The organism is Pseudobacteroides sp., from assembly GCF_036567765.1.
Lineage (GTDB): Bacteria > Bacillota > Clostridia > Acetivibrionales > DSM-2933 > Pseudobacteroides.
The window spans coordinates 1-57,671 of the sequence record NZ_DATCTU010000033.1 but is presented as its reverse complement, the minus strand read 5'-3'; the positions used below and the strand labels follow the sequence as shown (position 1 = coordinate 57,671).

Sequence of the window (57,671 nt, the reverse complement as noted above, 5' to 3'; positions counted from 1 at the left end):
AAAAATGGAACTTCTGTAACTGGCAATATTCAAAACAATCAACAAAATCCTAATGAAAGCAGTAGACAGAACAATCAGGATAAAGTTAACTGGAAGCAAAAGGTTGATTCACTTACATCTGAAGGCATCAAGAAAGAAGATATAGACAGCAGTAAACAGTATGCTCAAGGCGTAATTTCCAACTTAAATCAGATTATATCCTTCAGCAGCACCAACGATATAATTCCCAAGCCAGGTATTCAAGAGGACTCTTCCGGCGATGACAGTGCAAAATATCAGGAACTGAGCACTAAAATCGATATGGATAAAGCTGTTTATCACATGATTAAGATAAGCAGCTTACTCGGTAGCAAAGAAAAGGTTTTTGATGAATATCTCTTGACTCTGCAACTGGATTTAGACATAAGCGAACTTGCTGCAGATAAGTCCTCCTATGAAAAGAAGAAGAATGAAAAGTTGATGGGTATTGATCAGAATACCTTGATTACATCTGATGGAATAACTCAGAAGATGATGGAAAGTATACAAAAACAAAATGAAAAGAATAGAAATTCAATTACAAATCCAGCCCAGGAAACCAATAAGGGACTGCCGGGATTAAACAACCAATCAAATAACCTGCCTGGTATCCAAGTTCCAAGCGTTCCTGACCCTGAAGCAGAAATAAGAAAAAAACTAGGCCACTGAGGTCATTCACTACAGCTGTTTTTCACGATATTATATAATAATATAAAAAAGATCAGTTCATTAAAAATGACTTAAGTCACAAAATGAACCGATCTTTTTTATATTATTATATATCTGCACTGTCCTTATATTATTTTATTAAATTCTACACCCAATTTATACATACCACCGAATTTTATTAATGAAAGGTAAAAATTTTCCTAGACATTAAGAGTTGCAGGGAGTGTTTATGATGGCGAATTATTTATTTAGGACCTCAAATTCCAGTAGTGGAGGAAAAATACATGGTCTTCCAAGTTCTTCTGTAAAAGAATATGCTTTTGAAGTTAAATTGCCTGAGCATGCATGCAATGATACAAACTCATGCACCGCTAATGGTAAAATAGAGGAAATAGGACTATGTATTAAAAACGGAGTTGAAAAAAACTCCACTGAAATAATAGATAAACTTTTTGATGAGCTATACAGCAGTAATAATTTAAACATGGAAAAGGCAAAAATCCTTTATATTAATATAATTACTACAATTATAGATTCTGTTACTAAGTTTGGATTCAATTTTGTTGATATTTCCGAATCAAAAGTTTTGCCTTATAGTAATTTGTACAAGTTTAGCAGTCTTATAGAAATGAAGGATTTTCTAAAAAAATTAACTATATGTGCCACTAAATGCGTAAAAAATTCCCAAAGCAAAAAGAGAAACAAGACCATATCTGATATAGTGCAATACATAAACGCAAATGCCACAGATCCAAACCTTTCTCTTACGAAAGTAGCAAGCATATTCTATATGAATCCAAGCTATTTAAGTAGGATTTTCAGGCAGGTTACCGGTTTTACTTTTGTTGAGTATATAACAAGGACAAGGATTAATATTGCATTAAAGCTGTTCAAGGAAACTGACCTTAAAGGTTATGAAATAGGTGAAAAAGTTGGAATTCATGATCCCAATTACTTTGGCAAATGCTTTAAAAAGTGTACTGGCATGTCTTTAAACAGCTATAGAAAACTAAACCAATAATCTGTAAGTATCATGATATGTTCTGTTATACATTATGTAAAATGATTGTTTTTTATCATTTGCAGACCCTATCTTAATTTGCTATTGAAATTTAAAAACAGAAGAGTATAATATAGTTTGTTTGATAAAACATTAAGTAAACCTGTTTTGAATTTCATAAACTGAGGGGGGTAATTAGCTATGAATTTCATTGACATTAATTTACATTTCTTGTTAATGTTAGGATTTTACATATGCGGAGCAATATTTTCTTTAATATTCATAAAAAATAGCAAGCTTGGCAATATTCTTTCCAATATACTCTATAGCATAGCTTCCTCATCCGGAATCTTAATTTCACTGTTCTACCTGCTTTCGAATAAAGAATATATACAGTTGGCACATATAAAGTCAAATATACCATTCCTGAGTTTTAAGCTTGGAATAAGTAACTTATCTGCGTACTTCATACTTACCTTATCAATATTGACGCTTTGTGTATCAATATATTCCATAGGTTATATGTCACAATACTATGGCAAAAGAAACATAAGCTCTTTTAATTTTCTTTTCGGAATATTCATTGTTTCTCTTATATCGGTTTTCAGTTCCGGAAATATGATAATATTTCTTCTTGCATGGGAAGTTATGTCCCTAACTTCTTATTTTCTTGTGATATTCGAATCGGGGCATACTGAAACCCAAAAATCAGGCACTCTTTATCTTATTATGACTCATATAGCAACAGCTTTTTTGACTGTGGCTTTTATAACAACGTATTCATATACAGGTTCTTTTGATATAGTCAATAACTCAGCTTTAATACCTCCTTTTTCAAAGAATATGATATTCTTGTGTCTCCTTATTGGATTTGGGACAAAAGCCGGTATCATACCGCTTCACATATGGCTTCCCTATGCACACCCTGCAGCTCCAAGCAACGTATCAGCTCTCATGTCGGGTATAATGATCAAAACCTCTATTTTCGGCCTTATACAGTTTGTATTCGTTGCCCTTGGAGGAGGCTTTGAGTGGTGGGGCATAACACTATTGATAGTAGGAAGCATATCTGCTGTTTTAGGTGTTGCCTATGCTCTTATGGAAATTGATATTAAAAGGCTTCTGGCCTACAGCAGTATAGAAAATACCGGTATAATACTTATAGGCCTTGGAATCTCAATATATGGGTTTACCAAGGGCAACAGCCTTTTAAGCTCATTAGCTCTGGTAGCTGCTTTGATACACCTTTTCAACCACTCACTTTTTAAGGGTGCATTGTTTTTAGGAGCAGGATCAGTTCATTATTCAACTCACACAAAAAATATGGAAAAGTTGGGCGGTCTTCTTAAGAAAATGCCTTATACGGGCTTGTTCTTCCTTATAGCATGTCTTTCTATTTCTTCAATGCCCTTTTTTAACGGATTTATAAGTGAATGGTTTACCCTTCAGGCTCTTTTCCATAGTATAGGTATAAGCACCCAGGGTGTTAAGCTTATTGCTATATTGGCCGCTGCGGTACTGGCAATGGCAGGGGCATTGGCTGCTGCTTGTTTTGTAAAAGCTTTCGGTATCTCTTTCTTAGGATTGCCCAGAAGCACAGAAGCCCATAACTCCATGGAAGTACCTGCACCGATGCTAATGGGAACCGGGCTGCTATCCTTTTTGTGTATTATATTCGGATTATTCCCTAATGTTATTCTCATATTACTGAATAAAATCTCCCTCTCAATAGTTAAGACTTCTGTGATACCTGACCTAAAAGGCATTTCCTCCTTTGTTTACTACCCTAAAGGTCTTGATGCCAATAAAATATCCCCCATGTTTTTATTTGCTGCAGGGGTAATATTGGCAGCTGTTGTTTTCCTTGTTGTTAAATTAATAAACCGCGGTACAAAGGAACGCACCTATGGTACATGGGACTGTGGCTTTAAAGAACTTAACCCCAGAATGCAATATACTGCAACGGGATTTTCAAAGCCCCTTCGCATAGTGTTTAGAGCAATTTACAGGCCTTCCCGTGAGCTGCAGACAGAAGAGGGAACATCTCCATACTATCCGAAGACAATAAAATATGTTGTACTCACCCAATCGGTGTTCGAGAAATATCTTTATATCCCTCTTACTGGCTTATTTACTGCTTTTTCCGGAAGGGTGCGACGCCTAGTTCAAACGGGAAGTGTACACACATATCTTTTATATATATTTATCACAATTGTGGGCCTGCTCATATATTATCGCTTCAGCAACAGCTAAAGCTTTATGCACCCAAATAATCATCTATATTTGATAAAGGCATGAATGAAAAATTACTTCCGCTTTTGAGCGGGTGTTGACGAGTCAAGTCAACACATGAGCGAAATTTATATCGGAAGTTATTTTTTGATCATGACTAAAAGGAGAATCGTTGTGATGAGTCAATTTGTTTATGTAGTAGTTCAGCTGTCTGTCATATTATTAATTGCTCCCCTTATAAGCGGAATAATAAAAAAAGTAAAGGCTCTATCCCAGAAGAGGAAAGGTCCGCCTGTACTGCAGCTATATATTGATATATATAAGCTTTTTAGAAAGGATACCGTTATATCGGATACTGCTTCCTGGATATTCAGAGCAACTCCATATATCAATTTTACTACCGCACTTTTAGCAGGCATACTGATACCTGTTAGCCTGAAGCTTACTCCAATTAACTTTGGCGGAGATATTATTTTTATAATATACATACTTGCAATGGGAAGGTTTTTCATGGCTCTTTCAGGAGTTGATACAGGCAGCACCTTCGGAGGAATGGGAAGCAGCAGAGAAATGGCAATATCATCTCTGATTGAACCCACTCTTTTGGTTTCGGTATTTACAGTGGGGCTTATATCAAAGTCCACATCTGTTCATGACATGATGAGCACATTATCCTCTATCGGACTAAATATTTTTCAGCCTGTTTATATAATGTGCTTTCTGGCTATGATAATCGTAATCATTGCCGAGTCTTCCAGGATTCCTGTTGATGACCCAGCTACACACCTTGAACTTACAATGGTCCATGAAGCAATGCTTCTGGAGTATTCAGGCAAGCACCTGGCCCTGATGGAACTTGGAGCAGCAGTCAAGCAGCTTGTTTTAATAACATTGCTTGTTAATCTGTTTATACCACTAGACAGCCTTGTGGCTTTGGATAATGCCCTTTTAGCCATTGGGATTTCAATTTTATTATATATAGTTAAAGTTGCAATAGTTTCAATTCTTATAGCACTTGCAGAAATCAACACCGTCAAGCTGAGGCTTTTCAGTGTTCCAAACCTGGCGGCAATCTCATTTATTTTGTCCTTTTTAGGATTTCTTCAATACTTTGTGGTAGGAGGCAGTCATGGATAATTATTTGAATCTGGTTTCTATATTAATACTCTTGTCATCCTTTATATTGGTGGCAAACAAAAGAATAAACTCCTACATAAATACCTTCCGAATCCAATCAATTCTGCTTGCACTACTTGCCGGAGTTATGGGTATTTACAGCCTCCTTGAGGAGGGAGAAATGGAAATTATTATAGTTTGTATAATAACCTTCGTTGTAAAAGTATGGCTGATTCCCAGATCATTAAGGAGAACTGTAAAACGGGTTGGGTACAGAGTATCAAAGGACTTTTTCCTTAATATACCTACACTGATACTTATTTGCTGCGGCTTGTTTGTACTAACTTATTTTTCTGTATCAACCATTGATGATATAAAGGATCCACAGATCAAAACCTACCTTGTCAATTCCATTTCCGTAATACTTATCGGCCTTTTCTTCATGATAAGCAGAAAAAAGGCAATAGGCCAGATTATTGGGTTTCTGGTAATGGAAAATGGACTTTTTGCAACCGCCATACTCACAACAAGCGGTATGCCCATGATGGTTGAACTTGGTCTTTTCTTTGATGTCCTGACAGCGGTTTTGATAATGGGAATTTTAGTTTTCAGAATTAACGAAAACTTTGACTCGATAGATATAAACAAGCTAAGAAACCTTAAAGGTTAAGACATTTAAAAAGATACAACCTAAATGACTTGAAAGGATAACGCCGATGGAAGCTTTAATTTTACTTGTACCCATTTTATTTTCAATATTGTTCTGGACTGCAAAGAAGCGTGCAACGACACATATAATAAATATTGCAGGTGCAGTCATGCTTCTAACTGCCATGATATATACCACATACTCTTTTCTTAAAAAGGGTGTTATAGAAGGGACTTTTTTAAACGGACTCTTTTATATTGATTCACTTAGTCTTATAGTTCTCGATATCATTTTGGCCATAGGCTTTCTTGTTTGTATTTATTCAATAAAGTATCTTGATATTGAATATGACCACAGAACAATTGATACAAAAAAAATCAAAGTATACTACAGCTTAATGTATGCGTTTATTTTTACCATGATCATGGTTGTAACAACTCAGAACCTTGGGTTAATGTGGATAGCCGTTGAGGCAACCACACTGGCCTCTGCTTTTCTTGTAGGATATTATAACAATAAGCACTCCCTTGAAGCTGCATGGAAGTATATTATAATTTGTTCGGTTGGTATAGCCTTTGCACTTCTTGGAATAGTGTTCCTTTATATTTCATCCGGTAATGTTTTTCAAGGTGAAAAGGCTCCCTTGAACTGGATCTTCCTGTATGAACATGCAGGCTCATTGCAAAGCGGAATTTTAAAAATTTCCTTTATATTTATACTTGTGGGTTTTGGAACCAAAGTAGGGCTTGCTCCAATGCACACCTGGCTTCCTGATGCACACAGTCAAGCACCTTCACCTATAAGTGCCCTCCTGTCTGGAGTTCTTTTAAACAGTGCACTTTATGGAATAATAAGGATTCTATCCATTGTAAACAAACATTTAGGCCCCCAAGACCTTTACACCAAAAGGCTAATGATAGGTATGGGTCTCTTGTCCATAGCTGCAGCTGCAATTTTTATACTGTATCAGAAAGACTATAAGAGGCTTTTGGCATACTCCAGCATAGAACATATGGGAATAATAGTTTTTGCTCTTGGTTTTTTTACAAAACTCTCTATATTTGCAGCCCTTTTTCATATGGTTAATCATGCCTTTACCAAATCAATGCTTTTTCTTCTTTCCGGTAATGTTTACCTGAAATACGGTACTAAGGAAATACAAAAGGTTAAAGGCCTTTTAAAACTAATGCCTGTTACGGGTACTCTTTTCCTACTTGGATTTTTTGCCATAGCAGGTATGCCGCCCTTCAGCGTATTTTTTAGTGAACTTGGAATAGCTCTTTCAGCTGCCTCAGCTCATCATTTTGTATTGGCTGCGATTTTCCTTATTCTTATAGCCTTGATATTTGCTGGTATTGCTGTTACAACTCTCAAAATGTTTTTTGGAAACACAGACCATAATGACCTGCAATCCGGTGAAATTAATAAGCCGGGTATTGCCGCAATAATGCTACTCTTTATCATTATTTTATTCTCAGGCATGTATATGCCGGAGCCCATTAAAACTATACTGGACTCAGCAGTATTAATCATCAAGGGAGGAAACTGATATGAAGCTTGTGAAATACTTTGATGACTTGAAGAAAAACTTTGCAAATGACATTTTGTCTCATACAATAAAAACCCAAAGTGAAATATATATATCTGTAAATAACTCAAGAATACTGGATATTTCAGCCCATATAAGAGATGAAATGAACGGCACACTGGTTTCCCTTTTTGCAAACGATGAAAGACTCATTGACGAAAAATTTGCAATTTATTATGTATTTGCCGTTAGAGAAAACGGATACCATATTGTTCTTAAAACACTCATTGACGAAAACAACCCTGTGTTTAATTCAATTTCAAACCAGATTCATGGAGCACACCTTTATGAGAGAGAAATCCAGGACATGTATGGTTTAAAACCGCTTGGACACCCATCACCGAAAAATCTTGTTTTCCATGGAAATTGGCCCATGGATATACATCCTTTGCGTAAGGAATTCGACATAAAGACTAAGCCGCCTTTTGTAAATTATGAACAAGAGTTTATTGAAGTCCAAGGAACCGGAGTGTTTGAAATACCCGTTGGTCCTGTCCATGCAGGCATAATAGAGCCTGGTCACTTCAGATTCAGTGTTGCAGGCGAACCCATTATAAATCTGGAAGCTCAGCTGTTTTTTGTACACAAGGGAATAGAGAAGCTTTGTGAAGGCCAAAGTATAGATAAATGCTTTTATATATCTGAAAGAATATCCGGTGATGAAACATTTTCAAACTCACTTGCATACTGCATGGCTATTGAAAAAATAGCCGGTATAGAGGTTCCGGAACGTGCAAACCATCAAAGGGTTCTTTTTGCAGAGCTGGAACGCCTTGTAAGCCATTTGGGAGACCTTGCAGGAATTTGCATAGATGTCGCCTTCGGCTTTGCAGCTTTCCAATTCAGGATGCTTCGCGGCTGGACCTACCAGATAATTGAAGAGGTTAGCGGCAGCAGGTTCTTAAGAAGTGTTAACAGGCCCGGAGGAGTAAGAAAGGACTTTACTAACGGCAAGGAAAAAAGAATCCTTGAATATATGGACAAAATAAGAAACGAACTGGCGGAAACAGAAAAAATAATACTTTCCAACAGCCTTTTCATTGACAGGGTTGAAAATACAGGGGTTCTCACCTACCAGCAGGCAGTAGATATGAATGCAGTCGGCCCAGGGGGACGTGCAGCCGGTGTAAGGAACGATGTCCGAAAGGATTTTCCCTATTGCACCTACGGCAAACTGAAATTCAGCGTACCCGAACATAATAACGGAGATGTTAACTGCAGAATGAAGGTCAAGCTGGAGGAATGCTATCAATCCATATTCCTTATCGAACAGGTCGTAAACAAAATGAGGGCAGGTAAGATAATTGAGACAATAGGAAGAGTTGATCCCTACAAGGCAGCAATCGGATGCACCGAATCACCCAGGGGCGAAAATGTTCACTGGATAATGACCGGAGAAAATAATACTATTTTCAGGTACAAAATACGCACCCCTTCCTTCTGTAGCTGGCCTGCTGTGTGTCTTGCCGTGCAGGGGAATATCGTGCCTGATTTTCCTTTGATAAATAAGAGTTTTAATTTGTCTTATGCAGGTAATGATCTTTGATACTATGAAATTTATATAACTGCTACGTTATAAGTCAAAAGACCTTTTACAATTATTAAAATTTCATGAGGTGACTCACATGTTTAAAATAATAAAAAAGACAATCCAATATCCAAGGCTTACCCTGGATTATCCCAATAAACCTTTTGACTCCACATTCATTACAGGAAAACCTGTTATTGACAATACAAAGTGCTCAATGTGCGGGGAATGTACTAAAGCATGTCCCTCTTCAGCTATAGTTACGGACGAAGAATCCAAAACCATAGGTATAAACTATGATGAATGCATATTCTGCTCGAACTGTGAGGATGTATGCAAAAATAAGGCAGTCAGCATGTCAAAGGAATTTGAACTTGCGGTAAAATCAAGGCAGGAACTTAGGAAAGGCCCTTTGATTATTGAAGATCGCATCATACCCGACAAATCTTTTGAAGTCATAGGAAAAAGGGTTGACGAAAAGGCACGAAAGCTGTTTGGCAGAAGCCTTCAGATAAGAGAAGTTGATGCCGGCTCATGCAATGGCTGCGATTATGAAATAAATGCTTTAAACAACCCTTTCAACGATATTGAGCGTTTCGGTATCCATTTTGTGGCTTCGCCGCGTCATGCAGATATGCTCCTTATAACAGGAACTGCAACACGTAACATGGAGCTTGCCCTTATAAAAACCTATAACGCTGCCCCTGATCCAAAGCTTGTTGTGGCTGTTGGTGCCTGTGCCTGCAGTGGGGGTATATTTAAGGATATGTATGCCACAAGAAACGGCATAGACTGCATACTGCCTGTAGATGTTTATATACCAGGCTGTCCGCCTAGGCCTCAGGCTATTTTGTATGGGATATTGAAGGCATTGGACCGATGTTAAGCTTTTATAAAAAACAAATGCCAAAGTGAAGTTTTAATTATCACTATGGCATTTGTTCCACAGTACAGATTGTAACTTAATGGTACATTAGTCCTCAGGTTCAATTCCCCATTTCAATACACCTGAAATATAGCCTGTTACATATTTCCAGTCATATAACTCCTGTACTTTGGGAGAATTTCGCGAATAATCGTTATCATACTTATAGGTCGACCAATCCTCTTTGTTAAACCATGTAACAACTACGGTATTTTTCCCTGGATTCAACTGTCCGCTTTTAAAGCCTATTTCAACATAATAATCTGCTTTTTCAGCAGGTTTGCTCATTTTAACAAATCTGTAAGTAATGTTAGCTTTGTCTTCCTGAGCCCAGCAGTCTAAAGACTGATTTTTTTCGCCGTCAATTGTATAATAGTATCTGATTGTCACATCCTTTAAATTAATTATAGTGTTTCCGGTGTTAACTACACTAAAAACAGTGCCCAGCTGAATAACATTCCCTGTTTCCTGCGTAGCATTATAATATTGAATCTTTATCGAACCTGCCGATAAATCAGGCTTTTTAGCTTCAGAAGGCTTTATGCTTTGGGCTGCAGGCCTCGGGGTCGATTTGCTTATTCTTTCTGGCGTTGCTGTCATCTTTTTATCTGTTGGAATAATCCCATATGTTTCCTTCCCATCGATGAAATTATCTCTTACATTTTCATTACCTGGCATCATCCTGGCATACGTTGTCCTATTTCCAGGTGTCACTATAACAGATACTGTTTCTCTAGAGGTTGGTTTAAGCGATGAAGCAGGTTTTCCAGTTTCTTTAGCAGTTAGTGAGTTGAAAGGCAGATTGTCAATATTCTGCTCATCTATTCCAACCCTTTTCATAAGCAGAGACAAGCTGTCTGACTTTGCCTCATTCACAGATAAATCAATGCCTATAGAATGAGCCTTTTCAAGTATAAACTGTCTCCCCCCTGACAAACCATTTTTTGTTGCCTGTTTTTTTATTCCCGGCTCAACCTTAATAGCTTTTATCTTGTATTTCCTACTAAATACAGTATTATTAATTTCTTTTAAAGAATTCAATAATTGGTTCAATTTTTGTTCCACATCATCTTTTTTTTCTTTATAATCGCTGTTTTCCTGATTTAATGACGCAGAAATCATTATAACGTCGTTTTTATTTATATTCATGATACCCGTTTTCTGCGATGCTTCAATAACTTTTTCAACTGCTTCTTTAACCGGCAGTTTTCCTAGCGAGAGATCTTTTATCATCCTCTCACCATCTGAGTTTAATGGCAGAACCTTTTTAACATGATTTCTTTCATCTATCAAAAACTCAATACTAGGATTGATATCCATATCAATAAAAGCATAGAAGGTATTATCCCTATTCAAATCAATATTTTTTAAAATAAAAACACATATAATTGCAAGCACCAAAGTTGCTGCTATTCCGGAAGCAACAAATAAATAACTTTTTTTGGGCCGAACAACTTGACTTTTTCCAAAAGTAATCTGCTGACCCAGATACATCTCAGGAGTTCTTTCCACATATACAAGCTCAAAGTCCATAGTCATAACCAGTACCTGATTTTTATACACCTCCATTATAGTACCTATATTAATCATGTTCCCACCCTCCTTCCTCAGTAAACTGAAGATAGCTCTTTATTACATCAAGGCCGCTGTTTATAACCAGACTAACAGCAATTATGAGCTTGCGGTTTCTTTCTACAGTTGCCTGATGTACATCAACTAATTTCATTAAGTCAGTCATCGGAATATTTTTTGTTTTATTTAATTTATAGTAAAGCTCGGAATCATTAGCTATAATTTTTGCTATTCTGATGCACAATCTCTTCGAGTCTTTGTGTTTGGGCATACTTTTAGCCAAACTTTCAAGGGTTATGCCGAATGTGGCCAGCCTTTCCTTAAAAAAAATAATTTCCTCCTTTATTTCAATGTTATCAAGCCTTCCCATGGAATATTCAAGCATAAACTTTTCTTTAATTTCTTCATATGATTCGCAATCAAAGTATGTAAAAGGGAATACGTTACTGTCTTTTTTATTTTTTCTTATATAATCTATGAGCCTTCTGTTTATGACAAGATCGCTAAATCCTAAAAAGCTCTTATTTTTATTGGAGTTAAAGCAATCTATAGCCTCATCGAAGGCCATGAGTGCGACACTATATGCTTCACTGTTTTCAATATCAACATACTTTCCTGTTGTTTTGACAGCCGCTTTTAAAATGAAAGGCGTATAATCGCTTATAAATCTTTCTTTTAAAATTTTGTCTCCTTTTTGAATTTTCATTACGATTTCGTTTGTCGGGTCATGATCGGGTTTCAGTCTTTTAAATATTCCTAATTTCGGCAACTTAATATCCTCCCCCCTCTTATATATTTCGTTAATATTCTAAATTTTAAGTAGAGGTGTTTTGACAATTTACACCCCTACTAAAAAAAACCTCGCTTTGCGAATTTTATAATATAAATATAATTTTTATTTGGAGGTTAGGTATAATGTGTAAAATTTTTTTTATTAGGGGACAAGCATTTCTGCTAATATCAGTCTTCCTTGTGATGTCAATTTTTGGAACCATTAACGTTTCAGCATCTACTGCCAATACAGGTATGCGAAACATATCAGCCATTGATCTTGTAAAGGAGATAAGAATTGGCTGGAATTTAGGTAATACGCTGGATGCCCCCACTGAAACCGCTTGGGGAAATCCCAGAACAACCAAGGCGATGATAGACAAAGTAAAGGAAATGGGCTTTAATGCCTTAAGATTACCAGTAACCTGGGATACTCATGTTGGTGCTGCTCCAAGCTATACTATTGATCAAACATGGTTTAACAGGGTTGAGGAAGTTGTGAATTATGCCTTGGACAATAACATGTATGTTATTTTAAATCTTCACCATGAGAACAAATGGCTGATCCCTACATATGCCAACGAAGCACAGAGCAAAGCTCAGCTTATAAAAATTTGGGAGCAAATAGCAAATCGTTTTAAAAGCTACAGTGATTATCTGATCTTTGAAACAATGAATGAGCCAAGAGTAGAAGGTTCACCCAACGAATGGACAGGTGGAACATATGAAAATCGTGATGTGATAAACAAATTCAATTTAGCAGCTGTTAATACAATAAGAGCTACCGGCGGAAATAATGAAAGCAGGTTTATTATGGTGCCACCCCATGCTGCTGCAGCCATGGATGTAACACTAAACGACTTTATAATCCCAAATAACGACAGCAAGGTTATTGTTTCCATACATGCTTACTCTCCATATTTTTTTGCTATGGACATAAACGGAACCTCAAGCTGGGGAACTTCCTCCGATAAATCTTCCCTTACATCAGAATTTAACGCACTTTATAATAGATTTATAAGCAAAGGAAGAGCTGTTGTTATTGGAGAATTTGGTACAATTGATAAGAACAATCTCTCTTCAAGAACAGTTCATGCAGAATATTATGCTAAAGAAGCAGCAGCAAAGGGCATTCCGGTTTTTTGGTGGGATAACGGTTATTATGCACCTGGTAAAGCAGAAACATATGCTTTATTAAGCAGATCCGCTCTTACATGGTATTATCCTGATATCGCCAAGGGACTTGTGATCGGTGCTGGCGGCACTCCAAACTCACCGACCTCAACTCCAACACTTACAAGCACTCCAACACCTACAAAAACAACAAGCTCACCTATCCCATCTGGTGCTTATCCTGAAGATATCAATGGAGACAAAGTCATTAATATGGCAGATGTGGTATTGATAGCTTTGCACTTTAATGCTATAGCTTCCGAGAGTAATTATGACAAGAAATGCGACATAAATAATGACGGAGCAATAAACATGAGCGATGTCATTTTGTTGGCTTTGAAATTTAACACAGTTATTGAAAACAATACTCAAACGCCTGTACCATCAGCTTCTCCAACAATAATTTATAACGGAAGATTTGATTTTTCGGACCCTCAGGGTCCAAGATGTGCATGGTCCGGGTCAAATGCTGAGCTGAACTTCTCCGGAACACAAGTAAGTGTAACTCTCAAATCTACTGGCGAAAACTGGTTTCAAGCTTTTATAGACGGTAATGCTCAAACACCCTTTTCTGTTAACAGTACAACATCTACTATAACTTTGGCAAGCGGTCTTACAAATGGAGAGCACAGACTTGTTTTATGGAAAAGAACAGAAGCATCCCAGGGTGAAGTACAATTCCTCGGATTCAATCTTGGTCAGGGTAAACTCCTTGCAGCCCCTGCTCCTTTGGAAAGAAAGATAGAGTTTATCGGTGATTCTATCACATGTGCCTACGGAAATGAAGGAAAAAGTAAAGATGAGCATTTTACTGCTAAAAATGAAAACAGTTATTTATCTTATGCTGCCATTACTGCACGTTCATTGAACTCAAGTTCAAATATTGTTGCATGGTCGGGAATAGGAATTTCCCAGAACTATGGCGGGCAGGCAGGCCCTCTCATGCTGGAACGTTATTCATATACACTGCCATACAGCGGGGTTAAATGGGATTTTAAAAACTATGTGCCCCAGGTAGTAGTTATAAACCTTGGTACAAACGATTTTTCTACTTCTGCCACTGATAAGACAAAATTTATAACTAATTATACTAGTCTTGTTTCACAAGTTCGTTCCAACTATCCAAATTCGCATATATTCTGTACAATGGGTCCTATGCTTTGGGGAACAGGTCTCGAATCGTGCTATAATTATCTTAATGAAATTGTGAATGGTTTTAAATCAAGAGGAGATTCAAAGGTGTATTTACTTGAATATCCCCAACAATCCGAAAGTAACGGATATGGAGAAGATTGGCATCCTAGCCTGAAAACTCATCAGTTAATGGCTGACCAGCTTACAGCTGAAATAAAGAGCAAGCTTGGGTGGTAAAAAATATTGAATAGTGCATATTATTTTTGAAAAAGGGGTTGTATAACCCCTTTTTCAGATTGAGCAAAAAGTTATCAAATCCATTGTTTTACATATACCTCAAAAGTCTATTTCTCTGTTATTAAAGTCTCACAATCAGCCGAAATTTATAATATATTAAAATCAATTAATCTATACATTTGATTTTAATATAGTTTACCATTTGATCAAATGTGGAGGCAACTTATTATGATCAATTTATCCGGATATGAAATTGGTGAGCAGATATTTAAAAGTCCTGATACAACAATCTTCAGGGGCAGAAGTATTTCTGACAATAGTGAGGTTATTATAAAGGTTTTAAACAACGAATACCCTACGGCTGAAAGGTTGGAAAGCTTCAGAAGAGAGTATGAGATTACAAAAAGGTTGTCAGGAAATAAAATAATAAAAATGTATAGTCTTGATATCTATAATAATAGCTTGGCTATGATTATGGAAGACTTTGGGGGAAAATCATTAGCTGATCTATTAAAAGCAAATAATTTTACTTTGGCAGAAAAGCTGTCTGTTGCTATTGATATTGCTGATGCATTAATGCAAATTCACAAGCAAAATGTTATCCATAAGGATATAAATCCATATAACATTGTGTGGAACATGGAAACCAATCAACTGAAGATTATAGATTTTGGTATTTCTACAGATCTTAAACTCGAAAAAACACAAAATTTATCTGTTCTAGAGGGAACATTGCCATATATTTCGCCTGAGCAGACGGGAAAAGTCAATAGAATAATAGATTACAGATCAGATTTCTATTCTCTTGGCGTTACATTTTATGAGCTTTTTACAAGCCAACTTCCTTTTAACGGAGATGAGCTGGAAATAGCTTATGGTCATATAGCAAAAATTCCAAAGGAGCCCAAAATAGTTAACAGCGAAATTCCAGCTGCCATTTCAGATATAATAATGAGGTTAATGGCTAAAAATGCTGAAGACAGATACCAGAGCATACACGGTCTAAAATATGACCTGCAATACTGCTTGGAAAACCTGGATTCTCGTGAAAAATTTATTAACTTTGAGACAGCTCAGAAAGATTTTTCAAGCAAGTTTCATATTCCACAAAAGTTATATGGAAGAGAAAAAGAGCTTTCAAGCCTTATTAAAGCTTTAGAATCATTGCATATGAGAGAGCTCAAATTGCTGCTGGTATCCGGTTATTCAGGTATTGGAAAAACCTCCATCATAAGGGAAATGCATAAAATAATTATAAATAAAGGCGGTTACTTTATATCAGGCAAGTTTAATCGGCTTCAGCGTAATAACCCATATAGTGCTATAATTCATGCCTTTAAAGAATTAATTAGAAGCATTATATCCCAATACAAAAACATAGAACGGTGGAAAGAGCTTTTAATTGAAGCCTTGGGCTCCAATGCCAGAATCATTACAGACCTTATACCTGAATTAAAGCAGATTATAGGAGAACAGCCTAAAGTATCAAAGCTTAATCCTGCCGAAGAGAAAAACAGATTTCAAATGGTATTTCGTGATTTCATAAAAGTCTTTTCCAATAAAGAACACCCACTTATTATATTTTTAGACGATCTTCAATGGTGTGATTTTTCAACAACTGACTTTTTGAAATATATCCTTACATCAATAGAAGTTGGAAATTTATTAATTATTGGAGCCTATAGAGACAATGAAGTAGAAAAAGGACACCCACTTTTGTCAATGGTTGAAGAAATAAAAGATATGCTGGGTAATAATTTTTTCGATCAAATACTTCTTGAGCCTTTGCCGGAACATACAGTAAATCAGATGGTTGCAGATACACTGAAATGCCATTATACAGATACATATATTCTCACAAGCTATATATATAGAAAAACAAAGGGCAATCCCTTCTTTACCAGGCAATTGTTAAATTCCCTTTATCAAAAGGGTGTATTTAAGTTTGACGACAACGAGGCTCAATGGAAATGGAACTTGGATGAGATAGATGAAATACAGATAAGCGATAATGTTGTAGGATTTTTAATTCAAACTTTAAATTTGCTTCCTGCTGATTCTTTGGAAATTATTAAAAAAGCCTCATGCATCGGCAATTCCTTCGATCTGAGGACTCTTTACATGATAAGCAGCGAGCTTGAATACATTCCAGAAGCATTATGGGAAATAATTGATAAGGACCTCATTGTACCTTTAAATAATAATTACAGATTACTTCGTATGCCCAGAGAGGAATTTATGAAATCCAATATGGATATTAGGTTCCGTTTTAGCCATGACAGAATTCAGCAAGCAGCTTATTCACTGATTCCTGATAACGACAAGCTGTTAATTCATCAAAAAATCGGAAGGTTTCTATTTGATTCATATAGCCGCAAAAATAGCCTGGATAGCAGTATCTTTGAGGTAGTAAACCATTTAAATATTGCAAAAGACTTGACTGTAAATATTAAAGAACGTATTAAACTTATGGAACTAAATTACACAGCAGGAAAGAAAGCTAAAGCTAGCACTGCTTACGATATTGCTAAAAACCATTTTAAATTTGGAAAAACCTTATTAACTGAGGAAGAATGGGGGGTTTACCCTGAAAAGCTGTTTGAATTATCTTATGAGTTTGCTGAATCAAATTTTTTAGCTGGTAATATGGGGGAAGCATTTGAGCTTTGTAGCAATTTATTTGATGTTACCTCAAACGATATTGATAAAGCCCGTGTCGTTTCACTTAAAGCAAAGATACTTGATAATAGAGGGGAAAGGAAAGCAGTAGTTATTGACGAAATTAGAAATGGGCTTAATATACTGGGTGTTAATTTGCCGGTAGATACAGAGGAAATAAATATCAGGCTTGCTGAAAGAATAAATAAAATGCAAGCTTATTTAAGTGAACCACAGGTAGAAAATTTGGTAAATCTCCCCATAATGACTGATGCACATAATATTATGATAATGAAACTGTTTTTTCAAGTACAGCCTGCTGCTTTCCAGTACTATCCTCCTCTAAACTTTTTGGTACAACTTACTATGCTTGAGATGGCATTATCTCACGGAATTACTGAAGTATCATGTAAAAACTTTGCAGAATACGGAATAGTACAAGGCTCATTAATGGGTAACTTCGAAGCGGGTTATAGGTTTGGACAGGCTAGCTTTGCACTTCTAAAAAAGCTTAATGCCGAACCCTTTAAAGCAGGCTGTTATTTTATATTTGCTACGTTTATTTCACACTGGAGAGCCCACTACTCTGAGAGCCTGAATTATTTCGACATGTGCATTAAAAGTGCTTTGGAAACAGGTGATATGGAACACGCCGTTTATTCCTGTACCCATAAGTTAAGCCTGATTCTTTATTCAGGAAAGAACCTCAATGATTGCAGATCTGAAGCCGACAAAGTGCTTAAGTTTTTTAAAGAAGTAAATATTTCGTTATTGGAACCTTCTGTCAAAATTTTTGTTCACACCATAAAACAGCTACAATCAACATATAACTATGAGAATGAAAACTTCTTATTAGAGGATGCTATCCAGTCCCAAAACATTTGGCTTTTGTGCCTTTTTGGCCAGTGTAATATAATGTTAAATTTTATTCTTGGAGACATTGAGGCTGCAGATAGATGGAATTCGTTCACCCAACCTTATTTGACGGGCGGAACAGGCCTCTTTCCAATGCCTGATTATTATATGTTTCAATCCTTGATGCTTGTAAAAAAATATGAAGAAGCATCCCAACATGAAAGAAATATTATGCTTGAAACAGTTTTAGAAAATATAGAAAAATTAAAAGTTTGGTCTGAAAACAGCCCATCTAACTTTACACATAAGTACCGAATAGTATGTGCAGAGTTTGCAAAAATTCAAAAAGAGCCCCTTGAAATAATAATGTCTCTATACAAAGACGCATTAGATTCCATAAATCCTGGGGACTTTATCCACATGAAGGCACTTATTAATGAATTAATCGGAGAATTCTGGATTAGTAGAAATGAAGAATTTATCGGAAAGGTGTATATAAAAGAAGCATATTACTTTTACTCACAATGGGGAGCTTTTGCTAAAATAAGACTTTTGGAAAAACAATATACCAGGTTTTTTACCGATTTCAATAAACTAAATTTAAAATATGCAAGCCCCAATAAAAAACATATAAACACTAAGTTTACTGAAGCCTTATCTCTAGACCTAGGATCAATACTAAAATCTACACAGGCAATTTCAAGTGAAATAAAGATAGACAAACTGCTAAAAGTTCTTATGAATACAATCATTGAAAACGCAGGTGCACAATCCGGTTGTTTGATTTTAAAGCACGACACAAATAGCAATCTTTTTGTAGAGGCATTAAAACCCAAGGATTCTGAAGAAATTCAGGTTATGAATTCTATTCCTTTTAATGAAAGCTCTGACTTTTGCCCTGAAATAGTTCAGTATATAGTCAGAACAAGAGAAAATATTGTTTTGGATAATGCTTCAAACAATCCAAATTTTCAAAATAGCAAATATATTTCTGAAAACAAAACCAAATCAGTGTTGTGTATGCCAATAGTTTACCAGAATGATCTAAAGGGCATTATTTACTTGGAAAACAACCTTATGGAAAATGTATTTACAATTGAGAGGATAGAAACATTGAAAATTCTATCCTCCCAAATATCAATATCTATCGAAAACGCACAGCTTTATGAGAATTTGGAAGGAAAGGTCAGGGAAAGGACCCATCAGCTGGAACTTGCAAATAAAGAGCTAAAAGAGTTAGCATTGCACGACCCTCTTACAAGGCTGCATAACAGGCGCTATGTTTATGAGTATATATCAGGCTTGTCTGAGAGCTTTGTAAAATCCAAAGCAGCTATTTATTTTAACAGGCAAAAGAGAGATTTGAGCATTGGAAATAATGTTATAGGTGTATATCTAATCGATCTTGACTTTTTTAAGAATGTCAACGATACATATGGTCATGCAACAGGAGATGAAGTACTTGTCAAAATAACAAAGGTTCTGAAAAACCTCATACGGGATGATGACTATATAATTCGCTGGGGTGGTGAGGAGTTTTTAATCATACTTAACAAAACCAAAATAGAATACTTAAAAGTATTTTCTAAAAAAGTACTGGATATTGTAAGCCAAACTCCTATAGAATTGGTGGAAGGTCAAAAAATATTTGTAACATGCTCAATAGGGTGCACTTTCTTACCCTTTGAGCCGGAATTATCAGAATTCTTTACCCTTGAACACACCATAAATATAAGTGATTTTGCCATGTATAAGGCGAAAGAAAGAGGACGAAACCGTGCAATTCATGTCAATCTCCAAAACTTGGGGAAATACAGCAAGGAGGAAATACAGAAGTATCTGACAAGTTTAAAAAGAAATTCAGAGGTTGATGAAAAGTTTTTTGTTTTTGAAGAAATATATTAAAGTGGTTAACAAAAGAAGCCGTCTGATAATCCTGGCGGCTTTTTTTGTTCATGATTCAATATAAATCTTATCAAATCAAAATTGATCTTATAAACCCAATCCTTCTCTTTACATCCTTTTCAATCTCATTGAAAATTTCCATAGCCATCCTAATATCATCTTTTGTGGGATTAATCCCTCCATACCTGGACCTGTTAAATACTTCAGAAATGTTTCCAATATCAAGCCCAGCCTCTTGAGATACCCTAATTGAATAAATTGAGGGTGTTTCATAACTCTTTATCCCCATTCCTGCTTTAGCAAGTAAACAGGTAATTCGGCCGAATATGCCCTCTAAGGAGTCCTTGCAACTTGATCTTGAGATACGCCTTTTCCACATGATTTTCCTGAATAATATAAAAACCCTGATTGCAGCTATTACAGACATAAGGCCTAATGGTATAGAAAATATTTTGAACCACATGGGAAGGCCTGTGAAAAACCCAATGAAAAAGCTTATAAAGGCACCGATACTCTCACCCACACCTTTAAAGAACGCTATGATTTCCTCTGTTGTATCTTCAGCACTTACAGTGGGTTCAAATACCATCCAGCCGTATCCTGCAATAAAAACCTCAGGAAACGCATGAGCGTGTTTGTCCCTTACCATGTATTTACCCGTTACAGGGTCCAACTCCCTCGCCACATAGCCTTCAACGTATCTGGCCGGAAGTCCCGCAGCCCTTGCAAGAATAACCATGGATGAAGCAAACTGAACACAAACCCCTTTCTTGCTTTCAAACAGAAAAAAATCGTTATAATCCATATTCCTAGAGATCCTTGGAGGTTTAAGGCTATATTTATAGCCCGATGAATGAAAGTAATTCTGTATGGCCAATGCCTTTAAATAATCACTGTTCTTTCCCTTTGTAATCTTTTCCGCCAAGTTATAGACCCTTTCAGGCATATTATCCGGTAGTCCGGTATAATACCTGGATGCAGCATTATAATCATCGGCAGAATAGAGCAGCTTCACAAGCAGATCCGTGTTTTCTTTACTATCCTTCACAATGATATTTAAATTATCTTTTTTAACCAGAGATTCAACTATATCCTCTTTTAATAATTTCACCGCCTGAAATTCTCTTGTAGCAGGGAGCATATTATGAGAAATATAGCTTACTGTATAAGCATCATCCAGTAATGGCCGGTTCCTACTCTTGCATATTAAATTTTCTAAAATGGAAAATGTATAATAGCTTTTTCTATTATTTGTAACAGAAACAACTCCTGGTGGGGTTAGATATGATGATGAAAATGCAGTCTTTGGAGTAATTACTGCCTTTTTTTCTTCCATAGGAGAAGACCTATAATTATAAACATCATCAAAAACCTTAAGCTCAGCAGGTACTTTTGGCTTATTCTCGTAGTAATTTAATAAAGCAGTAAAACTATTTATATATCCCTGCTTATTCGAGTAAAATTCAAAACTTTCTTCATTTTCCATATATTCATCGCCTATGGACCAGCGATTGTTCTCATATTTATCCCAGCTCTGAACCCTTAAATACAGAGGCTCATCTGCTTCTACCTCAAAAAGGACTCTGTTTCCTACAGGTACCCCGGCAGATGTGATAAAACTTTCTTTCTTTAAACTCATAGGGTTAAAAAGCCTGAAATTATTCTGGTTCTGGATTGCGTTTTGCATCGCACTACCAAAGGGCTGTATGGTTTGACTAATTATTGCATCCAGATAAACAATTTGAGGTACAGTATAAGGCTTGGGAGCTATAATTGCAAACACTGTGGTCAATAAAAGAAACAGGAACATAGCTGCAATATATGACGGATTCCGTATAAACTCAAACCTTGCTTTATTTACAGTCTTATTCCTGGCTCTCTCAACACAAAGTGAAAAGAAAAATACCGCAAACATTAAAAACGGGATAGATATTTCCTTATCCGATTTTGCTGAATAAAACAAAAATGGAATAAACCCTACAAGGAATAACACCCATATCCTGAAGCTTACTGCTGTGAAATAATAAACTGTTGTAGAGAACATGTAGGCTGATATAAGAAGGGTTCCTATCCAGTATCCTGGTATCATAACTCCGTTATCCGACTGGGACAAAAGCCAGCCAAGAAAACGGCCTCCCTGTGAATATCCTGTACTCATTAATATAAGAATTGCTGCTGAAAAATATACCAGGGAGCCAAGAATAAAAAGCAGCCCTCCACTTGACCCCTTTTCCTTCAAATTACTAAGAGCCATGAAAAGCATGCTGTTTACGACTAGCGATATTAAAAGGGTTAGAATAACATTTGCCCCAAAAATCGAATCTACAGTCCACAGTGTAAGTGAAACTGAAAACATCAACGGAAATAGGCTTTCCTTTAATTCCAAAATTTTATCCTTCATACTTTCAGTATTCCTTTCCCCAAATCTACACCAGTAAATTCTATATTCGCGACAGCTAAAACGCTTCTGAAAGATCCATTCCCATAGGAACCTCATATATTGTTCCTTGATCTGTCTGATCAACCTTCACCCTGCCAGCTTGGTTATCCATATTTATAACAGAGACCAGGTTCACATAGTATTTGTTAAAGTTTAATTGGCCAACAGCCTCCATAAGGCTTTCATCAACAAGGCCCGTAAAAACAATAATCTCTCCGCCGCTGAAATTACGACTGTTCTTCTTTTGCGCCATAAGGCTTTCTATAGGGAGCCGGAATTCTCCCGTTAAATCATTTTTATCAATAAAATAGTAAGCCGCCAATCGGTTCTGCAATTCCCCTATGTTCTTTTTTTCATTTACTGAATAAATCTTCCATTGACCTTCTTCGTAAAGCCAGATGTCCGATTCGCTGTTTGTTGATACGGTACCATTTGCTACAGCAAGCATTGCTTCAAGAATTTTTTCTTCAATGTATATTGCATCTTCATTTTTTTCAGACTTTGGCCTGTTAAAAAACCTTGTTATAAAATTACCCTTTTCACCCTCAACGGATTTTACAAGACAAGGGTCCACTATAAGGCATTTCTTTGGTATACCTCTTCCCTCATCCTTTCGTACCATTAGGACATCTTTTTTGGCCGATAGCTTCCAGTGGATCTTGTGAAGGGGATCACCCGCTGCATATTCTCTGAATTCATATCCAGGCTCTCCACTGGTAAATATCATGCTGCTTGTGGTCAAATTAGTATCTTCAGGCATCAACGCAAGTGCTGTGTTCTGCATTATCTTGCTATTAAGATTAATACTGTATAGTCTGGGTATAACAGTAATTTCTCCACACATTGTGCTTAAATCAATGCCCTTTGTCAGTCTGATACGAAAGAATCCAAGATAATCCTTAATAAATACACTTTCCACACCAATTCTGCTTACTCCCCGGGTTTTGGCACAGTACTCTATCGATATGGTTTTTTTCACTTTTGATCCCAGAGAAAATCGTATGTCGGAGGGCGAAGAAATAGTAAAATTCTCACTTTTAATAAACGATACATCGATAAAAGGGACAGGTAGTATGGATTTATTGTGAATATGAAAGTTAACTTTTACAACTCCATCTTTTTCAACCTCAACTGTAGGGGCATCAATGGAAAACGTAATCCTTCCCTTGAGAGGAATCGTAAGAATGACTGAAATAAATAGAGCGAAGATCAGCATGTAGAGCATAAGCATAGTGTTGTCCCCGCCTAGAAAATAGGAATAAAGATAAAGGAAAACACCCATAGATATGTAAACAATAAAATTTCTCATGTTTCCAATCCTTTACTTTTAAATTATGTTGATAAAGGTAAAATAATAAATAATTATAATACAGGCACTTTCACATTTTTCATGCAGCTGCTAACAACATCAGCAGCGGTTACATTTTTCATTTTTGCTCCAGATCCCATTATTATCCTGTGTGCCAGGACCGGTACAGCCATTTGCTGTATGTCATCGGGAACCACATATTCCCTTCCCTTTATAAATGCCCACGCTTTTGCTGCCCTATACAGGTTAAGGCTTCCTCTGGGGCTTACACCAAGTATAACCTCAGAGCTTTTTCGAGTTTCCTCAACAATATCTATAATATACTCCTTAAGTATAGGCTCTACTCTAACCCTTTTTACCTGCTCCTGAAGATCCAGTATATCGCTTGTACTTGCTACAGCCTTCAAATCTGATGCAGGATTGCTGCTTCCAAACCTGTCCAGGATTACCATTTCGCCTTCCCTTCCTGGATACCCTATTGTTAGCTTCAAGAAAAATCTATCCATCTGTGCCTCGGGAAGAGGATATGTACCAAAGCATTCTACAGGGTTTTGAGTTGCAAGTACCATAAATGGTCGCGGCAAGCTGTAAGTTTTCCTATCAACTGTAACCTGAAATTCTTCCATTATTTCTAGAAGACTTGACTGGGTTTTTGGAGATGTCCTGTTAATTTCGTCAGCAAGAAGAAAATTACACATGGCAGCTCCTTCCTTATATTCAAACTCCCTTGTAGATGGGTTAAACATGGAGAATCCCATAACATCAGATGGCATTACATCAGGAGTAAATTGGATTCTATTAAAAATACCGTTTACCGATCGTGCTAGAGCCCCTACTATTTGTGTCTTTCCAACACCTGGAACATCTTCAATCAGAACATGCCCATCACATAAAAGTGCTGTAACAAGTTGTTCCAATACCGGCCTTTTACCGACTATTATCTTCTCAATGTTATCAAGCAAAACCTTTATACTGTTGTTCATTATTCCTATGCTCCTTATAATTATGACTTTATAAAATATTATACCATCAGTTAATAACCAATAAAATGATTTTATTATATTATTTATTACATAAACTTATGGGTACTAAATCTTGTCCAACCTAATTTTGTACAACCTTATAAATAACTCTATCAAACAACAGGTACTTCGTAAAAGCAGCAGTAAAAGCAATAAGGGATAGCAAACGCTATCCCCCATTACCTAATCAATATTACTAATCATCCATCCCAAATCCCTGCATCATATTTTTTTCTGTTTCTAACGCTCCAGGGAAATCAAATTTCTGTGGAGGGCTGAATTCGTCAAATGGGAATTCTATTGTTTCGAAAAGTTCGCATGGATTTTCATCAGTTGCTGCTATGCACTCTTTGTTCGGGAAACTCAACATTAGAATTGGTGCGTAAACATTCTGAACATTCTTCTTCTACAGTACTAATGATTTTAGACCATTTCATAATTGTGCAAGAATCCATATCCTTCATTTGCTTTACTAATAATTTAAGTTCCACTCTTTCATTAATAATAGAAAAAAACCTTTCAAGTTCAGGATCATTGGAAGTCAAATTAGCAACTGTTAATGCTAGACTTTCTGTAAATTTATAATTTCTTATATTAGAACGTCCTAATAAGTAGTCAAGTGAGACATTAAAAAAATCGGCTATTTTAATTACTGTCTTCAACTCTGGATCACTGCCTCTTGATTCCCAATTTGCAATACTTGTTCTTGGTATCCCAAAAGCTTCTCCTAAATCCTTTTGTGAAAGATTTTTTTCTTTTCTTAAGAGTTTTAGTCTCTCTGCTAATACTGCCATAAATACTACTACCTCTTATTAATAATGTAAGATTATTTTAAATATGTTATAAGTATTAACATATTTATATTGGTTATACTATACCGAAAACCTTGGTATCGACTTTTAATTCGTTATACATATGAATATTTAACTTCTCTTCAAAGGAGTTTATGGTATTTTTGAAACATTTTTTAATAAGGGTGATTTAAATATAGTATTTACTTCAAAATACTTTCAGCCTGATTCAGACTCTTTATATCCGTCATTTAAATTTGTTGCACCAATAATTACAGACATAGATGAAGAATTAGATTTTCCATTTAATCTACTAAAAGGACATAAAGTTGTTTATATATCTATGGGCACAGTTTTTAATAATACTCTGAATTTTTATAAAAAATGCTTTGATGCTTTTAAGGCGATAATATAAAGGTGCTCCTTTCTGTGGGAAGCAGGGTTTCATGCTGTTGCTTCCTAGGTGCATTCAGGTCCATTAACAGCCAGGTAGTTACTATGCTTTTATATGGTGAAAGCCTACTTGTACGCTTTCTTTTGGGTTTAATCTCTTGGTTAAAGTCTTCCTTTTCAACATATTTTTTTACTGTTGAGAAATCATGTCCTGTTATTTCTGAAATTTTTCTTAAGCTTTTACCTTCATATTTGCTCATATTTTTGATACGATATATTTGTTCCATTGTCAGCATCCTTTCTTTGCCCCTTTAGTCTAGTCACCTAAAAGGGTATTATATTAATGGGGTGCTTGCAATGGATTTTCCATTTTATGCGTGTTTTTTTAAGTTCCGCAGTGCTTGGTTTTTATTTTACCGAAAACAGTAATAATTTTCTTGCTATTGGCCATTTTTAACCGTATCTCGGCTGTACCCGTAAAACATATACTAGCTAGTTAGCTTTTTGGGTATTTTACACGAATCTTGCTAGCCCCTTATTTAATAACATTCATTGGAATTTTAAAAATTACCATAGTACCGATAAGGAAGAATATTGAAATAGTCCAAGCAATTAAAGGCTTTTTGTAATGAATCCTTAACATGGTAAACATTATCATAGTAAATTCCATCCATTATCGTAACCGAAGCATTTTTGTAATACAAGCTATAGCCATGTATCTCGTTTTATTAATAAAATATATTTATTATACCACTGTTAAGTAACATGCTATAATAAATAAATATATATAAGAAAAGAGGTGCTTTTTTATAAAAGCAAACTATACAAAAATAAAAACAAATGAATATGAAACTGAAGGGAAAGTTGCATACATAAAATTGCAAAAAAAAGATGGTACTACTATTAATACTATAATAGATGCTGAAGACTTAAAAGGAGTTTTGGAGAAAGGTCCTTGGTTTGCCCAGTGGCATAAAGATTTTAATAACTACCTGGTACAATCTAAACACGAAGAAACTGTGGGTGGTAAAAAACAAATCGTAAAACAAACCCTACAATCATTTTTAATGAGTGTCCACACCAAAGCACCTATTCGCCACTTAAATGGAGATACCCTCGATAACAGAAGATGTAATTTGGAATTATACAAGCAAGATAAGGTAAATGACTATACAGAATTCAATAAAGATACTATCGCCATCATTTTACGAGATAAATATGGAAAGGAAAACGGAAAAACTCTTATTGATAAAGAAGACCTGGAAAGAGTAATTGGAACCGGTTACCGTTGGGTTTGCCACAAAATTAACAAACAACCATTTGCTGTTGCAAATACACCTGGTGGAAGGATATTCCTCAATAGATTTGTTATGCAAACAGTTGATAACCAAATAACCAATGCAATTAATCTAAATACATTAGATAACAGAAAAGTTAATTTGGAACATATTGTTTTAGAAGAAGATACACCAGACAGCTTTCACAAAAAATTTTAAGGAAAGAAAATATTATAAAGGCCTAATGGGAGCATAGATGCTCTCTACTGAAAAGTATAGTTTAAAAGTAGCTTAAATCTACGTCTTTGAGGTTTTAGAAATTTCTTAATTAATTATTGAAGAATTTGCTATGCTAAACTAAAACTTAAAAGCATTGATATAGCAGTTTTCAGAATTACCCTTCAGTAGAGAACACAGATGCTCCCATTAGGCCTAGTATGGAAAACTATATGCTACATTTGTTAATGAATAATCATAAACAACTTGGCTTCTAATGAAATTATCTGCATAGAACATTACTACAAAGAGAAAGAAAAAACATACAAGTATTGTTAAAAATGATACATTACAAACAAAGAAGGGAGACCTAACTTAGAGGAACAAAAAATTTGTCTTGACAATTGAGACATTGTATGTCAGTGTATCACCTACATTTAAGACATTGGGTATGGCTTCTGATGCCATTGCTGTTCATCAAGCAAATCATCCTCAAAGCTGCGAATCTTTCCATCCGCATTCTGAAAGAATCTTTTTGGCCTCATCAAAAGCAGCATCCTTAATCACCGCTTCAGAATTTCACCAGGGCATTTTGTCACAAACATTTAGAGCAGGTGAAGCCAGAAAAGGCTTTGCGGTTGTTGCAAATGAAATACGTAGGCTTGCATAAGACTCAAAGAATACTGTTTCAAAAGTACAAAATGTAGTAGAAGAAGTAACCAGCTCTGTTGAAGCATTAATTGAAGATTCCAAGGATGTACTTTATTTTGTTAATAGCAAGGTTATAAATGATTATAATGTATTAGTAAAAACAGGATAACATTATAGTCAAGATGTTGATTTCACAAGTTAAGATAATGACAGCTACCCTTTCACTAGGCCTATAATGAATAAAATGAAAATACAATAATAAACAACTACAACAGTCTCTATACTTAAATAGGCGACTGTTGTTTAATTCTGAGATGGTTCACTTTTTATATAAATTATTTCTTACTTTTTATCGTTGCAATAATACCTTGAACTCAGAATTTATTATATCAATATTTTGAGGAGATTGATTCATATCCAAAAGCTGTGTGTGCAGCTTTTTTATTTCATCATACTTACCGATTCTATTATATATTTTCCCAAGTCTAACAGCATACTTTATAAGGGGATCAATCTTGTAAGCTTTTAATAAACACTTTATTGAAAGTTGATACTTACCTTTTTTATATAGTGAGCTGGCTGCATCACTTGCCTCACGGCTAGTTGTTAACTTATCAAGAAATTCTTTCTCATTTTCATTCTTTTCTATCTCATACAGGTTGTTTATTGCACCCCGATTATTAGGATCAATCCCTAGGGCTTTGGAGTACATTTTTTTGGCTTCTTCAAAATTATCATGCAGCTTAAAATATTTTGCAAGCCTGGTACAAGCAGCAGAGTTGTTGTTATCCATTTTCAGAATCATTTTGTTTATTTTGAACGAATTTTCTCCCCAATTGTTTGCCAAGGCCATTTCGACGGCTTTGCTTATTAATTTGTTAAGTATATCTCTATTCATTATAAAACCACCTTTCGTTATATTTTTTCCAATATCCAGGCTGGTCATACCAAGGATGTAGTCTTTGTCACTGCTTCAGAGAAGTAAAACAGCTATATGCAACCATCTTGTAATCCAAGCTGGACTTGAATGTTAATGCTGTTGAAAGGTAAATTACTATCGATAGTTTTAAATTCACTTAGCAAATTCACATATCCACAACATTCACACCTGAACCTCAGACCATTTAATTTTGTGACTTCCATATCAGGAAGATTAAACATTACTGATTTGCAATTGTAGCATACCAGTGATTTGAAATTAAACATTATATTTTCTCCTTTCATTTAACAATACACGAGGCAAATAAAAAAGAAGAGCCAAGACTCTTCCATTTACCAAGTAAATAGGATATTACAGCACAAGTATTACTAAATGAATGGGCTATATGCAAGGTACATACCTTATATTACAAATAATTAAAAAACCTTAATAATATTGGTAAAAATAAATTTACATAATTCATAATGTAATATTGGCTAAAAGCCTAATTCAGCATTTGGTTCTCAGTATATCGATTAATAAATGCCAGCATGTTATAATATCATAATAATAACATATTGGCAATATGGGATGGAATGGTAATATAGTGGATTTCTAAGAGACTAGAATTTTAATAGGTATAAATAAAATAGATTTATTGATGTTACGTTTGATTATAATAGTTTTATTTTAGGAGTCCCGCCAACATTTCCGATAAAACCCACGCTAAGACAATAATTGGAAGCAAGATGGCGTTTTACCTATAGGCCTAGTGAAAGGGGAAAACCTCTTATACTGTTATACTGCAAAGTGAGTGTAAAAAAATGGTTGTTTATAGAAATTGGCCTAATGGGAGCAACCGTGTCATTAGGGGCAAGGTAGATCTGAAAGGTAGTAAAATAGCCTTTTTCGCAGATTGCCTTTTTTATAAATCTTAAATTTGCTTTATATGCTTCAAAGCATTGATATGGCTGATTTTAAAATTTACTTTGCCCTTGGTTACAGCTATGCTCCCATTAGGCCTACATTGGCCACCTTTTATTCCTCATTCAAGGTCTATTTCACTTTATTTACACGTGCAAATGCTATTATTTCATCTGCTGCTTTTTTTGCTCCACCTGCATTTCTAAGTGATATAAAAATTGGCATTTCCTATTTATGCTTGGGTATTCCTAGACTGCTAAAAGCATTAAGGTGAACTATCTTGAAATGTATTTAACTGAAAGTGGTATATTAAGGTAAAATTAAACTTTCCTATGCATTAGAAAAAAGAGCCTTATGGCTCAGTTTTCCCCGCACTTCTTTATATCTCAGGAAAAAGGTTTGATTTTTAGTAGTCCAAACTGCTCGGCATACTTATTATATAGAATTAAATCGGTTCTTCCTGTTCTTTCTGCAATAGGCTTCATGCGAATTAGAAAAATTTTTTTCGCATCATCGGAGAGCTTTTCAAAATCATACCATGAATTTTCTTTCAAATTATTCACCTCATATACATAGTAACACATAAAAATATGATTGTCAGATTTATTTTCCTTATTATTGGCATACACTGATATTCATTTATCTGGTCACACGCGTGAGGAAGGACTTAAGTTGATGCATCAACTTGTCAGACCTAAGTACTTCATTCATGTCCATGGTGAATACAAGCACTTGAAACAGCATATTAATCTTGTGCAGTAGTTAGGTATGACACAGGAAAATATTTTGATTATGGAGATCGGACAGGTGCTTGAGGTCAATTCCAGCCAAGCCAAAATGAATGGGAGTGTCCCATAGAGCAAGGTTCTTGTGGATGGACTTGGCATTGGCGATGTTGGGAATGTTATATTAAGGAATATGAGGAGCTTTTAGAGGATGGACTGATTATTGTTGTTGTAACTGTACAGAAGGAAACCGGAAATATTAATATACACCCTTCTATCGATTAGTATAGTTAAATTTTTCTGATAACATATTAAAATATCTTACCAGACTGCTGTACCATACCATAGATAAAATTAAACCATGAGCAAAAGAATGTTATAATATAACTGAGGGGGCTATTATATTATGAATCAAGAATATCGCATTTTACAAATTGACCCATATCTGCGACCTTTTGCGGATGACATAGAATTACGCATGAATTGTTATAAAAAAGCCAGACGCAAACTAGTTGAAGACGACAAAATGCTTACGTCTTTTGTCAATGGGCATCTTTATTTTGGTTTTCATGCCAAAGAAAATGGCTGGGTATACAGAGAATGGGCTCCAAATGCTCAAGACGTTTACCTCATTGGTGATTTTAACAACTGGAATGACCAAGTTCACAAGTTGAAAAGGTTGGACAACGGGGTCTGGGAGCTACTTGTCGAGGGAGAACTTCCACATGGTTCAAGGGTCAAACTGAAAATCAAAGCCAACAACCATATATATGACCGTATACCGCTATATTGTAAGCGAGTAGTGCAAAACTCTGAGTCAAATCAATTTGACGGAATGATATGGAACCCACCTGTTCCTTTTAACTGGAATGACAAGGGATTTGTACCACAGCAGCCTTTATATATTTACGAATGCCACATAGGTATGTCTGGTGAAAAAGAAAGTGTATCTTCATTCTTAGAGTTTGCAGACAACGTGCTGCCCCGCATTAAAAAGCAAGGCTACACAGCAATCCAAATTATGGCTATCATGGAGCATCCCTATTATGGCTCCTTTGGATATCAGGTATCCAATTTCTTTGCAGTATCTTCTCGCTTTGGAACGCCAGAAGACTTTAAGGCTCTTGTAGATAAAGCTCATAGTGTGGGGATTGCAGTTATAATGGATTTAGTACACTCTCATACCGTAAAAAATACGGTTGAGGGATTAGCTGAATTTGACGGAACGGATTATCAATTTTGCCATCATGGAAACAAAGGTGATCATCCTGATTGGCACACACGCTTATTCAACTATGGAAAGCTAGAAGTCCAACATTTTCTACTGTCCAATGTTAAATATTGGTTAACTGAATATCACTTAGATGGCTTTCGTTTTGACGGTGTGACTTCTATGATGTATCATCATCATGGAAGGGGAACCGCTTTTGACAACTATAAAAAATATTTTTCCATGGATACCGACCTTGAATCAATTACATACCTTCAGTTGGCCACCGAGCTTGCAAAAGAAGTAAATCCCAACTCCATACTTATAGCGGAAGACATGAGTGGGATGCCAGGTATGTGCCTACCAATTATTGATGGTGGTATTGGCTTTGATTACCGCCTTGGCATGGGTTTGCCTGATTTGTTAATCAAGATGATGAAAACGAAAGACGAGAATTGGCATATGGGAAAATTCTGGAATGAGCTGACCAATCGTCGGCCACAGGAAAAAGTAATTGGCTACACTGAATCACACGACCAAGCACTCGTAGGTGACAAAACCTTGATGTTCTGGTTGGCAGACCATGACATGTACTGGAATATGAATAAGGACGGCAAAAACGAAAGAATTGATAGAGCAATTGCCTTGCACAAAATATTACGCTTCATTACCTGTGCTGTTGGAGGAGATGGATACCTCAACTTTATGGGTAATGAATTTGGACATCCTGAATGGATTGACTTTCCTCGCGAAGGCAACGGTTGGAGTTATAAATACGCAAGACGTCAATGGAGTTTAGTGGATAACCCAAACCTAAAATATGAGTATCTTTATAACTTTGACGCAGCTATGCTAAGCTTTTTAACTAGTAACGACTTGTATAAAGAACCTGCTCGTCTTCTATTGGTACATGAATCCAATAAAGTTTTATCATTTATCAAAGGGAATCATACATTCATTTTCAATTTTCACCCAAGTAATAGCTATGTACATATGTTGAGCGATACTTCCGCATTTAAGCTGGTATTTCATAGTGCTTGGCAGTGCTTTGGAGGTTTTGTGGATGAAGTGTTAAACACGGGGTTACTTTGTAAGGATGGTGTTGTGGTAGACCGTAGAACAGCAGTTGTGCTTAAATACAATCCATGATGTTGAAGTATTGCCGGGCAGGGAATAAATAGTATACTGAATTTTACATTTACTTTTATCAGAAAGTGTGTTATGCTACAATGACACACTAGATATCGCGGGGTGGAGCAGTTGGTAGCTCGTCGGGCTCATAACCCGAAGGTCGTTGGTTCAAGTCCAGCCCCCGCAACCATAAAAAATGAAGGCTTAAAAGATTAAAAATCTTTTAAGCCTTCATTTTTTATGGTAAATCGACCGCATTTACTGTTACTGCCAAGCAATAAATACTAAAGGTTATTGTAGCAAGGTGCCATTATTCTGCTAGCTTATTTGACCTTGTTTCAAAAAGTCATTAGACATTAACAAATGGCCAAAAACTAATTTTATATTCCCAAAATGCGGGTGTCGAGCTATTTTGCCCAAAATCTAATAAAATTGGACAGAGACGGTCAGCTTGCCGAAGTTGGTATTATTGGTTAGCACACTGAGAAGCGTTACTCATACCGGACCTAACAAGTCACCTTGAATTCTTAGTATTGGGGAATAGATAGTTCCGATCGTGCTTAGAATAGCGGTAATAAAAAAGGGTAAATCCCCCGAGATTGTAGCAACTCACAATCCATCAATCTGGGGGGCATTCTCTCTATCTATCAAATCAGAGTAAGGTTACAGCTTCTTTATCTTTAAATAATGTAGCTTTTCCCATGATTAAATCGGATAGCGAGAGACTGTCTTTATAATATAGGAATTGAATAGTTAGAAAATCAGCATTTCTTGATACATATTTGCCTTGCCGCTCACGAATTTTTCTACTTGGCTTATCAAAAACGGTTAGTACATCTTCGGGCTTTATTTCACTTAATTTCATCTCAATACCTCCTATGTTATAGTTTTTCCACGCATCAAGTTTGGGTAGTGAAGCACCTTCAGCATGGCTCTCAAAATTTGTTAATCCCCATATGAATCCATTCCCTGTGCATCGCACGAATTCTCATTGACACATAAAATTTAGAAAGCTACCTCAAAAGAGATAGCTTTATTCAACGGAAATTTAATCGAGATAAACATTAGTTGCTTGAAGACCACGTTGACCTTTTTCTATATCAAAGTTCACTCTTTGTCCTTCATCCAAGCTTTTGTAGCCATTTGACTGGATTGAAGAAAAATGAACGAATACATCATCTCCACCATCCACGGCAATAAACCCAAATCCTTTTTCTGCGTTGAACCATTTTACTGTACCATTATTCATATTGGTACCTCCATCAATTATATTATATTTCGTTGCAAAAACAAAAACACATATTCTCGCAAATGACCTTAAATCATTTACAAAAATATGTGCAAATAATTATCACTTTTAAATACTTTCTTAGTTTAGCATATGTTTAACGATTTGTCAATTAATCTAACAAAATATGGGTAAGCATAAAAACATGGATATTTATACTACTTTTATCCTTCCAATTCATTTCAGTTCATTTTTCAAATTTAAAATTAACATACTGGAATAAATATTAACAAATCCCGTATCCTCTAACATGAGTATATTTCATGGTAGATGATTCATTTGAATAAAACTATAAAAGTCGATCCAGATACTTTAAGTAGTATAAAAGTGATGTTAACACAAAATTTAAATTTAAACCAAATAAATAATAACCTTAAGAATGACAAAAAAGTTATCCTATTCCATACTACTTTAAGAGGATTAATACACCGTGAATTAGGTAAAACATGGGATAAGCAAAGTAAAAGCTGGATTGACCTGGACCCGATTCCTGCAAAACCAAAAAATTATATTAGTGGTCAATTGGTACTTGACGTAATTAATAATATTGAAAAGGATCACCTTTAGCTGAAAAGAGTGCAAAACCATTGGATAATCCCAAACCAAACCAGGATATCAAAGTCATTCCTGATAGTCCCAATGATCAACAAGACAATACGCAAACTATTCTCCAAAAAATGTATAAGCTTCAGAAAGATATTGATGAGATTAAAAAAATTGTTCTTCAATTAAGTAGGAATAACCCTGAAAATAAGATGATTGAAGTTGCTGACGAATTTATCAAAATTTATGCTAGCGAAAAAAGTAAGGCATATAAAACATCTTTTGCTAGTGAAAGCTGGGATTGAATAGAGTTGTTTTCTGTTTTTATCGATTTTCTGGCATATATTGCCCCATAATCTTCAGGCTTAAGTAAAATATCAAATTCCTTGTTCTGGTTCACCAAATACTTCCCCCTTGCATCCCTGTCCTTGGATTAAAAAGTTTATTACAAAATCAAAAAATCTATATTCTGAACGTTCGTCCTCATTATACTGAATAGTAATTCTCTCAACAGATCTTTCATTAAGTTTTCTCATGTCATTCTCCTTGGTATATTTAATTTTCTATATATAATAATTTATCACTTTAATTAATACCGACTCAATTTGAGTCCTACAATTATTATATGTGTAATAAAGAATCATATTTGTGCCACATTTTGTATTTAGGTTTAATAACCTGACTATTTATTGTAATATGTCTCAATACTGCACATATATTATTTACCAGTGTCATAGTTAGTCCTTAGAATTATAATGATATTTATAATCAGTGATATTAAAAGGGGCACTTAAAATGCAAAGAGCCGCAATTTATGTTCGTGTAAGTACTACAGAACAAGCCCTTGAAGGGTATTCAATACCAGCACAGCTATCACTTTTAAAGAAATATGCTGAAACATATAAATATATTATTTATAAAATATATCAGGATGCCGGTATAAGCGGCAAAAATATCGAAGATAGACCTGGGCTACTTCAATTAATAGAAGATGCAAAGCTTGAAAAGTTTGATTTAGTTATGATTTGGAAACTGAGCCGTTTAAGCAGAAGTCTATTAGATCTTTTAAGTGTTGTAAACACTTTAAATCAACATAAAATTTCACTTTTAAGCTACTCTGAGCATTTTGATACTTCAACTCCAATAGGTAAAATGTTGCTTCAATTACTCGGCTCTATTGCAGAATTTGAAAGAAATACAATTATAGAAAATGTAAAACTTGGAATGAGTGAGAGATTTAAACAAGGTCTTAGCAAATCATCTATACCATTTGGGTATTACTATGAGGGTAAGAACATATATACCGATGAACATAAATCATTAGCAATAAAAGAAATCTTTAAGCGTTATTCAGAAGGTGCCAGTATAAACGATCTGGTAGATTACCTAAACAGTCAAGGATTTAAAAATAGAATAGACAGACCTTGGAGATATGAAGTTGTATTTAGAATGCTTCAGAATGAGTTTTATATTGGTTATGTTACTACTGGAAGAAAAGACCTAAAAACATCCAAATACGAGAAATGTAAAGGTATTCACGAACCTATTATAAATGATGAACTATTTATGGAAGTACAAAAGAAAATCAATAATAATAAAAAAGCTGCTTATGTCCGTAAACCGGATGCTGACCAACTGCTTTCTGGAATAATTCGCTGCCCTCTTTGCGGTAAAGTAATGTATTATGTAGAAAGCTGCAATACAAAAAAAGGTTGTAAATATTATACTCCATTGTATAGATGTGGTGCTTCAAATGTAAACCGGAAACAATGTAAAGGTTTTAGCATTAGTAAAAGGAAAGTAGATGAACAAGTACTAAAGAAACTTGAATCTATTATTGACCAAGATATAATAAATGAGTTGGCTCAGGCGGCTATAAACTTAAAGAACACTGAGTCTATTCAGGATAAACTAAATTTGGTTGAAATGAATCTTAATGAGGCTATTAAAGTCAGAGATAAGTATATTATTCTTTTTGAAACAGGAAAAGTTAATATGGATATTTTCTCAGACAGAATAAATGAATTAATCGGGAAAATCACTACTTACCAAAAAGAGAAAGAAAATCTAACAAATGAACTATATGCACAAGATGTTGATTTAACAGAAGTATTAAAGAGCATAAAGACATTTATAAATCTTTATCAGTTCCTGACACCCCAGGAAAGACGTGAAACAATCAGTGCTTTAATAAAAAAAGTAACCTTAAATTCAGATAAGGAAATTGAAATAATAGAGCTAGTTGGTGGCTTTATTCTGTGAACCTTCATACTGGTTTTGAACACATTTTTCTTTTTCAATTTTCCTTTTAGCTACACGGATCATCATTTCTACCATCTTATCACGGAAAGGCTTAAATTCTGGTGCTTTCAATATAAGGAGCCTTAATTCATCCATTGATATTCTTTTTTCCATTTATCTCACCCTTGTTGATATTACTATGCGGTGAGATGATTGTCCTATGAATGAAGTAAGAGTGCCTTTTCAAATTATCTATACAAATTCGGTTTTTAAAAGATTCTTAAGAATATTAATTGAATAATAAAGTTTTTACGTAAACGGTAAACCGGAAGTACCTACCAAAAAGAACACCAGATACCGCCGTGTTATCTGGCGATGCAATGAAAAATACAGGGGTTACAAAAATTGTAATACCCCGCATGTAACTGAGGAGGATATGAAACAATGTTTCCTCACAGCTTTCAACATGCTGATGGGTGGTAGGGAGGAGTTAATCGCCAACTGCCGCTTAGCCAAGGAGACTTTATGCGATTGCTCAGAGCTTGATGCTGAATTAGAGGAACTTCAAAGGGAAATTGAGGTAGTTACCGAACTGTCCAAAAAAGCAATCTATGAGAACGCCAGCATGGCTGTTAATCAAGATGAGTGGAGTAAGTGCAACAATAGCTATCTGGAGAGGCATCAAAAGGCCACAGGGCGGTTGGCTGCTGTTCGGCTTCAAGGATGGTACTGAGATTGAAGTATAGAGTTTTACAAATAGTATTAATAGTTGTTTGGTTGAATTAATTCATTTTATAATAGTGGCATTTTTCAGTTAGTAATATAGGGGGCATAAATTGTGAATGATCTTGTAATGAATGAAGCAAATTACAAAAAATTGTTGATTTAACGCCAGAACTTCTATGTATTACTGATTTTATGGCCGATTTAAATTTATCAAACTCATTAAAGACCAGGCACTAGAAACGAATCATAATCATATTATAGTTAATATCCCGTTCGAATATGATGGGGGGTGTCATTAAACCTATGTTACCTATTGAAAAATATTTTGGTGAATTTCAATTAGTTTATGCATTTTATGGGGCTATGCCTACAGGTGTTACTGTTTCAGAAACAGGTCGTATTTTCGTTTGCTTTCCGAAATGGGGAGACGATGTTAAATTTACTGTAGCGGAATTAGTGTGGGATCAATTGCAGCCTTACCCTAATTTAGAAACCAATTTAGCTAACCCCGAGAATATCGCAAATTCTTTCATTAGTGTCCAAAGTGTAGTTGCTGATGGAAGGGGAACTCTTTGGGTATTAGATACAGCAGCACCAAATTTTTCTCAACCCATCAAAGGAGGGGCCAAATTAGTCGCTGTTGATTTAAAAGACAATAAACTAAGAAAAGTATATACCTTCACAGAAGATGTTGTTCTGCCAACAACTTATCTGAATGACGTCCGATTTGATTTTCGTGTAGGAAAAGCAGGTTATGCATATATAACGGATTCTTCATCCAAAGGACCAGGAGCTATTATCGTGGTAGATTTAGAAAATGGGAACGCGTTCAGACGGTTAAATGGAACATATTCAACTTCACCTGATCCATGTTTTTTGCCGAAAGTAGAAGGTAAAGTTTTGATGAATCGAAACAAAGATGGCTCAACTTCCCCATTTAGAATGGCATCTGATGGTATAGCAATTTCTCCCGATGGAAAACTTTTATTTTTTTGCCCACTAACCAGTCGTCATCTGTTCTCGATCTCGACTGAAGCCCTAAGAGACAGAACGATACCAGACATGGATTTGCTTTATCATGTGAAGTATTGGGGAGAAAAAGGTGCATCTGATGGAATGATTACAGATGCAAAAGGAAATATTTATGCTGGAGACTATGAAAACAACAGTATTCGAAAAATATTGCCAAATGGCACAATGAAAACCATTGTACATGATCCAAGAATTTTATGGCCAGATACTTTTTCAATTAGTCCGGATAAATACTTATATTTCATTGTGAACCAATTACATCGGCAGGCAAGATTTCATTATGGAAAAGACCTACGACAAAAACCATATGGTTTACTACGTATGATAATTGGTGAATTACCTGCTCCTACCTTTTCATAATAAAAAATAAAAAGGAAAAAGCACTATGAAGACTAGAGTATTAGTTTTAAGTGCTCATATTGAAACCAGGATATAACTGATTTTTGCGTAAAAGTATAAACCAAATAAAGTTAATCCAGACTGTGAAACCCAATTCATAAACTATTCTATTAGTTCTAGAACTGGGTTTCTTTAGCAACAACTTATGAACAATTTGGTTTCGTACGGCTTGGAATATACTCTAACAACTTCCTTTTTATTACTGCTGTATATTTAAAACTGTATCTGCTGCCTGCATGTCAACTTTTATTTGTTCCTGTGGGTTTTGAGGGTGATAATAACCCTTTTTCGTCATATAAGCAGCTATTCTTTCATGCGTCTTTATAGCGATATCAAGGTGTCTGCGAAGTACCTCCCTAACTTCAGGGGTCGCTGTTTCAGAAATTGCTACAGCATAATTTCTAACCCCTGCTTTAGCGGAAATTAAAAAGTCTGTCGCAATGACCTGTTCTGTCATATCACCCATACCGGCCATATTTTGTAATAAGTTTCCCATAGCTTCACCTTCTTTCTACTTTTGGAAATTAATGTCAATGGTTTTTCGTACTCGCTGTCCCTTGGTTTAGAAGCTCTGATGATTGAATTAAGTCTTGAAGTTCTTTTATTTGTCCTTGAGAAACAGTAAAATCCTGCTGCATCAATGTTCTTAACTCTTCATCCTTAACTAATCCGGCCATTGCTGACGATTTTGTTGCACATACATTTTTAAAGGTGAGTAACTCATGAAGTTCAAATGTCTCATGTGGTGCTATTCTTTTTCCTGCTACCAATTTTTACACCTCCCTATGCTCTGTAAATATATTATTCTTTGCTGGATTTATCAATGCACTCCCGGATGGAGTACTACCTTAATACATCCATCGGTTTTTGTGTCAAAAACTTCGTATCCATGCTTTGCTTGATCCAACGGTAGTTTGTGGGTGATAATATCGCCCGGGTCAACCTTCTTTTCTACAAGCATCTGATATAAACGCGGCATATATGGGATGACAGGAGCCTGTCCCATTCTCAAATTGATGTTGCGATTCATTAAATCGCCAAGAGGGACACCATTATATCTTCCGCCATAAACACCAGTTACCTGTATCATTCCTCCTTTTCTAACTGCCTGGCTTGCAATGACAAAACTGCCTAAAGCACCGCCCTGCAGTTTTATGCCGGAAGCCAGGTATTCCAGCGGAGTCATCTTTCCGTCCATACCCACGGCGTCGATCACAATATCTGCTCCACCTTGAGTAATTTCTTTCAAATATTCTCCAGTGTTATCATGTTGTTCAAAATTAACTGTCTCTACGTTGTTATATTTTTTTGCATGTTCTAAACGATAATCAATATAATCTACTGCAATAACCCTTTTAGCACCCATCATCCAGCAGAATTTTTGTGCCAGCAGTCCTACCGGCCCGCATCCTAAGACAATGACGGTATCTCCGTTTTTCACCCCAGCGTTTTCAACACTCCAGAATGCAGTTCCCATGGCGTCTGCGAGCAGCACTAATTTTTCATCTTCTATCTCGCTGTTCTCTGGGATTTTGAAAGGAGTAAAGTTGCCATAAGGAACTCGCATATATTCGGCCTGACCGCCGGGATACCCACCAGTAGTTTCAGAGTATCCAAAGAAACCTCCCATTCCACCATGGGGATTTGAGTTATCACATTGACTTGTCAAGTCGTGCTTGCAATAAAAGCATTCACCGCAACTAACATTAAACGGAACGATGACCCGATCCCCTTTCTTTAACTTTGTCACCTCCGGCCCCACTTCCTCAACTACTCCCATGGGTTCATGACCAATGATATAGTTTTTAGGGAGGTTGGGAATCATGTCATGGATCAGATGCAAGTCCGAACCACATATCGCAGTCGTTGTAATTTTTACGATAATATCGTCAGGTTTATGGATTGTAGGGTCTTGAACTTCTTTTACCTCTACGTTTTTTATACCTTGAAATGTTACAGCTTTCATTATTTATATTACCTCCTGGTTTTAATAGTTTGGTGTTGCAAATGAACCAAGCCTGCTAGTATCGCCAGGGAACAACTGCAAATTGGCAATTTGAAGTGCTGCCTGGGCGGACATTTTATCCAGATTAAATTGTTCTGTCGGTTGGTAAGGATGGAGCCACCCCTTGTTCATCATTAGCTCTGAGACTTCAGCGTGTAGGTCAATTTGAGCATCCAACATATTGCGTATCTCTGTTCTTGCTTGTGGATCTGCGATTTCTGTTAATGCAATCGCACAATTTCTTATTCCGCTTTTTACATTCAGTAAGAAATTCAGGGCTATTGTTGAATCTACGAGACCAGGCATTCCCTCCGCGTTTTCAATTTCCAAATAGTCGTTTTTCATCGGTCCTTTTATTGCGTTAATAGGTTTCTTTTCATAGTCCATAAGTGATTTCACCTCCAATTATTGTGGTTGAGTTTTGCTTAAAAGCCCTTGTAATACATTTACTGCTTGCATGGATTGCTGTACGTCTTTTCCTAGCAATGCTTTTAAGTCCTGATCAAACACGACTCCCTGTATCAACTTTGATGTTGTCATGCAGATGGTTTTAAAGTTTAGCAGTTCATGTATTTCCATTGTTTCATGTAATGTCAAATTTTGTTGTGTCATATGTTCACCTCCAATTTTTCTTATTCCGTGCATATTTTTCCCCAATGAACTGGACTTATGTATTGGTTCTGTGAGGATACAATTATTCGTATGATTATTCCAAATAAAAAAGCCTCCTTAATCTCGTTTTCATCAAAACCGTGAAAACATAAAGAGGCATATTTATATCATTACTATATTTCCGTTCTATAGATTGGCAAGGCAGGGAATAACATCATATGATTAAAAAAAAGAAAAAGCGTGGTATACACGCTGATACCACAAACAGTCACATAGATTTTCAATCAACCAAACATTTTTCGTAATTCTCTACGAAAACTTTTTACCTTTTTGTTTTACCATGTGTCCTTCCATTTCAAGCAACATTTTGTGATTATCTGTACCACCTGGAAACTTTTCGTTAAGCTCACCTTTTGATTTTAATGTACGCCAATAAGGGGTAACATCTGTCTTGCCCCCGATAATGTTTTCCTCTGCCGCAAATGCTTCTATTTTAGTGAAAACTCCAGTTGTAAGAGGACAAGTTACTGTAGCCCCGTGCTTCTTTGCGAGCTTTTCACGGATAATATCCGTTGTAATTAGTTTGCCCTTTTCTACCGTATGCATTAGCTCGTCAACCTCTGTAGGGGCTGGGATAACCATACTACCTACTCCAAGGCGTTTAGTCATTTTTTCTTCAATTGGTTCTACTTTGGGTAGCCCGTTACTAATCCTCAATTTTTCATTCCAAGTCTTTTTTGCCATAGGCACCCTCCTTGATTAACTTCATATTATGTAAGACACATTAATTAAGTCGTCCCTGCATTTCTTTGACTAGGTGGGTTAACCAATGTGAAGCCGTTTTCTTTTGACCAAATTCCCACGCACTCCACGCCTTATAAACGGACTCTGCTTTGAAATTCCCCTGTTCATTAGCTTTTGATAGTGTTAAATTAACCATGCTGTTTAACCTTTCATCGTTTTTAAGCCAGTCGAATTGGGTAAGTACATATGTCACATGAAGAATATCATACCAAATCAATGGAGCTTTTATCTTTACGAAGGTGGAACCCATGGCAAACATATAAGGTCTACGCTCTTTTCTTTGTTCCCACAGCCTTAATAATGTTTCTGCTCCCACTTTGCAGCAATCCCGGTCTTTCCAATCTGGAAAAAGTGCTAACAACTTCAACATTATAAGGGTTGCATAAGGGCATGGGTCAGCCTTCCGACCAGGGCCACGAAATTTACCCAAGTCAGGCGATACAATACATTCCCAGCCGACTTCGCTATTCAAATCAGCGAGATAATTTACGGCATTTTTAATTCTTGGATCATCCTTTAATCCCATTTTTGCTAAACTATAGAGAACTAATGGTGCATCACATAACATCCACGTCCATTGGTTTTGCCCTGTACCACCGTAAGAGGGTGAGATATTTACTTGTACTTGAAATACTCCTTCGGGTGAGATATGGCTGGTTATAATATCTACAATTGTTTTAATAATCGGGTCATCAACTGTAAAACCAATATCAGCAAGAAACGCTAACTTATGTATTAAATGGGTTGAGTCATTATGACTTTTCAAAACACTATCATTCCATGTAAGCAATTCTTTCTTTATGCTTTCTATTTGTACTTTATCAAAAATATCTGTATTGACAAAGTTTGCAACCTCACTCATAAGAAATATAACCTCCAAAAAGCAAAATATATAGAAACTTCCGTATTATATTCTATCTTTTATCGAAACAAAAATAAAGACGTTTAGGGTCAGTCTCTAGTTCGTATTTGTGGGTATTTACGTTTTCATATTCAATAGTTTTACGATTATTTGATATTGCTATTGTAAATACTAGTATTAAATCTTTTTCGAGTTACGAACTTATAGGAGAAGGGGGATTATACTGGGATATTTTGCTTACGGATTATTGTTATTTTGCTGTATTGCAGTTTTGGTATTCTTAATTGCTACAAAAAGGTTTAGGCTTAACAATTATATAATTTATTTAACAATGCTCGGAGTATCAAAGATTACTGACCATGTAATAGGTATTGGAAATGGACTTTATTACCATGTGCAAGGGGGCGTAGCCAAATATTACTTTGCACTATTTTATGATTTGATTGTTTATCCGACAGCGGGGGTAATATTTTCAATGCTACTGCCAAAAAATAGAAGTCTAGGGAATTTGGTACTGTTTAATGTCGCCGCCATTGTATTATCTACTCTATTTGAATTACTATATTTAAAACCTCTTAAGGTAATAATATATACAGGATGGAGAATAATCCCACATTCCCTTATTTTCTACTCATTATTTTTCCCTATTTTGACTTGGTATGCCATATTGATTAAGAAGAAAACTGACGGTAAGTAGAGTAAATGGATTTTTGACGGTTTGCAGAAAGAGTTAAAGGTTGAGTATTAGAGGGATGGTCTTTTGATGCCACTTGTTATAATAGCACTAATATTTATACTTCTATCCCTTAAATGGGGACATCGACAAGCTAAGGCATTTACTGTAATTTTGCACACTCCTTGGCGAAAGATGCACACCCCACCTTTGAAATCGTTTAAAGATTGCGACAGAGTGCATTGCATCATTTTATAGTAGATACGCCAGTAGAGGTGAGGGGACTCGAATTACGATGTAAAGAGCAATAGAAATAAAAATGTAGATAAGATAATAAAAGAGCATTTTGGTATCGATTATTATAACAGTTAATATTTTTAATTTCAGGTTAATGTAGATATCTCTTAATTTTAGATATGGTATTTTGCCAATGTAATTATAAGTTTTAAATGAATTTGGATGTATTAATATTATATGCATTGACTTCCATTTCATAATTTATCTAGTATATCAAGTAAAATTAAGAAAGTGGACATTGTGAAAATTCAAAAGAATCAGAAATTCAGCAGTCTCTCAACATAAGATCAAATTACGCACCTTAAATATTGTTCGGGAAGCAGAAATCAAATGCTGGGATAAGTAGCTGCACAAGTCTTACCAATTTAATTATTGAGAACAATCCCAGACTTACAACTACTCTTCTTCTTGGCACCTGATTTGCAGGTCCTATATCATCGTTGCAATCATCTTCATCATCTACTCCAAGAGTATCTGCAATACCTCTTGGTATCTGATCGATGCAGCAGCAGTCTTCGAAGAATTTGTCAAGAACATCCTGAATCTTTGCATTTAATGCTATAGGTTCAGCAACTTCCACTTTAGCTATAGGGAGATTATCCTGCTGCAGTTTTGATCCCAGATTGATTTCTTTTTTATCTATTCTGCAGTCGCCTTTGAAGTGAGATTTAAATATCTTCACATTGCCTTCAGAACCAAACAAGATAACCTTCTTGTCAAATACAACCAATCCTCTTCTTGTAACAATATCTACTCCGCCGTCATCCGGTACGAAGAAGTCCAGTGTTACTCTAATAAAGAATTTCACATCAACTGTAAAAAATCCTCTCTTGAACGGAACTTCTTCAATGTCGGCATAAACGTCCACTACCTCAGCACATCTCACTTTTACGTTTATCGCTTCATTAACGATATTCTGTATATTGTGCTTGAATATTACTCTTGCGTTTTCTATACAATCCTTTTCCCTGCATGAATCATATATTTTTTCTACTTGAATACAGACTGCTTCCCGGACCTTACACAAATCCTTTTCGTTTAAGAGTCCTGGAACTACTTTGTCATGATGCTTTTCATGGCCCATAATTATCCCCCTTATCAAGGAATTATCTCTATCAATTACATAATATGTAGTTTATAAATTTTTGTTACTTAAGGCGTTAATTTTTTTAAACTTTTCTTTAATACTGTATATATATTTTTTTTGAGCATATTATTTTAGTATGATCATTCTTTTTAAGGTATAAGAGATGTATAATTCAAAAAATAAGCAGTATGTGTTCAAGCAGTCTACTGGAAGTGTATGGAACTTCTTCTCCGATGAGAGGAAGGGGATATGCTATAGCATCCTCTCAAAAAGAAATACCTGGTCGGAGCCTGTTATAGTACATAAGGACTTTTTGCCTCCGTTTTATATAGATATGGACTTTGAGGATAACTTCCATGTTCTGTTTCAGGATAAGCAGGGAAATATTTTTTATACTTTTTTAGACAAGTCAAATGTAAAAACTGTTCAGGTATTAAAAAGCAACATTCCCTCAGTCTACAACAAATATCTTCAATTAACAGCGACAAGAAACAACATCAATATATTTTTTATAGTGGATCATAATAACTCACACATCCTGGCACACCAAACTATAAGCGGAAAAGTAATAAACCCTCCAAAGGTTATTGACTATATATTTAAGAACGAACATCCCTATTCTATACTGACAGACAAGTCAGGCAGTATTTATGTATTCTACCAGGTGTCGGACGGTAAATATATTCAAATAGGGTTTAAAAAATATACCCCAAGTCAAAAGACTTGGGGAGAATTTACTTCAGTTACCAGGTATAACGGCGACTGCCAGTTTCCAAAGGCCGTAATTGATAATAAGGATATAATAAGCATTGTTTACCAAAGAAAGACCGAAAAAAACATAGAATTGGTATATCAGCAAAAAGTCCCGGAACGCAACATGTGGAGTGTTGAAACTGTTATTCACAGCTCTTCCTATTCATTCAACAACTCATCTATAGTTCTTTCAAACGGTAACATTAATGTTTTCTGGATAAGGGATGACAATATAAACTTCAGCATGTCAAGTGACTTAGGAAAATCATGGGGCAAACCTTCCAAATATAGTTTCCCTGTCAGTAAACAACTTTTATGCTTTTCATTCAAATCAAACAATCCTTATGAATGCGACAAGGTATATGCAAAAGAAATTCCAGGAAGCTATTTGAATGGATACAGGCTGGCCTTTTATCAAGAAGGCTCTAATAATACCAGCATATCTACAGATGAACTAAAAAGCATGATAATAGATGGAATGCACCTTCTAAAAGGTAATGTTGAGGACCTTATTGAGTCCGATAACTCAATAAAAGACAGCATATCAAGAATTGATAACATGTATAAAAATATTCATAAGGAACTAATTAAGCAATCAGTTAAAATATCATATCTGGAAGGTGAGATTGCAAAATTAAGAAATAACGTTAAAGTTACTGAAAGCCCCTCTAATCATGATAATTTGGAGAACCCTGAAAATGAGGATGAATAGAAAAAGAGATAATATAAAAAGTTCCTTTCTTTCGGAAAGGAACTTTTTATCACGTTTAAACCCAAAATGCCGTTCACCTAGATTTTGACACCTAGCCCAAGCTAGGTGGGTGTCCTGATACAAACTTTTAGCTTCCACTGCCGTTGCACTCGTGAAAGAATGTCGGAATTAAGTTGTGGCCTGCTATACACTTATAAACACCGGACTCCCGTATTAACGTTGTAGGTTCAAAATATAGGCATTATCGAACACCCCAGGATTAAATCATTTATAATATACGATTAAAAACTTTTAATTAGTATAGAGTTATTATACCACCAAAGGATAAACAATAACAATTGATCTTTTTTTATTTATTCCTTGTTTAAACTCAATAGTACTTATCAAACTTTTTCTTTCTCTTTTATTCTGAGTTTATATTTATATTTCAAATTAATGCAGTATATATTTACTTCAAAATTCCTTTTTTATATATTTATTCTTATTATATCCAGGCTTAATCACATATATTTCCATTATAGGTGTCCTGTTCAATGCAGCCTCTCTTACCACAACATCAGTGTACTCCTCAGGAAACTTCAGACAATGCCCGCACCCACTTTTTGAAATTTGACATGGAATTGAAACAACCTCAAAAACATATCCCTTTCTTTCCAGAATTGAACATACCTTGTAGGCATAATTACCAGATTCCAATATTCCCAGGCAATCCATAAATCTCACTCCAAATATTTATTGTGTATTAATTTATGTTTGCGTAAGAACATTTGATACTATATTAAAAATGTAATAGTTTTATGACTTTTAATACATAAATACATAAAAAAACTTATGCCAATATAATAAAACATTTTATCAGCACAAGCTTTATTTTTAATTGAATCATATTTTACCTATTTAGAAGGAATAAACTGTCTTATCCATGATCCAAACCCTTTAGGATTCCTGGTTTGTATCAGAATGGTACCCGGTCCTCTAAATCTGCAGACAATACCTTCACCGGAGGTTATACTGGAAAACCATCCGCTTGCAGCCTTCTCCATTTGATAATTCATATAATCAGGCCAGGCAACGAGGTGACCGTTATCTATAAGAATTTCTTCCCTTTCCTCCAGATTTATTGCATGTATTGCTCCATATGAGCTTAAAAAGACCATACCTTTTCCACTTACTTTTAATATAAAGAACCCTTCTTGAGAAAACAACCCTTTGAATAAGTTCTGCATCTGGGTTGATACTTCAATTCCGTGAGTGGCAGCAAGGAAACCATCCTTCTGCACACAAAGACCATATGATCCGTCCAGCTCAATATCCTGTATTCCACCAGGGGATGAGGTTGCCAGCAAAACCGTTCCTGGCCCTCTTCTTGCATAAAGTGTCTGAAAGAAAAATTTTTCTCCTGCAAGCATTCTTCCAATACCTTGAAGAAACCCACCTTCCATTTTACCTTCAAGATCAATTGTTGGTGACATAGATACCATTGCATCAGACTCAGCCTTCATAAATTCGCCTTGCTCCAGCTTAGCCTCAACAATAGGAAATGCACCCTCATATAGTATTTTATATTTCACCTATTGTTCCCCCTTAGCCCACTTGGAGTCCAAAGTTTCCACAAAGGGCTTTTAATCCTCCTTGAAAACCGCTTCCAACAGCACTAAATTTCCACTCACCGTTATATCTATAAAGCTCACATACAACTATTGCCGTTTCAATGGAGAATTCTTCCGCAAGGTCATATCGTAGAATCTCTTGGTTAGTCTCTTCATTTACAACTCTAACAAATGCATTTGATACCTGTCCGAAATTCTGCTGTCTTGCTTCTGCATCATGAATAGTAACAGTTATAGCTATCTTATGTATTTCAGCAGGCACTTTACTAAAATCAATTTTTAACTGTTCATCGTCACCTTCTCCTTCTCCGGTTCTGTTATCGCCGGTATGAATGAGGCAGTCATTCCTTCCTTTCAAATTATTATAGAATATAAAGTCATCATCTCTTAAAGCTTTTCCATTTTCATCAAGCAAAAAAGCTGAAGCATCAAGGTCAAATGCACTTCCCCCTGAATACTTGTTGGTATCCCAACCCAGTCCTATTATTGCCTTTGTCAATCCTGGATTTGTTTTTGTTAAATCTATCTTTTGTCCTTTTACTAAGCTAATAGCCATTTTTATCACCTCATACTAAAATAAAATACGGCGCCCCAAAAAATTTATTACTTTAACACTATTTGTAAAATACCATTAAAATTAGCTTTTTGAAACGCCCTACCTGTTAGTTATTTTATTATATTTCCCTTAATTCAAAGTTTTTATATATTAATACCAAAGTTTTTGCATAATGCGGCCAAGCCACCCTGGAATCCGCTTCCAACTGCATTAAACTTCCATTCTGCACCGTTTCTGTACAACTCGCCTACTACTACTGCTGTTTCTACGCTGAAGTCTTCGCCAAGGTCATATCTGATAAGTTCTTCACCGCTATCTTCTGCCATAATACGTATAAACGCATTGGATACTTGTCCAAAATTTTGTCTCCTTGCCTCTGCATCATGTATAGTAACTGTAAAATCTATCTTGCTAACCTCGACAGGAACTTTACTTAGGTCAACCTTTATCTGTTCATCGTCTCCATCACCGGCACCTGTGAGGTTATCTCCCATGTGTGTTACAGATCCTGAAGCATGGTTCAAGTTATTATAGAAAACAAAATCAGCATCGCTTTTTACTTTGCCTGCATCATCCAATAAAAATGCAGCAGTATCAAGGTCGAAATCGGAACCCCCGTCGTATTTATTGGTATCCCAACCCAATCCAACCATTATCTTTGTAAGACCTGGATTAGTTTTTGTTAAATCAACTTTTTGTCCTTTTTGTAAACTTATTGGCATAAAAAATCCCCTCTTTCTTTTTTTAATATTGCTTGATAACTTACTAAAGTATATTATCGGCAAAAGTTTTCAATTTATTATACATTATATAACAATTTAGAAAAAAATAAAATTAATTTTTTTAATATCTAAATTAAAATATTAAATTTTTTTATGTTTTTTATTATTTTTTTAATTACCTCTAAATATTCCTTTAAAAATATCAAAAATATTTGATTGATTTGCTGGTTTTCTTTTTTTTAATTCCTTTAAAATTTCCTTTGTTATATTTAAATTAAACTTAACATCTTCCAAATTATGAGTATCAAAAAAATCGCCTTTTATTCCGTTTTCTATATTGTTATAGCCTGTGGGCGAAAAAATAACTATATCCAACCCTATTGCATTTAGTAAAGCTATCGTTACATAATCTTCTATACTAAAAGGTCTTTCATTGTTGTGATATATCATAAGCTTGGGTATTCCGAAGGGATAGTCAAACCTCTGAAGAAGCTTCAGTATCTCTTTATCCAGGCTAAACAAAGTTGATATTATTCTCATTTTAACAATTAAGTCAACTTCAAATTTGAAGTACTCTTTTTGTAAAAGTTCATTAGCCTTATCAAGTAAATTATCCTGTATGGATGTCTTTAAAAACGATAACGTATAATCCCTGTGTGCCTTAATTTTATTTTTATCAAACAACCCATTATTATTAATAAGGTATTTGTATTCCATTTCTTTGGTAGACACATTAGAAAATGGTACTTTGTCAATAATATAAACAAAGTCACCCTTTTCATGTATCAGTTTATTTATATCTTCCCAATATTTTGTTAAGTCTTTATAAGTTCCGTTTATTTTAGCAAATATATTTGGAATAATTACAGTGTTATTATATATTCTGAAGCCACTTCTATACCTTGCTTCAATATTCCAGAAGGAAAATATTTCTTCATAAGTGGTATTAAGAGTAACTGCTTTTATAGGAAAATCTTCAAACTGTCTAGGCTTAAAGAGATTAGGATTTTCTGCATTTATAGTAGTCTCAACGCTTTTTTCCGCCTGATAGGCAGTTGTTGCAATTGTAACAATGCTTTCTGACTTTGGGAATTCCTTTAATGCTATTTTTCTTTGAAATTCAAGCTTAACACTGAATTTATTTTGTGGGTCTACATCCTTAAACTCAGAATCGGAAAAAGAATTAAAATAAAGTATATCAAACCCTATATTTGATAGAAAGATCATAAAGTATATCTCGTCTCTTTTTACTTCTCCATAAAACATAAATTTGGGATTATGGCCTTGTACGTCAAACTTTTTAAAATAGCTTAAAGCATATTTTTCAAACCAGTAGATTATTTTAATGCAAAAGTTTTTAACTATGCTTGGATTCTTTGGATGCTTTTGGTTTGACATGAAAAAATCAAGACACTTTTCAAACGCCTTTTTTATTATAGTATTTTTAAAATCACTGATTGGAAATTTTATTAATCCTGCACCTGACAGATTTGCTGCAAGATATGGAGCCCTTAAGTTGGTATCGGCTTTTATTTCATCCCAAATAATATTAAGCTTTTCAATTACTTGAGGATTAACAAAGGTATCAAGCCTGTTTTCAAACCTATGGTAAATACCTTCCATTTTTTTTAACTGAAGCTCCAGATTATAAAGCTCATTAAAATATTGATTATCACTATACTGTTCTATGCCTATAATTCTGTAAAAATATACAGGTAGACTTAATAGTCCCCCACTTATGCAATAACCTCTTCTATCTACAGGTTTTTGTAAAACATCGCGGTAAATGTCGTTTGTTAAAATATTGATGGTGTTGTATTCATTGAACGTTTCCATTTATATCACCTGCTTGATATATAGCTTCTCATCTATATTAAATCAAAACTATCCGAAAATAACAAGCGATTTTTGGTTTGTTGTTCTTTTTAGTCACCTTCCTTTTAAATCTTTAAAACAAATTAAAATGTAATAGACCTATCACTTTTAATACAAAAATGTCTTATTATTTAATTAATGTTATCATTATCATATACCAAAACATCAGCCATTTCTATTTTAAATCCCTTAATTTCATTTTCCTTTGCCTTTTTAATAAGATATTCATATCTTATCTGACATGCTTTCATCATATATGTATAATAATCTACTGTTTCCTTATCATTTGCATAATTGAAGTTTGAACTGGCACAAATCCAATCTCTTCTGGCATTTTTTATACTCTCAATAAGTTCATTATATTCATCGTTTCTAGTGTTTTGAAAACTAGTCTTTTCTTTAAGCATGAATAATTTAGTCAACTTTGATATTATGCTGCTTTTACCCTGATCCAATACATTATTTTTTAGTGTACCAGTGCTCATGGAATATCTCCTTTACCTAAATATAGTCTATAATATTCAAAGTATAAACAAAATTTCCATTGTTTATACACCCATGAGCAAAATAAAATTAAATCTTATAAGTCTATCATATAACCACTATTAATATAAATCAATAACTAACAGGACTTGCAAACTTGCATACAATCTTATCTTCTTTAATCTCAATGACACAATAAGTAGGTCTGTCAGACTCCGCTGGCATACTTATACTTCCGGGATTTAACACCATCATTTTCTCATAATAAAACTCTTCGGTTTTATGGGTATGTCCAAAGAAAACGGCATCTGCTTTTAGTTCTATTCCTTTTGATATTATTCTTTTATAATCGCCTTTAACATTATACAAGTGTCCGTGTGTAATAAAAATTTTTTTGCCCCCAGCTAAAATTAATTTTTCCGAAGGATAATCCTTTGTCCAATCATTATTACCTGGAACAAATTCATATTTAGGTTTTTTTATTTCTTCACTAAGCTTTACTACATCTTTTAAAAAGTCGCCTAAATGAATAATCATATCTATATCTTTATATTTTCTTGCTGCTTTAACCATATTAAGGGTATAACCGTGTGAATCACTAAATAATAGTATTTTCATATATGCTTATTCCTTAATTGAATTTTTTCTAACTCTCTTTACAGCTTTTTTGCAAATACTTATATACGGCATTTGTTGTCTCATATCTAAACCTGCCCCAATCGACCCATCTTTCGTCTATTTTTAGTAGTGCATCTAGAACTTTTTCAAAATCCCCCAATTGGGCTTCTAAAACATGACTTACCTCCTTATCCGTTGCATCCTCAAGAAGCCTACCTCCAGTCTCATTTAATAAAAATACATATGAATAAAACATTGTATATGTTTCGCCATATAAAAATTTAAGCCTTAAAACACCTATAAAATCCACAATTTCTACATCAAGACCAAGCTCTTCTTTAGTTTCCCTTAAGACCGCCTCAACTATATCTTCGTTGTAGTTGATTCCTCCTGTAGGAACTCTGAAAATGCCTTTAGGATACTCCTCACATGTTATAAGTATATATCTGCCGTTTGGCCTCTTAACACAAAATACAACTTCTCCACGCCTATCCTCGTTTATAAGGTTTCTATTCTTAATAACATATTCTATTTTGGAGCATTTTATTTCAATGTCTTCCAACTTTGCTTTTGTATTATATTTTATACATAAACTTTTAAACTCATCCTCATTAAATTTATTCAACTTCATATACTAGTAAATCGCCTTTCTAAGATACAATTTATTGGTCATATATTGATACTTTCCGGTAAAACCCCGACATAGCAATAAATAACATATAAAAAAATATTGTTTTTTTTATTTAAAATTGCGATAATATAAATTAATTGCCCCATAAAAATATGTTACTCTCCATATTTTTATGGATTATATAGAATAAATAGGCTTTTATTATTAGATAAATTTTTTTGAATTTTTTATTTTACATATTTTTTATTTTACATATTTTTTATATTCACTCACTATTATTTTTAAATTTACTCTTAAATTGTAAAAGTTTAAAAAATATCTTATCTATAATTAATATTATAATTTATTCTATATATATACAATACTAAATTTTATAATAATTGGAGTGCTGTTTATATGAATGCTCAAATGCAAAGGACAAAGAAACCAACAAGTACTAAAAATAGGAATGGCAACGTAAAAAAGGTCATTAAAGTATCAATATTGACAGTTATTATACTCTCAGCTATGTTCGCAGGATTTTCCCTTTATTCTGTCGTAAATTATGATAGAATCTACAGTGGTGTTTTCGTAAATGGTTTTAACGCAGGAGGTCTTACCCGTGAAGAACTTAGCAAATCATTAAATACCAACTATTCAAAATCTATAAAAGATAAACAGATTATATTAAAGTACAAGGGTAAGGAAGAAAAAATTTCAATAAGCGATCTCAACTTTAATTACCAGATTGATAAGGCAGTTGAGAGTGCTTATAACGTTGCTAGAGCAGGAAATATTTTTAAAAGGGTTTACGATGTATTTAATATTGGAAAAGACAAAAAAGTAATAGAAATGACTTATACATACGACAAAGAAAAAATGGAAAAAGCAATCGAGAAACTAAACAAAAATGTTTCCAACCCGGTAAAGGATCACGAACTTCAATTTTTAAAAGATAAGGTTTTATTAAAGACAGGTCATCCAGGCGATAGCATTGACAATAGTTCTTTATATAAGCTTTTGGAAGATTCATTTAAAAAGGCAAGCTTTAAGGCTATAGAGGTACCATCAGTCAAAACTGACCCTAAAAAGATTGATGTTGAAAAAGTATATAACGATATTGTTATAAAGCCTAAAAATGCTGAATTTGAAACTAATGAAAAGAAATACACAATAAAAGAAGAAATTATGGGCAGAAGCATTGATAAATCAGTATTGGCATCCATAATAAGTGAAATAGAGCAAAGCCACGATACAGAGAAGGTTTTACCGGTTATTTTTTCAAAACCTGAAATAACTGCTAATGATATACAGAATAACCTTTTTAAAGACACCCTTTCATCATTCAATACACGCTTTACTACAGGAAATACAAATGATGCAAATAGAGGTGTTAATATAAGACTTTCCATTGCTAAAATAAACGGTAAAATACTAGCTCCAGGTGAAGTATTTTCTTTCAATGATACTGTGGGTGAAAGAACCAAGGCAGGGGGCTACAAGGAAGCACACACATATGTAGCAGGGCAAATAGTTGATGGAGTTGGCGGAGGTATATGTCAGGTTTCTACTACATTGTATAATGCTGTATTATATTCTGACCTTGAAGTAGTAAGAAGATCAAACCACCAGTTTACAGTATCATATGTACCATATGGAAGGGATGCTGCGGTTTCGTTTCCTGATGTTGATTTAAAATTCAAAAACTCTACAAAATGGCCTTTAAAAATTAATTGCTGGGTTTCAAAGGATAATGTCATTTATTTCACACTAATTGGTAAAAACGATACTCCCACAAAACAAGTTATATTAAACACAAAGACCATTAAGAAAATAGAGCCTTCAGTTAAAAATATAAATGATCCCACAATGAATGAAGGAACTACTTCTGTTGTTAAATCCGGGGGAAACGGATACATTATTGATACATATAAAATTGTTAAAGTCGATAATAAAGTTATTAAGGATTCAAAGATTCACACAAGCTATTACAGGCCTCTTACCCGTGAAGTAAAAGTAGGTACTAAAAAAGTTAACTCTAAAGTACAGACAACACCAGTACCCACTAAGAAACCTAGCACCACTTTGAGAGGTGCTGATGACTCCGACAATCCACCTGTTGATAATCCTCAGCCATAAACTCTGTTGCAATATATGGTGTCTATTAATTACCATTCAGGTAATTTAAATAGACACCATTATTTAATTAATCATTTATTCATTAGTAAGTATCTACACTTGAAGCATTATTTTTTCTTAAGATATCTGCAATACTGTTAATCTTATCCTCGTCTGTTTTCATACTAAAAAGAATTTTGCCGGATTTGATATCTCCTTCGTATTGCTTACTCTTATCTTCAGGAATACCTAAATCAACCAAACCTCCAACAATACTTCCAGTCACTGCACCAGAAAGAAGACCAGTTATAGGGCCGGCAGCTGCTATTATTCCCAATCCCGGTACTACCATACTGCCTGCACCAATAAGTAACCCTGCTAATCCGCCTAAAATACCACCGGTAACCACTCCATCTGAAATGTTATCATTTACAGCTCCTTTTGCAGTAGTATTACCATCACCCATAGTAGCTGTAGTACCTCTATCACTTTGTGATTCATCTTTAGTTACTATAGATATGTCATCAGTCCTTAAACCTTTTGATTTAATCTCGTTAGCTGAATTCTCAGCATTTGAGTAGCTATCAAACAAAGCAACAATCGTTTTTGACATTTCTCATGCCTCCCATTTTATCTTTTTCAATATTTATTATTTGTACGTCCACCTTTTTTAATGTCTAGGAAATTTTGGTGTAAACTGCTCATCAAAGTGTAATTAACTTTTAATATCATAAAAGTGCCTCATAGTGTATAATTTATATAAGCTTATAACACTTTAAATTTTAAAAAAGAGGTGTAAAAATAATGAAATCCAAGTTGTGTACAAAGTTAATAACTCTAGTTATCACAATCTCTCTTATTACTATCCCATCTACATCTTTGGCAAATAATCCTGTAATAGAAAATGCGGCAAACAACCTGGTGAGCCTAAAAATAATGCAAGGCTATGGAGACGGTGACTTAAGGTTACAGAATAAAATAAACAGAAGCGAGTTCGTTACACTTATTGTAAAAATGCTTGGTTATGACAGTGACTCAGATCTAAATACTGTTAAAATATCTTTTAAAGATGTTTCTAGTAAGAATTGGGCTTATAACTATATAAAGGCTGCTGTAAAAAATAAGCTTGTGATTGGCACCAATGATAATAAGTTTAACCCTGTTAATAACATAACCTATGCAGAAGCTCTGACTGTTATGGTAAGAGCTCTTGGTTATGAAAACACACTTACTGGGAGCTGGCCTCAAAGCGTCATTGGAAAAGCTACTGAACTAGGGATAAACAATAATGTTATTTTAGATCCAAATACTCAAATTACAAGAGGAGAGATGGCAGTTATCATCGATAATTCCATCTTGATTGATACTCTTAATTAAAACTGATATCTATAATTGCATTTGACAAAATAAATTGTACAAGTCTATAATTTAATGAGAATAAACATAAGAAATTTTTTAAAGGTGGAAGTTAATGCAACTTGACAGTGTTATTATAATTTTATTATTGCTTTTTATTTTTCCTATTATAATATTGTTTTCTAATCCAAATATATTTTTCATTATTACTTCAATAATAATTATATTGTCATCATTAAAGAAATTAAATATCATATTATTTGAGAAAAACCCAAATGACGAAAGTATTGAAAATGTTAGTGATGAAATGCCTGATGATTTTGAATCAATTTCTGAAATTGATTATAAAAAACTTGTAAAGGGTATTCGATCATTATGGAATTTTTTTGTAATTATATTTTTTGTTTACTGTATATTTTATGTAAACAGTATAATACTTAAGGAGATATCTGTTATTTTAATAGCTTACAGACTATTTAAGCTTTTTGACATACTCAGCATTATTAATTTTAGCAGTTCTATTCCTTTTTTTGATCGAATTAAAAACTTCTCATCATTTATTGCAAATTCCTTTTCTATCATTTTTATAACTATTGTATGCTGCAATAAATTTATTAGATTTTACTTATAAGTAAAATCTAATAAATTTAT

General features: G+C 34.8%; 53 protein-coding genes, 1 tRNA gene and 1 other RNA gene (1 of these 55 running past the window's edge). 24 read left to right on the top strand and 31 right to left on the bottom strand.

Going from position 1 to position 57,671, the window contains the following annotated elements; translation table 11 throughout:
* From VIO64_RS05760 to nuoB, 8 genes are all read left to right on the top strand, one after another.
* Positions 1–687 carry the 3' portion of a hypothetical protein gene (locus VIO64_RS05760; protein ID WP_331916080.1) on the top strand. 267 nt of this gene lie to the left of the window's left edge, so only the last 687 of its 954 coding nucleotides appear in the window; the start codon falls outside the window, past its left edge; the stop codon is at positions 685–687.
* A gap of 232 nt (positions 688–919) precedes the next feature.
* Positions 920–1,708 carry an AraC family transcriptional regulator gene (locus VIO64_RS05755; RefSeq protein WP_331916078.1) on the top strand — a complete coding sequence of 263 codons (789 nt, stop codon included), beginning with the start codon at positions 920–922 and terminating at the stop codon, positions 1,706–1,708.
* 180 nt (positions 1,709–1,888) lie between these two features.
* Positions 1,889–3,940, top strand: coding sequence for a proton-conducting transporter membrane subunit (locus VIO64_RS05750; protein ID WP_331916076.1), 2,052 nt, complete (start codon positions 1,889–1,891; stop codon positions 3,938–3,940).
* A 156-nt stretch (positions 3,941–4,096) separates the two neighbouring features.
* Entirely contained in the window at positions 4,097–5,056 is a 960-nt protein-coding gene (locus VIO64_RS05745) for a respiratory chain complex I subunit 1 family protein (protein ID WP_331916074.1), read from the top strand.
* A complete protein-coding gene (locus VIO64_RS05740; RefSeq protein ID WP_331916072.1) occupies positions 5,049–5,705 on the top strand; it encodes an NADH-quinone oxidoreductase subunit K in 657 nt (218 codons plus the stop codon). Before VIO64_RS05745 ends, VIO64_RS05740 begins: the two co-directional genes overlap by 8 nt.
* Positions 5,706–5,751: 46 nt before the next feature.
* Complete coding sequence (locus tag VIO64_RS05735; RefSeq protein ID WP_331916070.1) at positions 5,752–7,233, top strand: hydrogenase 4 subunit F; 1,482 nt, start codon at positions 5,752–5,754, stop codon at positions 7,231–7,233.
* 1 nt (position 7,234) lies between these two features.
* Positions 7,235–8,818, top strand: coding sequence for an NADH-quinone oxidoreductase subunit C (locus VIO64_RS05730; RefSeq protein ID WP_331916068.1), 1,584 nt, complete (start codon positions 7,235–7,237; stop codon positions 8,816–8,818).
* 79 nt (positions 8,819–8,897) lie between these two features.
* Positions 8,898–9,686 carry an NADH-quinone oxidoreductase subunit NuoB gene (gene nuoB, locus VIO64_RS05725; protein WP_331916066.1) on the top strand — a complete coding sequence of 263 codons (789 nt, stop codon included), beginning with the start codon at positions 8,898–8,900 and terminating at the stop codon, positions 9,684–9,686.
* Between the two features lie 87 nt (positions 9,687–9,773).
* Here nuoB and VIO64_RS05720 read toward each other — a convergent pair whose 3' ends face one another.
* On the bottom strand, positions 9,774–11,315 hold the full coding sequence (locus tag VIO64_RS05720) for an anti-sigma-I factor RsgI family protein (protein ID WP_331916064.1): 1,542 nt from the start codon (positions 11,313–11,315) through the stop codon (positions 9,774–9,776).
* Positions 11,308–12,066 (bottom strand): RNA polymerase sigma-I factor, encoded by a 759-nt coding sequence (gene sigI, locus VIO64_RS05715; RefSeq protein WP_331916062.1) that lies wholly within the window; start codon positions 12,064–12,066, stop codon positions 11,308–11,310. Before sigI ends, VIO64_RS05720 begins: the two co-directional genes overlap by 8 nt.
* A gap of 146 nt (positions 12,067–12,212) precedes the next feature.
* Between sigI and VIO64_RS05710 the strand changes: the two genes are divergently transcribed.
* Together VIO64_RS05710 and VIO64_RS05705 are read left to right on the top strand one after the other, a co-directional pair.
* Positions 12,213–14,612, top strand: coding sequence for a cellulase family glycosylhydrolase (locus VIO64_RS05710; protein ID WP_414705239.1), 2,400 nt, complete (start codon positions 12,213–12,215; stop codon positions 14,610–14,612).
* 228 nt (positions 14,613–14,840) lie between these two features.
* On the top strand, positions 14,841–20,030 hold the full coding sequence (locus tag VIO64_RS05705; protein WP_331916060.1) for a protein kinase domain-containing protein: 5,190 nt from the start codon (positions 14,841–14,843) through the stop codon (positions 20,028–20,030).
* Between the two features lie 70 nt (positions 20,031–20,100).
* Here VIO64_RS05705 and VIO64_RS05700 read toward each other — a convergent pair whose 3' ends face one another.
* From VIO64_RS05700 to VIO64_RS05680, 5 genes are all read right to left on the bottom strand, one after another.
* Complete coding sequence (locus tag VIO64_RS05700) at positions 20,101–22,431, bottom strand: transglutaminase-like domain-containing protein (protein ID WP_331916058.1); 2,331 nt, start codon at positions 22,429–22,431, stop codon at positions 20,101–20,103.
* A gap of 55 nt (positions 22,432–22,486) precedes the next feature.
* Positions 22,487–23,779, bottom strand: coding sequence for a DUF58 domain-containing protein (locus VIO64_RS05695; protein ID WP_331916056.1), 1,293 nt, complete (start codon positions 23,777–23,779; stop codon positions 22,487–22,489).
* A 53-nt stretch (positions 23,780–23,832) separates the two neighbouring features.
* Positions 23,833–24,762 (bottom strand): MoxR family ATPase, encoded by a 930-nt coding sequence (locus VIO64_RS05690; protein WP_331916054.1) that lies wholly within the window; start codon positions 24,760–24,762, stop codon positions 23,833–23,835.
* Positions 24,763–25,130: 368 nt separating this feature from the next.
* On the bottom strand, positions 25,131–25,595 hold the full coding sequence (locus VIO64_RS05685; RefSeq protein ID WP_331916052.1) for a helix-turn-helix transcriptional regulator: 465 nt from the start codon (positions 25,593–25,595) through the stop codon (positions 25,131–25,133).
* A 395-nt stretch (positions 25,596–25,990) separates the two neighbouring features.
* A complete protein-coding gene (locus VIO64_RS05680) occupies positions 25,991–26,272 on the bottom strand; it encodes a hypothetical protein (RefSeq protein ID WP_331916050.1) in 282 nt (93 codons plus the stop codon).
* Between the two features lie 591 nt (positions 26,273–26,863).
* Here VIO64_RS05680 and VIO64_RS05675 point away from each other — a divergent pair.
* Together VIO64_RS05675 and VIO64_RS05670 are read left to right on the top strand one after the other, a co-directional pair.
* Complete coding sequence (locus VIO64_RS05675) at positions 26,864–27,481, top strand: hypothetical protein (RefSeq protein ID WP_331916048.1); 618 nt, start codon at positions 26,864–26,866, stop codon at positions 27,479–27,481.
* A 394-nt stretch (positions 27,482–27,875) separates the two neighbouring features.
* The gene (locus VIO64_RS05670) at positions 27,876–28,148 is read left to right on the top strand and encodes a hypothetical protein (RefSeq protein ID WP_331916046.1); all 273 of its coding nucleotides are present in this window, start codon (positions 27,876–27,878) and stop codon (positions 28,146–28,148) included.
* Between the two features lie 330 nt (positions 28,149–28,478).
* Here VIO64_RS05670 and VIO64_RS05665 read toward each other — a convergent pair whose 3' ends face one another.
* Entirely contained in the window at positions 28,479–29,027 is a 549-nt protein-coding gene (locus VIO64_RS05665) for a hypothetical protein (RefSeq protein ID WP_331916044.1), read from the bottom strand.
* Positions 29,028–30,358: 1,331 nt separating this feature from the next.
* A complete protein-coding gene (locus tag VIO64_RS05660; RefSeq protein ID WP_331916042.1) occupies positions 30,359–30,526 on the bottom strand; it encodes a hypothetical protein in 168 nt (55 codons plus the stop codon).
* A 121-nt stretch (positions 30,527–30,647) separates the two neighbouring features.
* Here VIO64_RS05660 and VIO64_RS05655 point away from each other — a divergent pair, with 121 nt between their 5' ends.
* From VIO64_RS05655 to VIO64_RS05645, 3 genes are all read left to right on the top strand, one after another.
* Positions 30,648–30,734, top strand: coding sequence for a hypothetical protein (locus VIO64_RS05655; protein WP_331916247.1), 87 nt, complete (start codon positions 30,648–30,650; stop codon positions 30,732–30,734).
* A 369-nt stretch (positions 30,735–31,103) separates the two neighbouring features.
* The gene (locus tag VIO64_RS05650) at positions 31,104–33,056 is read left to right on the top strand and encodes an alpha-amylase family glycosyl hydrolase (RefSeq protein WP_331916040.1); all 1,953 of its coding nucleotides are present in this window, start codon (positions 31,104–31,106) and stop codon (positions 33,054–33,056) included.
* A gap of 96 nt (positions 33,057–33,152) precedes the next feature.
* Positions 33,153–33,228: transfer RNA gene (locus VIO64_RS05645), tRNA-Met, on the top strand.
* Positions 33,229–33,690: 462 nt separating this feature from the next.
* On the opposite strand, the gene VIO64_RS05640 is transcribed toward VIO64_RS05645, so the two are convergent.
* Positions 33,691–33,903, bottom strand: a complete 213-nt coding sequence (locus VIO64_RS05640; RefSeq protein ID WP_331916038.1) for a hypothetical protein — start codon at positions 33,901–33,903, stop codon at positions 33,691–33,693.
* 183 nt (positions 33,904–34,086) lie between these two features.
* Positions 34,087–34,287, bottom strand: a complete 201-nt coding sequence (locus VIO64_RS05635; RefSeq protein ID WP_331916036.1) for a cold-shock protein — start codon at positions 34,285–34,287, stop codon at positions 34,087–34,089.
* 318 nt (positions 34,288–34,605) lie between these two features.
* Between VIO64_RS05635 and VIO64_RS05630 the strand changes: the two genes are divergently transcribed.
* A complete protein-coding gene (locus VIO64_RS05630; protein WP_331916034.1) occupies positions 34,606–34,893 on the top strand; it encodes a hypothetical protein in 288 nt (95 codons plus the stop codon).
* Between the two features lie 20 nt (positions 34,894–34,913).
* Positions 34,914–35,174, top strand: a complete 261-nt coding sequence (locus tag VIO64_RS05625; protein WP_331916032.1) for a hypothetical protein — start codon at positions 34,914–34,916, stop codon at positions 35,172–35,174.
* A gap of 72 nt (positions 35,175–35,246) precedes the next feature.
* On the opposite strand, the gene VIO64_RS05620 is transcribed toward VIO64_RS05625, so the two are convergent.
* Positions 35,247–35,405 carry a hypothetical protein gene (locus VIO64_RS05620; protein WP_331916030.1) on the bottom strand — a complete coding sequence of 53 codons (159 nt, stop codon included), beginning with the start codon at positions 35,403–35,405 and terminating at the stop codon, positions 35,247–35,249.
* A 259-nt stretch (positions 35,406–35,664) separates the two neighbouring features.
* On the opposite strand from VIO64_RS05620, the gene VIO64_RS05615 reads away from it, so the two are divergent.
* On the top strand, positions 35,665–37,131 hold the full coding sequence (locus tag VIO64_RS05615; RefSeq protein WP_331916028.1) for a recombinase family protein: 1,467 nt from the start codon (positions 35,665–35,667) through the stop codon (positions 37,129–37,131).
* Here VIO64_RS05615 and VIO64_RS05610 read toward each other — a convergent pair.
* A complete protein-coding gene (locus VIO64_RS05610; RefSeq protein WP_331916026.1) occupies positions 37,108–37,284 on the bottom strand; it encodes a hypothetical protein in 177 nt (58 codons plus the stop codon). The genes VIO64_RS05615 and VIO64_RS05610 overlap by 24 nt on opposite strands.
* Positions 37,285–37,721: 437 nt before the next feature.
* Between VIO64_RS05610 and VIO64_RS05605 the strand changes: the two genes are divergently transcribed.
* Positions 37,722–37,856, top strand: coding sequence for a hypothetical protein (locus VIO64_RS05605; RefSeq protein ID WP_331916024.1), 135 nt, complete (start codon positions 37,722–37,724; stop codon positions 37,854–37,856).
* 283 nt (positions 37,857–38,139) lie between these two features.
* Positions 38,140–39,228: an L-dopachrome tautomerase-related protein gene (locus VIO64_RS05600; protein WP_331916022.1), complete on the top strand. Its 1,089-nt coding sequence runs from the start codon at positions 38,140–38,142 to the stop codon at positions 39,226–39,228.
* A 238-nt stretch (positions 39,229–39,466) separates the two neighbouring features.
* On the opposite strand, the gene VIO64_RS05595 is transcribed toward VIO64_RS05600, so the two are convergent.
* The 8 genes from VIO64_RS05595 to VIO64_RS05560 form a co-directional block, all read right to left on the bottom strand.
* A complete protein-coding gene (locus tag VIO64_RS05595; RefSeq protein WP_331916020.1) occupies positions 39,467–39,763 on the bottom strand; it encodes a spore coat protein in 297 nt (98 codons plus the stop codon).
* Positions 39,764–39,797: 34 nt separating this feature from the next.
* Entirely contained in the window at positions 39,798–40,037 is a 240-nt protein-coding gene (locus tag VIO64_RS05590; RefSeq protein WP_331916018.1) for a spore coat protein, read from the bottom strand.
* A 50-nt stretch (positions 40,038–40,087) separates the two neighbouring features.
* On the bottom strand, positions 40,088–41,233 hold the full coding sequence (locus VIO64_RS05585; protein WP_331916016.1) for a zinc-dependent alcohol dehydrogenase: 1,146 nt from the start codon (positions 41,231–41,233) through the stop codon (positions 40,088–40,090).
* Positions 41,234–41,254: 21 nt separating this feature from the next.
* The gene (locus VIO64_RS05580; RefSeq protein WP_331916014.1) at positions 41,255–41,671 is read right to left on the bottom strand and encodes a spore coat protein; all 417 of its coding nucleotides are present in this window, start codon (positions 41,669–41,671) and stop codon (positions 41,255–41,257) included.
* Between the two features lie 6 nt (positions 41,672–41,677).
* Entirely contained in the window at positions 41,678–41,884 is a 207-nt protein-coding gene (locus VIO64_RS05575) for a spore coat protein (protein WP_331916012.1), read from the bottom strand.
* A gap of 309 nt (positions 41,885–42,193) precedes the next feature.
* Positions 42,194–42,628: a methylated DNA-protein cysteine methyltransferase gene (locus VIO64_RS05570; protein ID WP_331916010.1), complete on the bottom strand. Its 435-nt coding sequence runs from the start codon at positions 42,626–42,628 to the stop codon at positions 42,194–42,196.
* A 40-nt stretch (positions 42,629–42,668) separates the two neighbouring features.
* The gene (locus tag VIO64_RS05565; RefSeq protein WP_331916008.1) at positions 42,669–43,550 is read right to left on the bottom strand and encodes a hypothetical protein; all 882 of its coding nucleotides are present in this window, start codon (positions 43,548–43,550) and stop codon (positions 42,669–42,671) included.
* A 1,271-nt stretch (positions 43,551–44,821) separates the two neighbouring features.
* Positions 44,822–45,604, bottom strand: a complete 783-nt coding sequence (locus tag VIO64_RS05560) for a hypothetical protein (protein ID WP_331916006.1) — start codon at positions 45,602–45,604, stop codon at positions 44,822–44,824.
* A gap of 166 nt (positions 45,605–45,770) precedes the next feature.
* On the opposite strand from VIO64_RS05560, the gene VIO64_RS05555 reads away from it, so the two are divergent.
* Positions 45,771–47,072 carry a hypothetical protein gene (locus VIO64_RS05555; protein WP_331916004.1) on the top strand — a complete coding sequence of 434 codons (1,302 nt, stop codon included), beginning with the start codon at positions 45,771–45,773 and terminating at the stop codon, positions 47,070–47,072.
* 54 nt (positions 47,073–47,126) lie between these two features.
* Here the strand turns inward: VIO64_RS05555 and ssrS are convergent.
* The 9 genes from ssrS to VIO64_RS05510 all read right to left on the bottom strand — a co-directional run bounded on the left by ssrS (position 47,127) and on the right by VIO64_RS05510 (position 53,567).
* Positions 47,127–47,335, bottom strand: a non-coding RNA gene (ssrS, locus tag VIO64_RS05550) — 6S RNA.
* Positions 47,336–47,525: 190 nt separating this feature from the next.
* On the bottom strand, positions 47,526–47,786 hold the full coding sequence (locus tag VIO64_RS05545; RefSeq protein ID WP_331916002.1) for a putative Se/S carrier-like protein: 261 nt from the start codon (positions 47,784–47,786) through the stop codon (positions 47,526–47,528).
* Positions 47,787–47,965: 179 nt separating this feature from the next.
* Positions 47,966–48,643, bottom strand: coding sequence for a TIGR00266 family protein (locus VIO64_RS05540; protein WP_331916000.1), 678 nt, complete (start codon positions 48,641–48,643; stop codon positions 47,966–47,968).
* 13 nt (positions 48,644–48,656) lie between these two features.
* Positions 48,657–49,238 (bottom strand): TerD family protein, encoded by a 582-nt coding sequence (locus VIO64_RS05535; RefSeq protein ID WP_331915998.1) that lies wholly within the window; start codon positions 49,236–49,238, stop codon positions 48,657–48,659.
* Positions 49,239–49,381: 143 nt separating this feature from the next.
* A complete protein-coding gene (locus tag VIO64_RS05530) occupies positions 49,382–49,960 on the bottom strand; it encodes a TerD family protein (protein WP_331915996.1) in 579 nt (192 codons plus the stop codon).
* 171 nt (positions 49,961–50,131) lie between these two features.
* Positions 50,132–51,796: a YceG family protein gene (locus VIO64_RS05525; protein WP_331915994.1), complete on the bottom strand. Its 1,665-nt coding sequence runs from the start codon at positions 51,794–51,796 to the stop codon at positions 50,132–50,134.
* A gap of 170 nt (positions 51,797–51,966) precedes the next feature.
* Entirely contained in the window at positions 51,967–52,320 is a 354-nt protein-coding gene (locus VIO64_RS05520; protein WP_331915992.1) for a DUF2508 family protein, read from the bottom strand.
* Positions 52,321–52,450: 130 nt separating this feature from the next.
* On the bottom strand, positions 52,451–52,936 hold the full coding sequence (locus VIO64_RS05515; protein ID WP_331915990.1) for a metallophosphoesterase: 486 nt from the start codon (positions 52,934–52,936) through the stop codon (positions 52,451–52,453).
* 28 nt (positions 52,937–52,964) lie between these two features.
* Positions 52,965–53,567 carry an NUDIX hydrolase gene (locus VIO64_RS05510; RefSeq protein ID WP_331915989.1) on the bottom strand — a complete coding sequence of 201 codons (603 nt, stop codon included), beginning with the start codon at positions 53,565–53,567 and terminating at the stop codon, positions 52,965–52,967.
* Between the two features lie 396 nt (positions 53,568–53,963).
* Here VIO64_RS05510 and VIO64_RS05505 point away from each other — a divergent pair, with 396 nt between their 5' ends.
* On the top strand, positions 53,964–55,685 hold the full coding sequence (locus VIO64_RS05505; protein WP_331915987.1) for a VanW family protein: 1,722 nt from the start codon (positions 53,964–53,966) through the stop codon (positions 55,683–55,685).
* Positions 55,686–55,767: 82 nt separating this feature from the next.
* On the opposite strand, the gene VIO64_RS05500 is transcribed toward VIO64_RS05505, so the two are convergent.
* Positions 55,768–56,277, bottom strand: a complete 510-nt coding sequence (locus VIO64_RS05500) for a hypothetical protein (protein ID WP_331915985.1) — start codon at positions 56,275–56,277, stop codon at positions 55,768–55,770.
* A 191-nt stretch (positions 56,278–56,468) separates the two neighbouring features.
* Between VIO64_RS05500 and VIO64_RS05495 the strand changes: the two genes are divergently transcribed.
* Both VIO64_RS05495 and VIO64_RS05490 read left to right on the top strand, forming a co-directional pair.
* Positions 56,469–57,041 (top strand): S-layer homology domain-containing protein, encoded by a 573-nt coding sequence (locus VIO64_RS05495; protein ID WP_331915983.1) that lies wholly within the window; start codon positions 56,469–56,471, stop codon positions 57,039–57,041.
* A gap of 94 nt (positions 57,042–57,135) precedes the next feature.
* Entirely contained in the window at positions 57,136–57,651 is a 516-nt protein-coding gene (locus VIO64_RS05490) for a hypothetical protein (RefSeq protein WP_331915981.1), read from the top strand.
* The last annotated feature ends 20 nt before the right edge of the window (positions 57,652–57,671 follow it).

Coding starts and splice junctions, on each gene's coding strand:
- VIO64_RS05755 (WP_331916078.1), top strand. CDS start 920: ATGGCGAATTATTTATTTAGGACCTCAAATTCCAGTAGTGGAGGAAAA.
- VIO64_RS05750 (WP_331916076.1), top strand. CDS start 1,889: ATGAATTTCATTGACATTAATTTACATTTCTTGTTAATGTTAGGATTT.
- VIO64_RS05745 (WP_331916074.1), top strand. CDS start 4,097: ATGAGTCAATTTGTTTATGTAGTAGTTCAGCTGTCTGTCATATTATTA.
- VIO64_RS05740 (WP_331916072.1), top strand. CDS start 5,049: ATGGATAATTATTTGAATCTGGTTTCTATATTAATACTCTTGTCATCC.
- VIO64_RS05735 (WP_331916070.1), top strand. CDS start 5,752: ATGGAAGCTTTAATTTTACTTGTACCCATTTTATTTTCAATATTGTTC.
- VIO64_RS05730 (WP_331916068.1), top strand. CDS start 7,235: ATGAAGCTTGTGAAATACTTTGATGACTTGAAGAAAAACTTTGCAAAT.
- nuoB (WP_331916066.1), top strand. CDS start 8,898: ATGTTTAAAATAATAAAAAAGACAATCCAATATCCAAGGCTTACCCTG.
- VIO64_RS05720 (WP_331916064.1), bottom strand. CDS start 11,315: ATGATTAATATAGGTACTATAATGGAGGTGTATAAAAATCAGGTACTG.
- VIO64_RS05710 (WP_414705239.1), top strand. CDS start 12,213: ATGTGTAAAATTTTTTTTATTAGGGGACAAGCATTTCTGCTAATATCA.
- VIO64_RS05705 (WP_331916060.1), top strand. CDS start 14,841: ATGATCAATTTATCCGGATATGAAATTGGTGAGCAGATATTTAAAAGT.
- VIO64_RS05700 (WP_331916058.1), bottom strand. CDS start 22,431: ATGAAGGATAAAATTTTGGAATTAAAGGAAAGCCTATTTCCGTTGATG.
- VIO64_RS05695 (WP_331916056.1), bottom strand. CDS start 23,779: ATGAGAAATTTTATTGTTTACATATCTATGGGTGTTTTCCTTTATCTT.
- VIO64_RS05690 (WP_331916054.1), bottom strand. CDS start 24,762: ATGAACAACAGTATAAAGGTTTTGCTTGATAACATTGAGAAGATAATA.
- VIO64_RS05685 (WP_331916052.1), bottom strand. CDS start 25,595: ATGGCAGTATTAGCAGAGAGACTAAAACTCTTAAGAAAAGAAAAAAAT.
- VIO64_RS05680 (WP_331916050.1), bottom strand. CDS start 26,272: ATGGAACAAATATATCGTATCAAAAATATGAGCAAATATGAAGGTAAA.
- VIO64_RS05665 (WP_331916044.1), bottom strand. CDS start 29,027: ATGAATAGAGATATACTTAACAAATTAATAAGCAAAGCCGTCGAAATG.
- VIO64_RS05655 (WP_331916247.1), top strand. CDS start 30,648: ATGCATCAACTTGTCAGACCTAAGTACTTCATTCATGTCCATGGTGAA.
- VIO64_RS05650 (WP_331916040.1), top strand. CDS start 31,104: ATGAATCAAGAATATCGCATTTTACAAATTGACCCATATCTGCGACCT.
- VIO64_RS05640 (WP_331916038.1), bottom strand. CDS start 33,903: ATGAAATTAAGTGAAATAAAGCCCGAAGATGTACTAACCGTTTTTGAT.
- VIO64_RS05635 (WP_331916036.1), bottom strand. CDS start 34,287: ATGAATAATGGTACAGTAAAATGGTTCAACGCAGAAAAAGGATTTGGG.
- VIO64_RS05620 (WP_331916030.1), bottom strand. CDS start 35,405: ATGAGAAAACTTAATGAAAGATCTGTTGAGAGAATTACTATTCAGTAT.
- VIO64_RS05615 (WP_331916028.1), top strand. CDS start 35,665: ATGCAAAGAGCCGCAATTTATGTTCGTGTAAGTACTACAGAACAAGCC.
- VIO64_RS05610 (WP_331916026.1), bottom strand. CDS start 37,284: ATGGAAAAAAGAATATCAATGGATGAATTAAGGCTCCTTATATTGAAA.
- VIO64_RS05605 (WP_331916024.1), top strand. CDS start 37,722: ATGAGAACGCCAGCATGGCTGTTAATCAAGATGAGTGGAGTAAGTGCA.
- VIO64_RS05600 (WP_331916022.1), top strand. CDS start 38,140: ATGTTACCTATTGAAAAATATTTTGGTGAATTTCAATTAGTTTATGCA.
- VIO64_RS05595 (WP_331916020.1), bottom strand. CDS start 39,763: ATGGGAAACTTATTACAAAATATGGCCGGTATGGGTGATATGACAGAA.
- VIO64_RS05585 (WP_331916016.1), bottom strand. CDS start 41,233: ATGAAAGCTGTAACATTTCAAGGTATAAAAAACGTAGAGGTAAAAGAA.
- VIO64_RS05575 (WP_331916012.1), bottom strand. CDS start 41,884: ATGACACAACAAAATTTGACATTACATGAAACAATGGAAATACATGAA.
- VIO64_RS05570 (WP_331916010.1), bottom strand. CDS start 42,628: ATGGCAAAAAAGACTTGGAATGAAAAATTGAGGATTAGTAACGGGCTA.
- VIO64_RS05565 (WP_331916008.1), bottom strand. CDS start 43,550: ATGAGTGAGGTTGCAAACTTTGTCAATACAGATATTTTTGATAAAGTA.
- VIO64_RS05560 (WP_331916006.1), bottom strand. CDS start 45,604: ATGGGCCATGAAAAGCATCATGACAAAGTAGTTCCAGGACTCTTAAAC.
- VIO64_RS05555 (WP_331916004.1), top strand. CDS start 45,771: ATGTATAATTCAAAAAATAAGCAGTATGTGTTCAAGCAGTCTACTGGA.
- VIO64_RS05545 (WP_331916002.1), bottom strand. CDS start 47,786: ATGGATTGCCTGGGAATATTGGAATCTGGTAATTATGCCTACAAGGTA.
- VIO64_RS05535 (WP_331915998.1), bottom strand. CDS start 49,238: ATGGCTATTAGCTTAGTAAAAGGACAAAAGATAGATTTAACAAAAACA.
- VIO64_RS05530 (WP_331915996.1), bottom strand. CDS start 49,960: ATGCCAATAAGTTTACAAAAAGGACAAAAAGTTGATTTAACAAAAACT.
- VIO64_RS05525 (WP_331915994.1), bottom strand. CDS start 51,796: ATGGAAACGTTCAATGAATACAACACCATCAATATTTTAACAAACGAC.
- VIO64_RS05520 (WP_331915992.1), bottom strand. CDS start 52,320: ATGAGCACTGGTACACTAAAAAATAATGTATTGGATCAGGGTAAAAGC.
- VIO64_RS05515 (WP_331915990.1), bottom strand. CDS start 52,936: ATGAAAATACTATTATTTAGTGATTCACACGGTTATACCCTTAATATG.
- VIO64_RS05510 (WP_331915989.1), bottom strand. CDS start 53,567: ATGAAGTTGAATAAATTTAATGAGGATGAGTTTAAAAGTTTATGTATA.
- VIO64_RS05505 (WP_331915987.1), top strand. CDS start 53,964: ATGAATGCTCAAATGCAAAGGACAAAGAAACCAACAAGTACTAAAAAT.
- VIO64_RS05500 (WP_331915985.1), bottom strand. CDS start 56,277: ATGTCAAAAACGATTGTTGCTTTGTTTGATAGCTACTCAAATGCTGAG.
- VIO64_RS05495 (WP_331915983.1), top strand. CDS start 56,469: ATGAAATCCAAGTTGTGTACAAAGTTAATAACTCTAGTTATCACAATC.
- VIO64_RS05490 (WP_331915981.1), top strand. CDS start 57,136: ATGCAACTTGACAGTGTTATTATAATTTTATTATTGCTTTTTATTTTT.